37 protein-coding genes and 2 riboswitches (1 of these 39 cut by a window edge) are annotated in these 57,671 nt (G+C 75.3%); of the genes, 9 read left to right on the top strand and 28 right to left on the bottom strand.

The annotated features are described in order from the left end of the window. Positions 1-211 precede the first annotated feature (211 nt). The 3 genes from ACIQPQ_RS09300 to ACIQPQ_RS09310 all read right to left on the bottom strand — a co-directional run bounded on the left by ACIQPQ_RS09300 (position 212) and on the right by ACIQPQ_RS09310 (position 3,894). The gene (locus tag ACIQPQ_RS09300) at positions 212-1,345 is read right to left on the bottom strand and encodes a bifunctional 2-methylcitrate synthase/citrate synthase (protein WP_401301814.1); all 1,134 of its coding nucleotides are present in this window, start codon (positions 1,343-1,345) and stop codon (positions 212-214) included. 69 nt (positions 1,346-1,414) lie between these two features. Beyond that, on the bottom strand, positions 1,415-2,320 hold the full coding sequence (prpB, locus tag ACIQPQ_RS09305) for a methylisocitrate lyase (protein ID WP_401301817.1): 906 nt from the start codon (positions 2,318-2,320) through the stop codon (positions 1,415-1,417). Further along, a complete protein-coding gene (locus ACIQPQ_RS09310; protein WP_401301819.1) occupies positions 2,320-3,894 on the bottom strand; it encodes an MmgE/PrpD family protein in 1,575 nt (524 codons plus the stop codon). Before ACIQPQ_RS09310 ends, prpB begins: the two co-directional genes overlap by 1 nt. A 174-nt stretch (positions 3,895-4,068) precedes the next feature. Here ACIQPQ_RS09310 and ACIQPQ_RS09315 point away from each other — a divergent pair, with 174 nt between their 5' ends. Next, on the top strand, positions 4,069-5,568 hold the full coding sequence (locus tag ACIQPQ_RS09315) for a short-chain fatty acyl-CoA regulator family protein (RefSeq protein WP_401301822.1): 1,500 nt from the start codon (positions 4,069-4,071) through the stop codon (positions 5,566-5,568). Between the two features lie 52 nt (positions 5,569-5,620). Beyond that, positions 5,621-6,217 carry a histidine phosphatase family protein gene (locus tag ACIQPQ_RS09320; RefSeq protein WP_401301825.1) on the top strand — a complete coding sequence of 199 codons (597 nt, stop codon included), beginning with the start codon at positions 5,621-5,623 and terminating at the stop codon, positions 6,215-6,217. A gap of 63 nt (positions 6,218-6,280) precedes the next feature. Here ACIQPQ_RS09320 and ACIQPQ_RS09325 read toward each other — a convergent pair whose 3' ends face one another. From ACIQPQ_RS09325 to ACIQPQ_RS09360, 8 genes are all read right to left on the bottom strand, one after another. Continuing rightward, positions 6,281-6,580 (bottom strand): hypothetical protein, encoded by a 300-nt coding sequence (locus tag ACIQPQ_RS09325; protein ID WP_401301828.1) that lies wholly within the window; start codon positions 6,578-6,580, stop codon positions 6,281-6,283. Positions 6,581-6,803: 223 nt separating this feature from the next. Next, complete coding sequence (locus tag ACIQPQ_RS09330) at positions 6,804-7,562, bottom strand: CbtA family protein (RefSeq protein ID WP_401301830.1); 759 nt, start codon at positions 7,560-7,562, stop codon at positions 6,804-6,806. Between the two features lie 19 nt (positions 7,563-7,581). Beyond that, positions 7,582-7,800: a CbtB-domain containing protein gene (locus ACIQPQ_RS09335; RefSeq protein WP_383780920.1), complete on the bottom strand. Its 219-nt coding sequence runs from the start codon at positions 7,798-7,800 to the stop codon at positions 7,582-7,584. 47 nt (positions 7,801-7,847) lie between these two features. Beyond that, positions 7,848-7,949: riboswitch (adenosylcobalamin (AdoCbl) riboswitch) on the bottom strand. Between the two features lie 127 nt (positions 7,950-8,076). Continuing rightward, complete coding sequence (locus ACIQPQ_RS09340) at positions 8,077-8,895, bottom strand: enoyl-CoA hydratase (protein WP_401301834.1); 819 nt, start codon at positions 8,893-8,895, stop codon at positions 8,077-8,079. Further along, the gene (gene mmsB / locus ACIQPQ_RS09345) at positions 8,892-9,791 is read right to left on the bottom strand and encodes a 3-hydroxyisobutyrate dehydrogenase (protein ID WP_401301836.1); all 900 of its coding nucleotides are present in this window, start codon (positions 9,789-9,791) and stop codon (positions 8,892-8,894) included. Before mmsB ends, ACIQPQ_RS09340 begins: the two co-directional genes overlap by 4 nt. Continuing rightward, positions 9,788-10,924: an enoyl-CoA hydratase/isomerase family protein gene (locus ACIQPQ_RS09350; protein WP_401301839.1), complete on the bottom strand. Its 1,137-nt coding sequence runs from the start codon at positions 10,922-10,924 to the stop codon at positions 9,788-9,790. The genes mmsB and ACIQPQ_RS09350 overlap by 4 nt, the downstream gene beginning before the upstream one ends. Beyond that, the gene (locus ACIQPQ_RS09355) at positions 10,921-12,069 is read right to left on the bottom strand and encodes an acyl-CoA dehydrogenase family protein (protein ID WP_401301842.1); all 1,149 of its coding nucleotides are present in this window, start codon (positions 12,067-12,069) and stop codon (positions 10,921-10,923) included. The genes ACIQPQ_RS09350 and ACIQPQ_RS09355 overlap by 4 nt, the downstream gene beginning before the upstream one ends. 6 nt (positions 12,070-12,075) lie before the next feature. After that, the gene (locus tag ACIQPQ_RS09360; RefSeq protein WP_401301845.1) at positions 12,076-13,617 is read right to left on the bottom strand and encodes a CoA-acylating methylmalonate-semialdehyde dehydrogenase; all 1,542 of its coding nucleotides are present in this window, start codon (positions 13,615-13,617) and stop codon (positions 12,076-12,078) included. Between the two features lie 254 nt (positions 13,618-13,871). Continuing rightward, positions 13,872-14,065, bottom strand: a riboswitch (cobalamin riboswitch). A 291-nt stretch (positions 14,066-14,356) separates the two neighbouring features. On the opposite strand from ACIQPQ_RS09360, the gene ACIQPQ_RS09365 reads away from it, so the two are divergent. Next, positions 14,357-15,694 (top strand): NtaA/DmoA family FMN-dependent monooxygenase, encoded by a 1,338-nt coding sequence (locus ACIQPQ_RS09365; RefSeq protein WP_401301848.1) that lies wholly within the window; start codon positions 14,357-14,359, stop codon positions 15,692-15,694. A 148-nt stretch (positions 15,695-15,842) separates the two neighbouring features. On the opposite strand, the gene ACIQPQ_RS09370 is transcribed toward ACIQPQ_RS09365, so the two are convergent. Continuing rightward, positions 15,843-16,286 (bottom strand): hypothetical protein, encoded by a 444-nt coding sequence (locus ACIQPQ_RS09370; RefSeq protein WP_401301851.1) that lies wholly within the window; start codon positions 16,284-16,286, stop codon positions 15,843-15,845. Positions 16,287-16,506: 220 nt separating this feature from the next. After that, positions 16,507-18,378, bottom strand: coding sequence for an SIP domain-containing protein (locus ACIQPQ_RS09375; RefSeq protein ID WP_401301854.1), 1,872 nt, complete (start codon positions 18,376-18,378; stop codon positions 16,507-16,509). A 241-nt stretch (positions 18,379-18,619) separates the two neighbouring features. Between ACIQPQ_RS09375 and ACIQPQ_RS09380 the strand changes: the two genes are divergently transcribed. Both ACIQPQ_RS09380 and ACIQPQ_RS09385 read left to right on the top strand, forming a co-directional pair. Continuing rightward, on the top strand, positions 18,620-20,413 hold the full coding sequence (locus ACIQPQ_RS09380) for an ATP-binding cassette domain-containing protein (protein WP_401301857.1): 1,794 nt from the start codon (positions 18,620-18,622) through the stop codon (positions 20,411-20,413). Continuing rightward, complete coding sequence (locus ACIQPQ_RS09385) at positions 20,406-22,265, top strand: ABC transporter ATP-binding protein (RefSeq protein WP_401301860.1); 1,860 nt, start codon at positions 20,406-20,408, stop codon at positions 22,263-22,265. Before ACIQPQ_RS09380 ends, ACIQPQ_RS09385 begins: the two co-directional genes overlap by 8 nt. A 139-nt stretch (positions 22,266-22,404) precedes the next feature. Here the strand turns inward: ACIQPQ_RS09385 and ACIQPQ_RS09390 are convergent, their stop codons facing one another. Genes ACIQPQ_RS09390 through ACIQPQ_RS09405 form a run of 4 tightly spaced genes read right to left on the bottom strand, consistent with a single transcriptional unit; the run spans position 22,405 to position 26,547 of the window. Beyond that, positions 22,405-23,454, bottom strand: a complete 1,050-nt coding sequence (locus ACIQPQ_RS09390) for an ABC transporter substrate-binding protein (RefSeq protein WP_401301863.1) — start codon at positions 23,452-23,454, stop codon at positions 22,405-22,407. Further along, positions 23,448-24,290, bottom strand: coding sequence for an ABC transporter ATP-binding protein (locus ACIQPQ_RS09395; RefSeq protein WP_401301865.1), 843 nt, complete (start codon positions 24,288-24,290; stop codon positions 23,448-23,450). Before ACIQPQ_RS09395 ends, ACIQPQ_RS09390 begins: the two co-directional genes overlap by 7 nt. Continuing rightward, positions 24,287-25,477: a FecCD family ABC transporter permease gene (locus ACIQPQ_RS09400; protein WP_401301868.1), complete on the bottom strand. Its 1,191-nt coding sequence runs from the start codon at positions 25,475-25,477 to the stop codon at positions 24,287-24,289. The genes ACIQPQ_RS09395 and ACIQPQ_RS09400 overlap by 4 nt, the downstream gene beginning before the upstream one ends. Before the next feature lie 5 nt (positions 25,478-25,482). Next, on the bottom strand, positions 25,483-26,547 hold the full coding sequence (locus ACIQPQ_RS09405) for a FecCD family ABC transporter permease (RefSeq protein ID WP_401301871.1): 1,065 nt from the start codon (positions 26,545-26,547) through the stop codon (positions 25,483-25,485). Positions 26,548-26,684: 137 nt separating this feature from the next. Here ACIQPQ_RS09405 and ACIQPQ_RS09410 point away from each other — a divergent pair, with 137 nt between their 5' ends. Next, the gene (locus ACIQPQ_RS09410; protein WP_401301874.1) at positions 26,685-27,548 is read left to right on the top strand and encodes a helix-turn-helix domain-containing protein; all 864 of its coding nucleotides are present in this window, start codon (positions 26,685-26,687) and stop codon (positions 27,546-27,548) included. On the opposite strand, the gene ACIQPQ_RS09415 is transcribed toward ACIQPQ_RS09410, so the two are convergent. Next, the gene (locus ACIQPQ_RS09415; RefSeq protein WP_401301877.1) at positions 27,528-28,502 is read right to left on the bottom strand and encodes an ADP-ribosylglycohydrolase family protein; all 975 of its coding nucleotides are present in this window, start codon (positions 28,500-28,502) and stop codon (positions 27,528-27,530) included. The genes ACIQPQ_RS09410 and ACIQPQ_RS09415 overlap by 21 nt on opposite strands. A 241-nt stretch (positions 28,503-28,743) precedes the next feature. On the opposite strand from ACIQPQ_RS09415, the gene ACIQPQ_RS09420 reads away from it, so the two are divergent. After that, positions 28,744-30,897, top strand: a complete 2,154-nt coding sequence (locus tag ACIQPQ_RS09420; protein ID WP_401301880.1) for an FUSC family protein — start codon at positions 28,744-28,746, stop codon at positions 30,895-30,897. 35 nt (positions 30,898-30,932) lie between these two features. On the opposite strand, the gene ACIQPQ_RS09425 is transcribed toward ACIQPQ_RS09420, so the two are convergent. From ACIQPQ_RS09425 to ACIQPQ_RS09435, 3 genes are all read right to left on the bottom strand, one after another. Further along, on the bottom strand, positions 30,933-33,200 hold the full coding sequence (locus tag ACIQPQ_RS09425; RefSeq protein WP_401301883.1) for a hypothetical protein: 2,268 nt from the start codon (positions 33,198-33,200) through the stop codon (positions 30,933-30,935). 152 nt (positions 33,201-33,352) lie between these two features. Beyond that, on the bottom strand, positions 33,353-34,225 hold the full coding sequence (locus tag ACIQPQ_RS09430) for an SGNH/GDSL hydrolase family protein (RefSeq protein WP_401301885.1): 873 nt from the start codon (positions 34,223-34,225) through the stop codon (positions 33,353-33,355). A 310-nt stretch (positions 34,226-34,535) separates the two neighbouring features. Continuing rightward, positions 34,536-47,018: an amino acid adenylation domain-containing protein gene (locus ACIQPQ_RS09435; RefSeq protein WP_401301887.1), complete on the bottom strand. Its 12,483-nt coding sequence runs from the start codon at positions 47,016-47,018 to the stop codon at positions 34,536-34,538. A 188-nt stretch (positions 47,019-47,206) separates the two neighbouring features. On the opposite strand from ACIQPQ_RS09435, the gene ACIQPQ_RS09440 reads away from it, so the two are divergent. Continuing rightward, complete coding sequence (locus ACIQPQ_RS09440) at positions 47,207-48,397, top strand: MFS transporter (protein ID WP_401301890.1); 1,191 nt, start codon at positions 47,207-47,209, stop codon at positions 48,395-48,397. Between the two features lie 100 nt (positions 48,398-48,497). Here ACIQPQ_RS09440 and ACIQPQ_RS09445 read toward each other — a convergent pair whose 3' ends face one another. The 3 genes from ACIQPQ_RS09445 to ACIQPQ_RS09455 form a co-directional block, all read right to left on the bottom strand. After that, a complete protein-coding gene (locus tag ACIQPQ_RS09445; RefSeq protein WP_401301892.1) occupies positions 48,498-49,784 on the bottom strand; it encodes an N-acetylmuramoyl-L-alanine amidase in 1,287 nt (428 codons plus the stop codon). Between the two features lie 310 nt (positions 49,785-50,094). Next, positions 50,095-51,423: an MFS transporter gene (locus tag ACIQPQ_RS09450; RefSeq protein ID WP_401301895.1), complete on the bottom strand. Its 1,329-nt coding sequence runs from the start codon at positions 51,421-51,423 to the stop codon at positions 50,095-50,097. Positions 51,424-51,473: 50 nt separating this feature from the next. Next, positions 51,474-52,163, bottom strand: a complete 690-nt coding sequence (locus ACIQPQ_RS09455) for a TetR/AcrR family transcriptional regulator (RefSeq protein WP_401301898.1) — start codon at positions 52,161-52,163, stop codon at positions 51,474-51,476. Between the two features lie 190 nt (positions 52,164-52,353). On the opposite strand from ACIQPQ_RS09455, the gene ACIQPQ_RS09460 reads away from it, so the two are divergent. After that, entirely contained in the window at positions 52,354-53,127 is a 774-nt protein-coding gene (locus tag ACIQPQ_RS09460) for an SDR family NAD(P)-dependent oxidoreductase (protein ID WP_401301901.1), read from the top strand. Between the two features lie 44 nt (positions 53,128-53,171). On the opposite strand, the gene ACIQPQ_RS09465 is transcribed toward ACIQPQ_RS09460, so the two are convergent. The 4 genes in view from ACIQPQ_RS09465 to crtI are tightly spaced (each overlapping or abutting the next) and all read right to left on the bottom strand, a layout consistent with a single transcriptional unit that may run on beyond the window. Beyond that, positions 53,172-54,431 (bottom strand): MerR family transcriptional regulator, encoded by a 1,260-nt coding sequence (locus ACIQPQ_RS09465; protein WP_401301904.1) that lies wholly within the window; start codon positions 54,429-54,431, stop codon positions 53,172-53,174. Continuing rightward, positions 54,428-55,489 (bottom strand): DUF5914 domain-containing protein, encoded by a 1,062-nt coding sequence (locus ACIQPQ_RS09470; protein ID WP_401301907.1) that lies wholly within the window; start codon positions 55,487-55,489, stop codon positions 54,428-54,430. Before ACIQPQ_RS09470 ends, ACIQPQ_RS09465 begins: the two co-directional genes overlap by 4 nt. Beyond that, positions 55,486-56,523, bottom strand: coding sequence for a phytoene/squalene synthase family protein (locus ACIQPQ_RS09475; protein WP_401301909.1), 1,038 nt, complete (start codon positions 56,521-56,523; stop codon positions 55,486-55,488). Before ACIQPQ_RS09475 ends, ACIQPQ_RS09470 begins: the two co-directional genes overlap by 4 nt. Further along, positions 56,520-57,671 carry the 3' portion of a phytoene desaturase family protein gene (gene crtI / locus ACIQPQ_RS09480; protein ID WP_401301912.1) on the bottom strand. Its footprint extends 480 nt past the window's final position, so 1,152 of the gene's 1,632 nt are visible here — the last part of the coding sequence; the start codon falls outside the window, past its right edge; it ends in the stop codon at positions 56,520-56,522. The genes ACIQPQ_RS09475 and crtI overlap by 4 nt, the downstream gene beginning before the upstream one ends.

The following is a 57,671-nucleotide window of genomic DNA, read 5'->3' on the forward strand; positions in this document are numbered from 1 at the left end:
GCGGTGGGGGGGGGGGGGGCGGCCGGGGCGTGGGGGGGGGGGGGTGGCGGTGGGGGTGGGGGGGGGGGGGGGGGGGGGGGGCTGGGGGGGGGCGGGGGGGGGGGGGGGGGGGGGGGGGGCCCCCCCCCCCCCCCCCCCCGCCCGTCAGCCGGACCCCGCGCGAGCCGAGGGGCCCGGCTCGACCGACCGGGCCCCGCGTGACCGGCCCCGCTCAGGCGGGCGGCACCGCCCGCTGGGCCGGGCCCTCGTAGGAGGCGAGGGGGCGGATCAGGGCGTTGCGGGTGAGTTGTTCGGTGATGTGGGCGGTCCAGCCGGTGATCCGGCTCATCACGAACAGGGGCGTGAAGACCGGGGTGTCGAAGCCCATGAGGTGGTAGGCGAGTCCGGCCGGGTAGTCGAGGTTCGGGTGGATGCCCTTGCGGTCGGCCATCGCGTCCCGCAGCGCCGCGTGCAGGGTCGCCAGCCGGGTCGCCTCGGGGTCGGCGGCGCGGGCCACCAGCCGGTCGAGGGCCTCCTGCATGACGGGGACGCGGGAGTCGCCGTGCCGGTAGACGCGGTGCCCGAAGCCCATGATCTTCCGCTTCGCGGCGAGCGCCTCGTCCAGCCACGTCTCGGCCCGGTTCGGGTCGCCGATCTCGTCGAGCATGTGCATCACGGCCTCGTTGGCGCCGCCGTGCAGCGGGCCCTTGAGCGCGCCGATCGCGGCCGTGACCGCGCTGTGCAGGTCGGAGAGGGTGGAGGTGACGACGCGGGCGGTGAACGTGGAGGCGTTGAAGCTGTGCTCGGCGTAGAGGACGAGGGAGATCTCGAAGCAGCGCACGACCTCCGGGTCCGGTACGGCGCCGAAGCACATGTGGAAGAAGTTCTCGGCGTACCCGAGGGCGGGGTCGGGCGGGATCGGGGCGAGGCCGCGACGGCGGCGCTGGTCGGCGGCGACCACGGTGGGCAGTCTGGCCAGCAGGGCGAGGGACTTGACGCGCTGCGCGGTGGGGCCCGCGTCGTCCTCGGTGGGGTCCTCGGCGCCGAACAGGCTGACGGCGGTGCGCAGGACGTCCATCGGATGGCAGGTCTCGGGCAGCCGGGCGAGGAGTTCGGAGGTCGAGCGGTCCAGGGGGCGCAGGGCGCGTTCGCGGGCCCGGAACTCCCGCAGCTGAACGGGGTCGGGGAGTTCGCCGTACCAGAGGAGGTGGGCGACCTCCTCGAAGGAGCGGTGGGCGGCGAGGTCCTGGACGGGATAGCCGCGGTAGGTGAGGGAGTTGGTCTCCTGGATGACGGTGGAGATGGCGGTGGTGTCGACGACGACACCGGCGAGGCCGCGGTGGATCTCGGGCACGGTGGTGGGCATGGGGTGCCTGCCTTCGTGGGTCGGGGCCGGGCGGAGGGATGGCCGGGCGGGGCGGTGGCCGGGCGCGCGTCAGTGGCCGGGCGGGAGGGTGAAGTCGTGGACGGCTGTGTCGAAGGCCGAGTAGCCCTCGTAGCCGAGGAGTTCGTACAGGCGGGAGCGGGTCTGCATGCGGGGCAGCAGCGTGTCCTGGGTGCCGTCGGCGGCGAGGGTGCGCAGGCCGTCCTCCATCGCGCCCATGGCGAGGCGGAGCAGGGTGACGGGGTAGAGGGCGATGTCGTAGCCGAGGTTCTGCAGGGTGCGGGCGTCGAGGAGGGGGGTCTTGCCGAACTCGGTCATGTTGGCGAGGAGGGGCACGTCGACGGCCTTGCGGAACGCCTCGAACTCGGCCTCGCCGTCGAGGGCTTCGGGGAAGATCGCGTCGGCCCCGGCGTCGACGTAGGCCTTCGCGCGGTCGACGGCGGCGGCCAGGCCCTCGACGGCGCGGGCGTCGGTGCGGGCCATGAGGAGGAAGCCGGGGTCGCGTCGGGCGTCGACGGCGGCGCGGACACGGCGGGTCATGTCGGCGCGCGGGACGACGGCCTTGCCGTCGAGGTGGCCGCAGCGCTTGGGGTTGACCTGGTCCTCCAGATGGAGTCCGGCGAGTCCCGCGTCCTCCATGAGCTGGACGGTGCGGGCCGCGTTGAGGGGTTCCCCGAAGCCGGTGTCGGCGTCGACGAGGACCGGCAGGTCGGTGACGCGGGTGGTCTGCTGGGCGCGGGCGGCGACCTCGGTGGCCGTGGTCAGGCCGATGTCGGGCAGGCCGAGATCGGCGGCGAGGACCGCGCCGGAGAGGTAGGCGGCCTCGAAACCGGCGTCCTGGATGAGGCGCGCGGAGAGCGGGTTGACGGCACCCGGCATCGTCAGCAGCCGTCCGGTGGCGAGCCGTTCGCGCAGGGCGCGGCGCCGCTCGGCGGGGGTGGTGCGGGTGTGCAGCATCAGAACAGGCCCTTCGGCAGGCGGGCGTCCAGGGCGGCGAGAGCCGTCAGGGCCTCCGTGTCGACGGCGGGGAAGAGCCCGTCGAGACCGGCGGCGGGGCCGGGACGGTCCGGGCCGGCGGCCCCGGTCCCGTCGAGGCCGTCGGCCTCGGCATCGGCGTCGGCGAGGCGTTCCGCCGCGGCCAGGAAACGGTCCTGGGCGTCCGGTGTGACGATGCCCTCGGCGAGCGTGCGGAACTTGGCCGTGTAGGCGGGGCGGTCGAAGGGGCGGGCTCCGGCCGGGTGGGCGTCGGCGACGGCGAGTTCGTCCTCGATCACCGAACCGTCGTCCAGGGTGATCACCGCGCGTCCGCCGAAGGCGCGCCGGGCCGGGTCGGGGTCGTGGTAGCGGCGGGTCCAGGCGGGGTCCTCCAGCGTGGTGATCTTCCGCCACAGCGCCACGGTCTCCGGGCGCCGGGCCCGGTCGGGGGCGTAGGAGCGCTCGTGGTGCCAGACGCCGTCCTCCAGGGCGACCGCGAGGATGTACGGCACGGAGTGGTCGAGGGTCTCGCGGCTCGCGTCGGGGTCGTACTTCTGCGGGTCGTTGGCGCCCGAGCCGATGACGTGGTGGGTGTGGTGGCTGGTGTGCAGGACCACCGAGCGGACCCGGTCCAGGGGGCCGGTCTTCTCCCGCAGCCGCCGCGCCAGGTCGATGATCGCCTGCGCCTGGTACTCGGCGGAGTGCTCCTTGGTGTACGTGTCGAGGATGGCCCGGCGCGCCTCGCCCGCTTCGGGCAGCGGCACCGTGTAGGCGGAGTCGGGTCCGTCGAGCATCCGGGCGAGGAAGCCGTCCTCGCCCTCGTAGATCGGCGACGGTGAGGTCTCGCCGCGCATCGCCCGGTCGACGGCCTCGATCGCGGCCTTCCCGGCGAAGGCGGGGGCGTACGCCTTCCAGCTGGAGATCTCGCCCTTGCGGGACTGCCGGGTCGCGGTCGTGGTGTGCACGGCCTGCTGGACCGCCTGATAGACGGTCTCCGTCGGCAGCCGCAGCAGCGCGCCCAGCCCGCCCGCCGTGGCGGCGCTCAGGTGGGCGACGTGGTCGATGCGGTGCTCGTGCAGGCAGATGCCCTTGACCAGCGCGACGTGGATCTCGTAGGCGGCGACGATGCCGCGCAGCAGGTCGGCGCCGGTGCGGCGGGTGTGCTGGGCGACGGCGAGCAGCGGCGGGATGTTGTCGCCGGGGTGGGAGTAGTCGGCGGCGAGGTAGGTGTCGTGGAAGTCGAGTTCGCGGACGGCGGTGCCGTTCGCCCACGCGGCCCACTCCGGGGAGACCCGGGCGGCCGAGCCGAAGACGCTCGCGCCGGGGGCGGCGGACGGGTGGGCGGTGGCCTGGGCGCGGGCCACGGCGACCGGGCGGCGGGCCAGCGCGGCGACGGCTACGGCCGCGTTGTCGACGATCCGGTTGACGGCCATGGCGGCGCTCTCGGCGTCCGGGGCGCCGGTGCCGGTGGCGACGGCGGCGAGCCGCCAGGCGAGCTGCTCCTCGCGCGGCAGCCGGTCGGCGCTGGGGTGGACGCGGACGGGATGGTCGATCACAGAACTCCTCGGAGGGCCGGGCTACGGGGCTGACAAGGGGAGCCTCCCCGGCGGCGGCCCCGCGGACCACCTCTCCCCCGTGCGGATTCCGTACCTTCCCGAGCTGCGAATCTGCGAATTCTGCGAAGGATGCGGATGCTATGTTCGCAAGGACGCGTGCTGAGGAGGTGGCCCATGGCGGGACGAACGGCGGACCGCAAGGTGTACGCCCATGCCCGGCTGCGCCGGCTGCGCCGCGAGCACGGCATGAACCAGGTCGACCTGGCCCGCACGCTGGGCATCTCCACCAGCTACGCCAACCAGATCGAGCAGAGCAGGCGCCCGCTCACCGCGTCGGTGCTGCTGCGGATCGCGGAGGTCTTCGGAGTCGACGCGGAGTTCTTCTCCGACGCCGACGAGGACCGGCTCGCCACCGATCTGCGGGCCGCGCTCGCCGACGAGGCGTGCGGGACGGCACCGCCCGCCCCGGAGGAGATCGCCGAGGCGGCCCGCGACCACCCGGAGATCGCCCGCGCCCTGGTGGCCCTGCACCGCCGCTACCGGGACGCCGCCGACCAGACGGCGGCCCTCGCCTCACCCGACCCCACGGCCTCCGCGCACGGTGCGGCCACCGGTGCCGGTGCGGGCGGGGCTCCGGCGCCGTACGGGATGCCGCTGCCGCCGGGTGATCCGCACGACGAGGTCCGTGACTTCTTCTACGCCCACCACAACCACTTCGAGCCGCTGGACGCCGAGGCGGAACGGCTCGCGGAGGCCCTGGACCTGCGGCCGGGCCGGACCGCCGACCCGCTCACCGCCCGGCTGGCCGAGCGGCACGGCGTCCGTGTGGTGCGGGCCGCCGCGGGCCGTTCCGCCGACGCCCGCCGCTACGACCCGGACTCCGGGCTGCTGTTCCTGTCCCCCTGGCTCAGCGACGGGCAGCGCGCCTTCCAGCTCGCCACCCAACTGGCCCTGCTGGAGCACGGCCCCCTCCTGCGCGCCCTCGCCGACGGCGCGCAGGAACTCACCTCGCCGCAGTCGCCCGCCCTGGTCCGCATCGGTCTCGCGAACTACTTCGCGGGCGCCCTCCTGATGCCGTACGGCACGTTCCTCGCGGCGGCCGAGGAGGTGCGCTACGACGTCGAGCTGCTGTCGGCCCGGTTCGGCGTCGGCTTCGAGACCGTCTGCCACCGGCTCAGCACCCTCCAGCGCACCGGCCGCCGGGGCGTACCCTTCTCGTTCCTACGCGTCGACCGGGCCGGGAACATCTCCAAACGCCAGTCCGCGAGCGACTTCCACTTCTCCCGCCTCGGCGGCACCTGCCCGCTGTGGACCGTGTACGAGGCGTTCTCCGCGCCCGGCCGGATACTCACCCAGGTCGCCGAGATGCCCGACGGGAAACGGTACTTCTGGATCGCCCGCACCATCACCCGCGGCGGATTCGGGCACCACGCGCCGCGCGCCGAGTTCGCGATCGCCCTGGGCTGCGAACTACGGCACGCACACCGCCTCGTCTACGCCGAGGGCATCGCCCTCGACGACCCCCGCGCGGCCACACCCATCGGCCTGGGCTGCCGCATCTGCGAACGCCGCGACTGCGCGCAGCGCGCCCGGCCCCCGGCCGGAGGACGCCTCGCCGTCGACCCCGACCGGCGGACGTACGTGCCGTACCCGGTGGAGGCGCGCACCCCGTGAGCACCGTGGCCCGCTCGCCGTTCTCTGTCTCCCTCCCGTCAGGAGTACGCGTGTGACCAGCCGTGTCACCTTCGTCCCGCCCGCGATGAACGCCTCGCTGCGGGAGGTCCGTTTCGACGACGGCGCGTCGATCGAGCCCGCCGGGGCGGCGCGGGCCCGCGCGGCGGCCGGGTCGCTGCCCGGCGGTACGCGCGTGGTGACGTCGCCGTCGGCGCGGTGCCGTCAGACGGCGGCGGCGCTCGGTCTCGACGTCCAGGAGGCCTCCGTGGCGGCCGGGTTGGCGGGGCTGGACGTGGGCCGGTGGCGCGGCCTGACGCTGGCCGAGGTCGGCGCGGCGGAGCCGGAGGCGGTGGCCCGCTGGCTCGCGGACCCCGCGTCGGCGCCGCACGGCGGGGAGTCCGTACGGGACCTGTGCGACCGGGTCGCCGTGTGGCTGGACGCGGCGGCGGGCGAGGGCCGTACGGTCGCGGTGGTCGAGCCGGACGTCGTACGGGCCGTGGTGGTGCGGGTGGTGGGGGCGCCCGTGGAGGCGTTCTGGCGGCTGGACGTGGCGCCGTTGACGGCGACCGAGGTCAGCGGGCGGTCCGGGCGCTGGAACCTGCGGCTCGGCCGTCCGCTCGACGCGACCACGAACACGGCCACGGACTGACCCGGCCGCCCGGACAGGCCGATCCCGGCCGCTCGTACGGACCGGTCCCGCGCGTACGGGAGTTCAGCGGCCGGTGTCCCGGTGGCGGCGGAGCAGGTCGGCCACGGCGCAGCGCAGGCAGCCGGGGGCGGGGTCGGGGTCCGGCGGGTGCGTGCAGCCCTCGCCGGGTGCGGCGACCAGGGTCTCCAGTTCCCGCAGGAGGCGGTCGGTGCGCCGCACCTGTTCACCGAGCACCCGGACGCGGGCGCTCTGGCCGCCGATCTGCCGTCGGCTGGCGACGAGTTGGGCGTACTCCTCCGGGGTGAGGGCGACCGCCTCGCGACCGCCGAGGGTGATGCGGCGCGGCTGGGGTTGTCGGCTCACTCGGCTCCTCCTGCGCTCCTCGCCGCCGGTCCCGTCCCCGCGGTCGAAGTCTCCGCGGTCGGGGTCCGTGGCTAATCGGCCCGGTCGTTCGCGCATGGTGTCCTGCCCGTCCTGAAGTGCCGTGCCGGTGACGGAGTCGGTCCGGCGGGGTCACCGGGAGAACGCGGGAGGGCCCGCGGACGGTTCCGCGGGCCCTCCCGTCGTGCCGGACGGCTCGGTCGGCTCACTGCGGGGAGGCAGCCGCCGCGCCCGCGGGAACCGCGGCCGGCCGGGGGTGGATCAGGCGTTCGGCGAGTTCGCCGAAGACGAGGCCGAATCCGGCCCACAGCGTGGCCTGGAGGGCGAGGGCGGAGAGCCGGAACCGCCACAGCAGGGCGGCCGGGAAGTCGCCGGGCACCTCGTTCACCGTGGGCAGGAAGGCGTACGCCAGCCCGATCACGACGAGGAAACCGGCCACCGCGGCGACGGTGGCGTACCAGGTGCCCAGCCGGGGGGCGAGCCGCTTGCCGACGATCACCGCGGCGACCGCGAGCAGCACGCTGAGCACCATCATCAGGAAGTACAGGGTGGTGCGGCGGGCGATGGTGTCGGGGTCGCCGACCGCGGGCGGGTTCGCCGGGTACTTGAAGAACGGCACCGCGTACACGGCGACGAACGCGGCGCCCGACAGCAGCAGGGCGGTGGCGCGGGGGCCGAAGCGGCCGACGCGGCCGAGCGCGAAGCAGAAGGCGAGCGCGGCGATGCCGCCGAAGGCGACCCCGTAGACGAGGATGCCGGTGGCCAGGCCCGCGGTGGACTGGAGGCCGCGCGAGACGAGTTCGACCTCGTGCTCGTGAGCGGGGGCGTGGGACTCCTCGAAGCCGATGGCGCTGTCGACGTTCGGCTCGCCGAGGAAGTAGGCGACGACCAGGGCGAGGACACCGGCACCGAGGCCGGCGAGCATGCCGCGGACGAGGAGGTTACGGACGATCGCGGAGTTCATGGAAGTGCGGCGCCCCTCGTCAGTGGCAGGGGAAGCCGAGCAGGTGGCGGGCGTCGTGCACCCACTCGTGGACGTCCTCGCCGGAGACGACGGCGGTGGCACCCTGCTCGGCGCCGACGAAGTACAGCAGCACCAGCATCAGGACGCCGAAGAAGACCGCCCAGGGCGCGATGTCCCTCAGCGGCAGTCGGGCCGGTACGGCGGGGGTGCTGGCGGGCGGGGCGACATGCTGCGCCATGGCGGGGCCTCCTCTGGGAGTTCGCGTCCCATCTCGGTGGTGCACAGGACGACGGCCAAGGGTCTGACTCACGGGCGGCCCGCGGTGGGGCGGCTCGTTCACAGTGGCGCGACCGTGCCGGATTTCCACCGGCTTCCGTGTCCGTCGTCGATACCGGACGGGACGGTACTCCCCGGCGGAGGTCCTGGCCAAGGGCCGGACCCCCGCCGGGGAGCCCCTCACACCGAACCCTTACCGGCGCGCCGCCCGGCCTGCGCCGGGGGCGCGCCGCGGGGCCTACCGGTGGCGGAAGACGGGCGGCCGTTTCTCCGTGAAGGCGGCCATGCCCTCCTTCTGGTCGGCGGTGGCGAACACCGCGTGGAACAGGCGGCGTTCGAAGCGGACGCCCTCGGCGAGGGTCGTCTCGAAGGCGCGGCCGACGGCCTCCTTCGCCATCATCGCCACCGGCAGGGACATCCCGGCGACGGTCGCGGCGACGGCGCGTGCCTCGCCGAGCAGCGCGTCGGCGGGGACGATCCGGGAGACGAGTCCGGCGCGTTCGGCCTCGGCTGCGTCCATGGTGCGGCCGGTGAGGCACAGCTCCATCGCCTTGGCCTTGCCGACGGCGCGGGTCAGGCGCTGGGAGCCGCCGATGCCGGGGATGACGCCGAGCTTGATCTCCGGCTGGCCGAAGACGGCCGTGTCGGCGGCGAGCACGATGTCGCAGAGCAGGGCCAGTTCGCAGCCGCCGCCGAGCGCGTACCCGGCGACCGCCGCGACCGTCGGCGTGCGGAGCTGCCCGAGGCGGTCCCAGGCGGTGAACCAGTCGGTGAGGTACATGTCGAGGTAGTCGCGGTCGGCCATCTCCTTGATGTCGGCCCCGGCCGCGAAGGCCCGTTCCGAGCCGGTGATGACGACACAGCCGCATTCCGGGTCCCGGTCCAGGGCCTCGGCGGCGGCCACGACCTCCTCCATGACCTTCAGGTTCAGCGCGTTGAGGGCCTTCGGCCGGTCCAGCGTGATCAGGGCGGTACGGCCCTCGCGCTCGACCCGGATCGTCTCGTACTCCCCCGCCGGACCACCGGTCGCCCCGTCGCTCTCCCGTACGCCCGTCATGCGGTGCGCTCCTCTCCCCGGTCGCGGATGGTGCGGACGATGCCGGAGAAGTCCTCGGCGGCACCGACCTGTTCGGCGTAGGCCGCGTACAACTCAGCCGCCCGGCGCCCGAGTTCCGTGTCGGTGCCGGTGGCGCGGGCGGCGTCGGCGGCGAGGCCGAGGTCCTTCGCCATGAGGGCGGCGGCGAAGCCCGGCCGGTAGTCGCGGTTGGCGGGGCTGGCCGGAACGGGGCCGGGGACGGGGCAGTTGACGGTGAGCGCCCAGCACTGCCCGGACGCGGCGGAGGCCACGTCGTAGAGCGCCTGGTGGGAGAGGCCGAGGCGTTCGCCGAGGACGAAGGCCTCGCTGACGGCGATCATGGAGACGCCGAGGATCATGTTGTTGCAGATCTTCGCGGCCTGTCCGGCGCCGGGGCCGCCGCAGTGCACGACCCGGCGGCCCATGGCCTCCAGCAGGGGCCGGGCCTCGGCGAACTCCGCGTCGCCGCCGCCCGCCATGAAGGTGAGAGTGGCGGCCTCGGCACCCACCACGCCGCCGGAGACGGGGGCGTCCAGGGCCCGCATCCCCGCCGTCACGGCCCGTTCGTGGGCGGTGCGGGCGTCGGCGACGTCGATGGTGGAGCAGTCGACGAAGAGGGTGCCGGGGCGGGCGGCGGCGAGGATCTCGTCGTACAGCCCGAGGACGTGCCGTCCGGCGGGCAGCATGGTGACGACGACGTCGGCGTCCGCGACCGCCCCGGCGGCGGAGGCGGCGGCCTCGACGCCCGCGGTGACGGCGGCGGCGAGGGCGTCCGGGACGAGGTCGTGGCCGCGGACGCGGTGTCCGGCCTTCACCAGGTTGGCGGCCATCGGGCCGCCCATGTGGCCGAGTCCGACGAAGGCGACGACGGCGCTCACCAGGCCTCCTCCTCGGTGGGTCCGGCCGGGGCGAGGCCGAGTTCGCGGTCGCCGAGCGGGGCGAAGAAGCGGGCCACGTCGGCGTCGGTGACCTCGGCGAGGGTCGCCGGGGACCAGTGCGGGTCGCGGTCCTTGTCCACGACCTGGGCGCGGATGCCCTCTACGAGGTCGTGGGTGGCCAGGGCGGCGCAGGAGACGCGGTACTCCTGGTCGAGGACCCGCTCCAGCGGGCCGAGGCGGCGGGCCCGGCGCAGGGCGGCCAGGGTGACCTTGAGGGAGGTCGGGGACTTCGTGAGGAGGGTCTCGGCGGTCTCCTTGGCGGCCGGGCCGCCGTGGGCGAGGAGGCGCCGCATGATCTCCTCCACCGTGTCGGCGGCGAAACAGGCGTCGATCCACTCCCGGTCCCGGACCAACTCCCCGTCCGGAGCGGGCCGTACGTGCCGGGCGAGGGCATCGCGCACGGGGAGCGCCGCGAGGTCGTCGGTGAGGGCGCCGAGCGCGTCGGAGGGGACGTAGTGGTCGGCGAGACCGGTGAGGAGGGCGTCCCCGGCGTCGAGGTAGGCGCCGGTCAGGGCGAGGTAGGTGCCGAGTTCGCCGGGGGCTAGGGCGAGCAGGTGCGTGCCGCCGACGTCGGGCACGAAGCCGATGCCGGTCTCCGGCATCGCGACGACGGACCGCTCGGTGACGACGCGGACGCTGCCGTGCGCGGAGACGCCGACGCCGCCGCCCATGACGAAGCCGTCCATGAGGGCGACGTAGGGCTTGGGGTAGCGGGCGATACGGGCGTTGAGGTGGTACTCGTCGCGCCAGAACGCGGCCGCGGCGGAGCCGTCGCCGTCGCGGGCGTCGTCGTGGATGGCCCGGATGTCGCCGCCCGCGCACAGCCCGCGCTCCCCCGCACCGCTGATCACGACGGCCTCCACGGCCGGGTCCTGCTCCCAGGCGGAGAGGGCGGCGTCGATACGGCGGACCATGGCGTGGTCGAGGGCGTTGAGGGCGCGGGGCCGGTTGAGGACGATGCGCGCGGTCCGGCCGGTGGTGCTGAGCAGGACGGTGGAGGCGTCCTCGGCGGGACCGGGCGCGGGGCCGCTCGGTGTGGACGCGCCGGATTCACCGGCGGGGGTGCCGCTCATCCGAACGCCTCCGTCAGGCCCCGTGCCACGATGACTCGCATGATCTCGTTGGTCCCTTCCAGGATCTGGTGCACGCGCAGGTCGCGCACGATCTTCTCGATGCCGTACTCGCTGAGGTAGCCGTACCCCCCGTGCAGCTGGAGCGCGCGGTCCGCGACCGTGTACCCGGTGTCGGTGGCGAAGCGCTTCGCCATCGCGCAGAGGTACGGCGCCTGCGGGTCGCCCGCGTCGAGGGCGCGGGCCGCCTGGTGGACGAGGGCGCGGGCGGCGGTCAGCTCGGTCGCCATGTCGGCGAGGCGGAACCGCAGGGCCTGCGCGTCGAGGAGCCGCATGCCGAACGCCTCACGGTCGGCGAGGTGGACGAGGCTGCGGTCCAGGGCGCTGCGGGCGCCGCCCAGGGAGCAGGCGGCGATGCCGAGGCGGCCCCCGTTGAGGCCGTTCATGGCGATGCGGAAGCCCTGGCCCTCGCCGCCGAGGAGCCGGTCGGCGGGCACCCGGACGGCGTCGAGAAGGACCTGCCGGGTGGGCTGGGCGTTCCAGCCCATCTTGCGTTCGTCCGGGCCGAAGGAGAGGCCGGGGTCGTCGCGGTCGACGAGGAACGCGGAGACGCCGGAGGGCCCGTCGCCGCCGGTGCGGGCCATGACCAGGTAGAGCTGGGCGGCGCCCGCGCCGGAGATGAACTGTTTGACGCCGGTGAGCGTCCAGTGGTCGCCGTCGCGGACGGCGCGGGTGGTGAGGGCGGCGGCGTCGGACCCGGCGCCCGGTTCGGTCAGGCAGTAGCTGGAGAGGTCGTCCATGGCGCACAGCCGGGGCAGCCAGCGTTCGCGCTGGGCGGGGTCGCCGTAGCGGTCGACCATCCAGGCGACCATGTTGTGGATGGAGAGGTAGGCGGCGACGGCCGGGCAGCCGGAGGCGAGGGTCTCGAAGACGAGGACGCCGTCGGCGCGGGTGAGGCCCGAACCGCCGGACTCCTCGCGGACGTAGACCCCGCCGAGGCCGAGTCCGGCGGCCTTGCGCAGGACGTCGACGGGGAAGTGCTTGTCGCGGTCCCAGTCGAGGGCGTGCGGGGCGAGGTGGTCCTGGGTGAAGTCGAGGGTGGTCTCGACGAGGGCCTGCTGGTCCTCGGTGAGGAGGGTGACGGTCATCGGCGCTCAGCTCATCGTGGGGATCGTGAAGCCGGCGCCCTCGCGCAGCCCGGCGGCGGGCCAGCGGGAGGTGACGGTCTTGGTGCGGGTGTAGAAGCGGATCGCGTCGGGGCCGTGCTGGTTGAGGTCGCCGAAGCCGGACCGCTTCCAGCCGCCGAAGGTGTGGTAGGCGACGGGCACCGGGATGGGCACGTTGACGCCGACCATGCCGGTGTCGACGCGGCGGGTGAAGTCGCGGGCGGTGTCGCCGTCGCGGGTGAAGAGGGAGACGCCGTTGCCGTAGACGTGCTCGCTGGGCAGGCGGAGGGCGGCCTCGTAGTCGGGGGCGCGGACGACGCTGAGTACGGGGCCGAAGATCTCTTCCTGGTGGATGCGCATGTCGGGGGTGACCCGGTCGAAGAGGGAGGCTCCGGCGAAGAAGCCGTTCTCGTGGCCGGGGAGGGTGAAGTCCCGTCCGTCGACGACGAGTTCGGCGCCCTCCTTGACGCCGAGGTCGACGTAGGAGCGGACCCGGTCGACGGCGTCGCGGCCGACCATGGGGCCGAAGTCGGCCTCGGGGTCGTCGCTGCGGCCGATGCGCAGGGCGCGGACGCGGTCGGCGAGGCGGGCGACGAGGGCGTCGGCGGTGGCCTCGCCGACGGGGACGGCGACCGAGATGGCCATGCAGCGTTCGCCCGCCGAGCCGTAGCCCGCGCCGATCAGGGCGTCGACGGCCTGGTCGAGGTCGGCGTCGGGCATGACGATCAGGTGGTTCTTGGCGCCGCCGAAGCACTGGGCGCGTTTGCCGTGGGCGGCGGCGGTGGCGTAGACGTGCGCGGCGACCGGGGTGGAGCCGACGAAGCCGAGGGCGGCGACGCGGGGGTCGGTGAGCAGCGTGTCGACGGCTTCCCGGCCGCCGTTGACGACGTTGAGGACGCCGGGCGGCAGGCCCGCCTCCAGGAAGAGTTCCGCGAGCCGCAGCGGGACGGACGGGTCGCGTTCGGAGGGCTTGAGGATGAAGGCGTTGCCGCAGGCCAGGGCGGGGGCGGCCTTCCACAGGGGGATCATCGCGGGGAAGTTGAACGGGGTGATCCCGGCGACGACGCCGAGCGGGGAGCGCAGCGAGTGGACGTCGATGCCGGTCCCGGCGTTGTCGGTGAACTCGCCCTTCAGCAGGTGCGGGATGCCCGCCGCGAACTCGACGACTTCCAGGCCGCGTTGGAGGTCGCCGTGGGCGTCGGCGATCGTCTTGCCGTGCTCGGCGGAGAGCAGCCGCGCCAGCGCGTCCTTCTCCTGCTCGACGAGCTGGAGGAAGCGCAGCAGGACGCGGGCGCGGCGCTGCGGGTTCCACTCGCCCCAGGCGGCCTGGGCGCGCCGCGCGTCGGCGATCGCGGCCTCGGTCTCGGCGCGGTCGGCGAGCGGCACGCGGGCCTGGACCTCACCCGTGTTGGGGTCGTGGACGTCGCCGAAGGCCCCGGAGGTGCCCGGGACGTGCTTTCCGCCGACGAAGTGGGTCAACTCACGCACGGGGGCGCGGTCGTGTGCGGGGTGTTCTGGTACGCGGACCATCGGTGCCTGCTCTCGTCAGGTGATCCGGGACGGCGCGCGGCCGGGCCGTGACGGCACGCCGGGGCGTGCGGGCACGGGGGTCGCGCGAGAGTACGTATGGCGTGCGGACCGTCGGACGACGGCGGTCACGCTCCGGGCCGCGAGGGCGGCGCGGAACGGGGCCGGGAGGGGTGCCCGGGAGCGGGCAGGGGCCGGCCTCCGCCGGGGTCGTGGGTGCGCACCGGTGCCATGCGTGTCAGCTCCATCCTCGTGGACAACACGGAACATCCCGCGGCCGGTATCCTGACTCCCGGATCAGCGCGCGCCGTCCGCCTTCCCGACGTCCTTCGCGTCAGTGGCGTGCTGCTCGACGGCGTACTCCCCGGTCACAGTGGCGGGACCGTGCCGGAATCACACCGGCTTCCCTGCACCGCGGGCCTTCGTCGCGACTATATAGTTGGACGTCCTAGTAAATCCACCAGACCTGCCGGGTGGTTTTTCGGACTTTCGCGGTACATGACGTCCGGCGTGCGTGCCGTCCGGCGTCCGAGACGTTCGTCGGGCGGGGCGGCCCCGGGTGCGCGACCGTCCCCCGCCGGGCCGGTGGGGCTGCGCGGACCCGGCCGCCCGCGACCGTGTACACACGACTGACAAGCGGTTGTCACATCCGGCAGGAATGCCCGCTCGCGCGGGGCTCGCTGACATGAGGGGCGGAGACCACCTCCGCCGCAGTCGGCCCCGCACGCGAGAAGGATGACGCATGAGCGCCCAGCAGCCCAGAACGCTCAGGACCGTGACCGGCGCCGGGGGGACGTCGGAGACCTACGACCTGGCGGTGGACCCGGCGCGGTCCACCCTGGACACCGCCGTACGGGTCGCGCGGCTCGCGGAGGCGGCCCGTATCGACGCCCTGTTCACCGCCGACCTGCTGCGGTTCGACGCGCAGGGCGCCATCGGGTCGCAGGAACCGCTGGTGTTCGTGTCCGCGCTGAGCCAGGTGACGTCCCGGATCGGGCTCATCGCCACCGTGTCCACGACGTTCCACCATCCTTTCAACCTGGCGAGGCTGTTCGGCACTCTCGACCACGTCAGCAACGGCCGCGCGGCCTGGAACCTGGTGACCTCGGCGCTCGGCGAGGAGAACTACGGCCCCGGCGAGCTGCCCGGCCCCGACGAGCGCTACGCCCGCGCCGCCGAGGTCCTCGCCGTCGTGAACTCCCTCTGGGACAGCTGGGAACCGGGCGCGCTCACCGCCGGTCCCGACGGGCGGGCGGTGCTCGACCGGTCGCGGGTCCGGCCGATCCACCACTCCGGGCGGTTCTTCGACGTCGCCGGTCCGCTGAACATCCCGCCGCTGCCGCAGGGGCGGCCGGTGCAGTTCCAGGCCGGGCAGTCGGCGGCGGGCGTCGAACTCGGCGCCCGCCACGCCGAGGTGGTGTTCACCTCGCTCCCCACCCTGGACATCGCCCGCGACTTCACCCACCGCATCCGCGAGCGGGCCCGGTCGCTGGGGCGGGCGCCCGGACTGCCCCTGATCTTCAGCTCGTTGCACGCCACCTTCGGCGCGACCGAGGCCCAGGCACGGCAACGGGTGCGCGAGCGGCGGGAGTCGATCGACTTCGAACGGGGCCGGGGCCAGGTCGCCGACATGCTCGGCGGCGGGCTCGACCTGTCCGGACTGCGGCTGGACGCGCCGCTCCCGGAGTCGCTGCTGCCCGACCTCGCCTCGGTGCGCGGGCGGCGCGGCCGGGTGGAGATCTTCTCCGGGTACGCCCGCGAGGGCCGCACCCTACGGGAGCTGATCGTGGCCGCCCAGGACACCGGGCACTGGGCGGTCGCGGGCACCCCCGAGCAGATCGCGGACGCCGTGGAGGAACGCTTCCGGGCGGGCGTCGTCGACGTCATCAACCTCCCCGGCCTCGCCGACCCCGCCCAGCACGACTTCGTCGTCGACGGCCTGCTGCACGAGCTGCGCAGACGGCGCATCGTGGCCGAGGACTACGCCGGGACGACACTGCGGGAGAACCTGGGGCTGCCCGCGCCGGGGGCGGGGGCCGCGCCCACAGAGGACCGGACAAGCAAGGGGAGGAGGGGCTGAGGCGCACTCGCCCCCGGACCCACGGCGGCATTCACGCCAGTGAGTGGTGGCAGACCAGGTGGCGCGACGTGGCAAGAGGCGACCACGAGACCAGAATCCCCGCGCCTTTTCGGACACGGAAATTCTCGCGGGGGGGGCTGGCGGTGCGTCAGAGCAGGGTGGCAACTTGGGTTTCATCCCCGATGTTGTTCATCACCAGGTGCCCATCTGCTTTGAGAGCGAGTCCTACGACGCTGACAGTAGGGCCGTAGCAGCCTGTGAGACGGCCTGGATTGAGCGTGCTGACATTGCAGGGTGCCGAGCCACCAAAGTTATTGTTGGTGGTGCCGTGAATGCTGATGGCAACACTCGCATCGTTCCGCACGACAAGGACCGACTGCCCCTTCTTACGGTCCGGCGTGAGCACTATGCAGCTTTGGAAAAACACCTTGGTGGAGGCAACGTGATGCGTTGTCGGCCCACAATGCCAGTTCGCGTTGGTGTTGACGGCCTGCCAGAAGGGATACGCCTGCGCGGGAACCGAAGAAAGGAGCGTTGCGGTTACGGCAACAGCCAGGACACCCACACGCTTGAGGATTCGAATCAACTGCATTTCTCCCGTACATGAATCACGCCATTATCAACGCATAGCAGCGCCGAACGAACAATCGGACCTTAGTTCTTCGATTGACATTCGGCAAGCGACCCCGCAAGACCGGAAGAACTTCAGACCAATACCGTATTTCCATCTCAAGCAGCCCATCCGATTCTTTTCGACAACGGACTCCCGTGCAGAGACGGCACGGTCGCCCCGCGACCGGCGGGCGGCGACGCTAGTTCGCCGGGAGAAGCTCCCACAGGCGGTGGTCCCAGCCGATGTCGCGGACGGCGCGGACGCGCAGGCCCGCGCGGGCGGCGAGGTCGGTGATGTCCTGCTCGGAGCGCAGGCCGGAGCCGAACGCGGCCTTGAGGCGCAGGTGGTGGAGGGCGGCCTCGGCGTCCTCGGTGACCCCGGCCGGGCCCTCGACCAGCTCGGCCAGGAGCAGGACGCCGCCCTCCGCGAGTCCGGCCGCGTTCTCGGTGAGCGCGAGGACGGCGTCCTCGTCGGTGAGGACGTCGAGGGCCTTGACCAGCAGCACCCGCGTGTCGCCGGGCGGTACGGCGCCGCTGCGGGCGACGAGTTCGACGCGCGGCAGGACGTCGGACTCCAGCACGGTGTCCGCGACGGTCCGCAGCACGGACGGCAGCGCCGAGATCCGCACCCGCAGGCCGGGGCAGGCACGGACCAGGGTGTTGGCGACAGCCGCCGCGCCGCTGCCCGCGAGGGTGACCGACTCGGCGGCGGACCAGTCGTGGCCGGTGCGGATGCCGGGCGCGATCCAGGCGGCCTCGTCCTCGACGGCGGCGCGCGCCGACCCGCCCAGGTGCTCGTCGGCGGCGAGGGCGCCCGCGAGGGGCAGTCCGGTGGCGGTGCGGTAGCCGGGGCGCCCGGTGCGCAGCGCCTCGTGGAGTCCGGACAGCGACAGGTCGAACGCGGCCTGGGCGCCCGTCAGGTCGTACTCCTCCAGGGAGTGGTCGTCCTCGACGAGTTCCTCGCCGACCGGGGTGAGGCGGTAGCCGTCGGCGTCGAGGGCGAACACCTCCAGGTCGACGAGGTAGGTGAGCAGCGCGGACAGGGTGCGCTCCTCGGTGCCGGTGCGGGCGGCGAGGTCGGCGGCGGTGCGGACGCCCTGGTAGACGCTGTCGACCAGGCCGACGGTGACGGCGGAGCGGATCGCGAGGCCGGGGGCGAGGTCGGTCAGCTCGTGCAGCCGCTCGTGCGGGTCGGTCCCGTCGTCCTCCGGGACGTCCGCCGTCTCCTCGGGGCCCGCGGACGGCGCGGGGGCGGCCGGGTGCTGTTCGGCGCGGCGCCAGTAGCCGGTGATGTGGGTCTGTTCGCGCGGCACCTCGCGGTCGACGCGCAGGTGGCGGCGGATGCCCTTGAGGGTGACGCTCTCGCCCGCCGCCCACACGAACGGCCGGCCCTCGGGCCAGTCCATGGCGCGGACGGCGTCCTCCAGGAGGGTCGTCGTGCCGGCGGGCGCGCCGTGGCGGACCAGCCAGGTGATGTGGGCGTCTGCGGCGGTCGGCAGCTCCTGGCGGTGGCTGTCCTCGCCGACCTCGACGAAGACGTGCGCCACGGTGCCCGCGGGCATCTCGGCCAGCCAGCGGCCGATGGCGGGCAGGGCCGTCTCGTCGCCGATGACGAGGAGCCAGTCGGCGCCCTCGGGGTGCCGGTGCGACATCTTGGGTCCGGCGATCCAGGTGACGTCGCCGGGGCGGGCGGTCTGCGCCCACGTGGAGGCGACGCCGCCCGCGTGCTTCACGAAGTCGAAGTCGATCTCGCCGCGTTCGGTGTCGTGGCGGACCGGCGTGTAGTCCTTGGTCAGCGGCCGGGCGTCCTCGGGCCAGTCGAGGCTGGAGACGTTCTGGCCGGGCAGCACGGGCGTGTCGGCGCCGTCCTCGGCGAAGAAGAACTTGACGTGGTCGTCGAAGCCCTCGGTGCTCAGCTCCGGCAGGTCGAGGCCGTCCTTGTGGAACGCCCCGAGCTGCGGCCCGCCGAGCGTGACCCGGCGCATGCCCGGCGTGACGTCCCGGACGTTCAGCACGGTCAGCTCCCTCAGCACGATGGGGAACGTGACGACCGAGCGGGGGTTGCGGGACATACGGGCGGCTCCTTGGACATCCGGGCGGGCCCGCCCAGGCTAGGCGGGCCCGCGGGCCGCGCATCCAACCCTCCGTCCGGGTTCCTGGCACTCGGCGGGCGACCTGCGCGCGAGCGGCTGCCCCTCGGCGGCCTGGCTGCGGTGGGGCGGCGACCCCGGTGGTGGGGGGGTGGGCGGCGGCTTCGATGATCCGGCCCGGCGGCTTCGACCGGGCCCGCCGGTACGGCCGTACGGTGCGGCGGTGTCTCCTCTCCCCCACCCCCGCGCCCGGTCCCGCCCCGTCGACGCGGAGCTGCTGCGGCAGTGCCTGCGCGTGGCCCGCCCGCAGATCCTGAGAGCCGTCGCGTGGGCCGTCCTGCGCCAGTGCTCGTTCCTCGCCCTGCCCTGGCTGCTGGGGCTCGCCGTGGACTCGGCGGTGCGGCACGGCGATCCGGCGCGCGCGGCCTGGTACGCGGCGGCACTGGTCGGCGTCGCGGTCGCGGAGTACGCGGGCATGCGGGGCTGGCAGTTGTGGAGCAACCTCGCCGAGGCGGGGGCCGCCGCCTGGCTGCGGACGCGGCTGCTGCGCTCGGTGCTGGAGAACGCGGGCCGCCCGGCGGACCCCGCGGCCGAGGGGGCGGTCGCGTCCGGGGATCTGACGACGCGGGCCTCGCGGGACGTGGAGACCGTCGTGTACTGGGTGCACGGCCTCACCACCTGGGTGGTGATCGGGACGACGGTGCTGGTGCTGGTGCCGTCGCTGGCCCGGCTCGATCCGGCGCTGCTGCTGGTGGCCGCCGCCACGGTGCCGGTGCTGCTGCTGGTCAACCGGTTCTTCCCGCCGCTGTACGGGGCCCGCTCCGAGCGGCTGGCCCGCGCGCACGCCCGCCGGTCCGGCACGGTCGAGGAACTCCTGTCGGCGGTCCTGTCGTTGCGCGGGGTCGGCGCCGACCGGCTGATGGTGGCCCGCCACCACCGGCACAGCGCGGAGGTCACCCGGCACACGCTGCGGCTCGGCGCGGTGTCCTCCCTGTGGGAGGCGACCGCCTTCGCCGTCCCCCAACTCGCCGTCGTGGCAGGCCTGCTGATCGGTGGTCCGGCGGCCGTGGACAGCCGGATCACCGTCGGTCAGCTCACCACGTTCGTGCTGTGGATGGGCACGGTGTCGGTGGCCGTGTCGGCGGTCGTCAACCGGCTGGGCGACCGCACGGACGCGCGGGTCGCGGCGCGGCGCATCGCGGCGGTGCTCGACGCCGGGGAGGCCACCGCCCGAGGGGTCGCCTCCGGAGAAGTCGCCTCTGGAGCGGTCGATGCCGGGGAGGTCGCCTCCGGTGGGGGCGGATCGGGCCGTACGGCGGCTTCACCGGGCCCGGTGGCGGGGTCGAGGTCCGTCCAGGAGGGCGGCGGGGAGGGCGAGTTGGTGGTGCGGGGTCTCACGGTGCGGCGGCCGGGCCGGGCTCCGCTGGGGCCCCTCGACCTCACCGCGCGCCGGGGTGAGTGGATCACGCTGACCGGGCCCACGGGGAGCGGCAAGAGCGCCCTGCTGCGGGCTGTGGCCGGACTGCTGCTCGCCGCCGACGGCACCGTCACCCTCGGCGGTCGCCCCCTCGCCGAACTCCCGCCGCTCACCGTGGGGTTCGTGCCGGAGGCGCCCGTGCTGATGCGGGGCACCGTCACCGAGAACCTGCTCCTGACCGGCGACCACGCCCCCGAGGCCCTGACCGCGGCCTGCCGGGCGGCGGGCCTCGACCTGGCGCTCGCCGGACGGCCGGACGGCACCGGCACCCAGGTCGGCGAGCGGGGCCGCGCACTGTCCGGCGGCCAGCGGCAACTCGTCGCCCTCGCCCGCGCGTTGCTGCACCACAGCCCGGCCCTCCTGCTCGACGACACCACCTCCGCGCTGGACGCGGCCACCGAGACGGAGGTGCTGGCGCGGCTGCGCGCGGCGACCACCGGACAGGTCGTGGTGTTCGCCACCCACTCCCCCGCCGTACGCGCCCTCGCCGACCGCGAGATCACCCTGACCGCCCCGAGGACGGAACCCGTCCGTGTCTGAGAGCCCCGCCATGCCGAGCAGCCCCACCACGCCGAGCCCCTCCGGGCCGGCCCCTTCCGCGCCCCGCCCCTCCGTGCCGGGTCCCCGCGAGCCCGCCGACGCGGGGGCCCCGGCCGCCCCGGTCGTCCTGGGCGCGCTGCCCGACCAGCGGGCCGTGTTCCGGCGGGTGCTGCGCCTGGTGCCCGTGCGGCTGCGGCTCGCCGTCGCCGGGACCGCCGTCCTGAACCTGGCCGGGGCCGCCCTCGCGGTGGCGTCGACGGCCGTCACCGGACGGGTGGTCGACGCCGCCGCCGACCGCGACATGGACCTCCTCCTGCGGCGGCTCGCCCTGCTGGCGCTGCTCACGGTGCTGGCCGCCGCGCTGGTCTGGCTGTCGCGCACCACGCTCGTCCGGGTGGGCGAGCGCATCCTCGCCACGCTCCGGGACCGGGCGACGGCGGCGGTCGGCGCGGCGCCGCTGCGGTTCCTGGAACGGCACCGGGCGGGCGAGCTGCACCGCAGGCTCACCGGCGAGATCGCCGGGCTGGCCGCGTTCGCGGGCGGCACCCTGCCCGACCTGGTGTCCGCCGCGGCGGTCCTGGCGTTCACCGTCGTACTGCTCCTGCTCTCGTCCTGGCACCTGGCGCTGGCGCTGCTCGTCCTGTTCGTACCGCTCGCCCTTATGGTCGTACGGGCGTTCCACCGCCGGTCGGGACCGGCCTACGCCGGGCTGGCCGAGGCCGAGGCGGACGTCGCCGCCACGTTCGGGGAGTCGCTGCCCGCGCGGGAGCAGCTGTGGATCAGCGGGAGCGTGCCGCGCTGGCTGGAGCGGTTCGGCCGGGACACCGACCGGCTGCTCGACGCCCGCGTCGTCCAGGTCCGGGCCGACCTCGTGCTCAACCGGCTGGCGCTGGTGCAGGCCGGGGCGCTGGCGGTGCTGCTCGTCCTGAGCGCGGCGCTGATGGGGCGGGGGCTGCTCACCACCGGCACCGCCGTGGTGTTCGTCCTGGCGACGCGGGACATGCTGGCGCGCTCCGAGGACCTGGCGGGTTCGGTCGGGGACGCCCGTGAGGCGCACGTCCGCCTCGCCCGGCTGCTCGACCTGCTCACGGCCACGACACCGGCGGCACCACCGACGCCGTCGGCGCGGTCGGAATGGTCGGACGGGTCGGCGCGGTCGGCACCGAAGGCTCCCCCGGCTTCCGGCGTGCTGCCCGCGCGCGGTGAACTGCGTGCCGAGGGCGTCGTGTTCGCGCACGATCCCGGCGGTCGGGCGGTGCTGGACGGCCTCACCCTGACCGTGCGGCCGGGCGACCGGCTGGCCGTGGTCGGGGAGACCGGCTCGGGCAAGTCGACCCTCGGCAAGCTGCTGGCGGGCCTGTACCCGCCCGACCGGGGGCGGGTCACGTTCGCGGGCCACGACCTGGCCGACCTGAACCCGGACCAGCTGCGGCGGCGGATCGTCCTCGTGCCCCAGGAAGTCGCCCTGGTCGAGGGCACGTTGGCGGAGAACCTGGCGATGACGGCCGCCTCCCCCGACCGGGAGCGGATCACGGCCGGTCTCGGCCGACTGGGTCTGACGGCGTGGGCCGACGGCCTGCCGGACGGCCTGGACACGCCGCTCACCGACCGCGGGCTCTCGGCGGGCGAGCGGCAACTCGTGGCGATCGTACGGGCGTTCCTCACCGATCCGGCCGTACTCGTCCTCGACGAGGCGACCGCGGGCGTGGACCACGACACCGCCGCCCGTATCGAGGACGCCCTCGCGGCGGCCGGCGCGGACCGCACCCTGATCGTCATCGCCCACCGCGGCGACACCATCGCCCGCGCCACCCGGCGGCTGACGCTGCCGCGGGGCACCGAAGACGGGTGACCCGCGCGCACCCCGCGGCGGCCCAGGGTGCTCCGGTGATCCGGGGCGCCCGCCGTCGCGGGCGCGGCCCGGACGTGCCACGGCCCCGCCGCACTCGGGTGCGGGCGGGGCCGGTGGGGGGTGGCGTGCGGTGCGGGGGTTACTTGCCCGCGACGGCCTTCGCCAGGATCGGGGTCAGCTGCTCGACGACCCAGGGGGCGCTCAGCGCGTCCGGGTAGGCGAGGGCGGCGGCGAGCATGTTGTCCGAGGGGATGACCGCGTAGTGGTTGCCCTTGACGGCGCCCAGGGTCTTGAACAGCTTGTTGTTCTCCAGCTCCTTGGGGCTGATGACACCCCGGTCACCGAACGGGTAGGAGACGAGGAGGACGTCCGCGTCGAGCTGGTCGAGGTTCTCCAGGCTGATGCCGTTCTTGTCCGGCCCGTAGCTCTTCGCCTTGTCGGTCTTGGTGAAGCCGAGCTGTTCGAAGACGCCCGGGTCCTGGTCGGCGTAGGACATGAAGCTGATCTGCTCGGGGTGCGACACGGCGTACGTGTACGTCTTGCCCTTGAACTCCGGGTGCGCGGCGGCCGCGTCGGCGGTGGTCTTCTCGGTGGCCGCGATGACCTCCTCGGCCTTCTTCTCCAGACCCAGCGCCTTCGCGGCCGTCTTGAGACGGTCCTGCCAGGTCATGGTGTCGGCCTGCGCCTTGTCGGTGTAGGTGACGACCGGCGCGATCGGGGACAGCTTCGCGTAGTCCTTGTCCATCTCCCAGGTGTTGACGCCGAGGATGATGTCGGGCGCCTCCGCGGCGATGTCCTCGTAGGCGGTGCCGTCGGTGTCGTCGTACGTCTTCAGCTTGTCGACGCCGAGCTTGTCGAGGGCGCGCTGCTTGTACTCGGCGGGCTTGTCGCCGTCCTCGATGTCCGGGGTGATGACCGGGACGACGCCGAGGGCGAGGGCGATCGCGGTGTCGCCGTCGGAGACCGTGGCGACCTTGACGGGCTTCTTCTTCACCTCGCTGCTGCCCCAGGCACTCTTCAGCGAGACCGGGAAGGCGCCGCCGGCCGCGGCCTTGGGCTCCGCCGACGCGCTGTCGTCGTCGGAGGAGTCGCCGCCGCACGCGGCGACCAGGCTCAGGGACAGGGCTGCGGTCAGCGCGAGGACGCCGCGGCGGAGGTGACGGCCTCTGCCGTCGGTGAGGGTCAGCACGGGTGGTTCTCCTGGGTGGTGTCGAGGTGCCGCCGGCCCAGGGGGAAGATCTGGGGCCGGTCGGACCGGGGATGGGGTACGACCAGACAGTCGAGTCCGAAGACCTCGGCGACCGTCCGCTCGGTGAGGACCTCGTGGGGGGTGCCCTGCCGCACGATGCGGCCGTCGCGCATGGCGACGATCGTCGAGGCGTACAGGGCGGCCTGGTTGAGATCGTGGGAGACCAGGACGATGGTCTTTCCGGTCTGCTCGTTGAGGTCGGCGAGCAGGTCCATGACCTCGATCTGGTGGGCGATGTCGAGATAGGTGGTCGGCTCGTCCAGCAGCAGCGTCGGCGTCTCCTGGGCGAGGGCGAGCGCGATCCACACGCGCTGCCGCTGGCCGCCGGAGAGCTGGTCGACCGGCCGGTCGAGGAGGGCGGCGGTGCCGGTGGCCTCCAGCGCCTGCGCGATGACGAGGTCGTCGGCGGCGCTGCGGCGGCTGCCGAACCGCTGATGCGGGTGGCGGCCCCGCCAGACCAGGTCGCCGACGGTGATGGACTCCGGGGCGATGGGCGACTGCGGGAGGATGCCGAGGCGGCGGGCCACCTCGCGGGTCGGGAGGGCGTGGATGTCGCGGCCGTCCAGCAGGACCGTCCCGGCGGCGACCGGCAGCAGCCGGGCCAGGGACTTGAGCAGGGTCGACTTGCCGCAGGCGTTGGGGCCGACGAGCGCCGTGATGCGGCCCGGCGCGATCTCCAGGGAGAGGTCGGCGAGGACGGTGCGGCCGTCGTACCCGGCGGTGACCGAGCGGGCGGCGAGCGCCGGGGACGGCGCCGTGGAGACGGGGTTGCTCATGAGGAGGCTCCTGGTCTGCGCCGGAGGATCAGCCAGACGAAGTACGGGGCGCCGAACAGCGCCGTGAGGACACCGGTGGGCACGGGCGAGACCAGCGGGGCGTGCTGCGCGGCGACGTCCGCGCCGAGCACGATCGCCGCGCCGACCGGGACGGCGAGCGGGACGGCCCGGTCGGCGCCGACGAGCCGTACCGCGATGGGACCGGCGACGAGGGACACGAAACCGATGGGGCCGGTGACGCTGGTGGCCAGGGCCGCGGCGGCGGCGCCCAGCAGCAGCGCGCCGACGCGGGCCGCCGGGACCCGGGTGCCGAGTCCCGAGGCGAGCTGGTCGCCGAGGGACATCGCGCCGAGCGCCCGGGTCAGCGGCAGCGCGACGATCACGCACACGCCGAGCCCGACGGCGAGCTTGGTGACGCCGTCCCAGGTGGCGCCGCTGACGCTGCCGATGAGCCAGCGCATCACCTGGGCGAGGCTCTGCTCCCCGGCGGCGGTGAGGAGGTAGTTGACGTAGGCGGTGCACACCGCGGCCATGCCGATGCCGATGAGGACCAGCCGGTAGGTGTCGACCCGGCCGCCGCGCCTGCTCAGCGCGAGGACCAGCCCGACCATGGCGAACGCCCCGCCGATGGCGGCGGCTTCGACACCGAAGGCGAACGCGGGCGCGTACAGCAGCACGGTGACGGCGCCCGCGCCTGCGCCCGCCGAGATGCCGACGATGTCCGGGGTGGCCAGCGGGTTGCGGATCAGCCGCTGGTAGAGGGCGCCGGAGAGGCCGAACAGGGCGCCCGAGAGGAGCGCCGTGAGGGCGCGCGGGAAGCGGATGCCGTGCATGACGTAGTCCGCGAGCCCGGTGCGCAGACCGAACGCGGCGGGCAGCACGTCGGCGACGGTCATCCCGCGCAGACCGCCCAGCAGCAGCGACGCCGCCAGCAGGCCGAGCAGCACCACCGCGAGGGCCGCGGCCACGACGACCGTACGGCGTACGGCGGCACGGTGTGCGGCGCGCAGGCGGCGCACGGTGTCGGTGGTGGACGCGGGGAGGCCGGGGTCGTCGATGCTCGTGGGGAGGCCGGTGTCGGTGGTGGACTCGGCAGGAGAGCGGGGTGCGGGGGGCGGCGCCGGGGGCTCGGTGGGCCGGTCCCACGCCTGCGGGGTGCCGTCGTGGGACGGGGTCGCCTTGGGCACGCGGCTCACATCCGTACCAGGTCGCGGCGGCGGGCGAGCCACACGAAGAAGGGCACGCCGACGGCGGCCGTCATCACGGACACCTGGATCTCGCCGTGGTCCAGGACCAGTCGGCCCGCCGTGTCCGCGCCGACCAGGAGGCCCGCGCCGGTCGTCATGGCCAGCGGCAGCGCCCAGCGGTGGTCGGCGCCGACCAGCAGGCGCGCGCAGTGCGCGGCCACCAGGCCGACGAAGGCGACCGGGCCGACCGCCGCGGTGGCGGCGGCGCACAGCAGCACCGCGACGGTCGCAGCGGCGAGTTGGGCGCGCTCGACCCGGACGCCGAGACCGCGGGCGGTGTCGTCGCCGAGGGCGAGGATGTTGAGGGTGCGGCCGAGCGGCAGCGCGAGCAGCAGCCCGGTGACGGCGAACGGGGCGATCTCGTCGAGCACTTGGGAGCGCCCGGACAGCTGGCCGGTGGACCAGAAGCGCAGCGAGGAGTAGACGGCCTCGTCGCGGACGACCAGCAGGGTCACCAGGGAGGCGAGGACGGCGGCGACCGCGACACCGGCGAGGACCAGCCCGACGGTGCTGCTGCCCGCGTTGGTCCGGGTGCCGATCAGGTACACCAGGGCGGCGGAGCCCGCCGAACCGACCAGGGCCAGCCAGAAGTAGGAGCTGGCGTCCTGGGCGTCCAGGTAGAGGATGCCGAGGACGACGGCCATGGCCGCGCCCTGCTCCACGCCGAGGATGCCCGGGTCCGCGAGCGGATTGAGCGTCACCGCCTGCATGATGAGCCCGGACGCGCCGAGCGCCGCCCCGACCGCGAGACCCAGGAGGGTGCGGGGGATGCGTTCGGTCCACAGGACGTCGTGGTTGTAGCCGGACCCCCAGGGGTCCAGGACGATGTGCACGATCTCCGTCGGCGAGATGTCGCGGGCGCCGAGCCCGACACTGGCGAGCGCGATCACCACCAGGATCGGGACGGCCACGACCAGCGCGGTCGAGCCGCGTGCCGCACGGGTGCGCGCCGGGACGGCCTCGGGGGCGGCCTCGGGCGCCGGCACCGTCGGCGGGGCCAGTTGTTTCATGACGGTTCTGGGGCTCCTCACCTGCTCAATAGAGGTTAGGTTAGCCTTACCAACGCGAAGGCCGGTCCAATGGCGGAACCGGAGCAATCGCAGCGAGAGGTCAGATTGGGCCTCGCACACGAACAATGGGGGCGTACATGACCACGAGAACTCTGCGCAGCGTCCGTGACGTGACGGGCACCGCGGGGCGTTCCGGGGCGGCGTCGAGGGCCGTGCCGGGGCCCGTTCCGGGTACGGCGGCGGGGTCCGCCGGGACCGCGCCGGGGGGTGGTCCCGCGCAGGCCGTGCTCGTGGACGACTGTTTCGTCACCGCGGGCGGGCACCCGCCGCACGTCCACACCTTCCACCAGTTCCTGTACCCGGCGCTGGGCCGGATCACGGTGTCCGCGCTGGGCCGCGAGCACGAGCTGTCGGCGTCGGTGGCGCTGTGGATCCCCGCGGGGATCGAACACGGGGCACGGTTCAGCCCGGACGCGCTGATCGTGGTGGAGAACTTCGACGCGGAACGGTTCGCCCTGCACACCGGGCGGCCCACACCCGTCAACGTCACCGAGCAGCAGCGGCTGTTGCTGCTCGGCCGGACCCGGACCTCGGGCGCGGAGCACGACGACCCCGAGGTGTTCGCCGCGCTGTCGGCCGCCCACCCCGACAGCCTGCCGCTGCCGCAGCCCATCACCCCGGCCGCGCTGGCGGTGGCCCGCGCGCTCACCAAGTCCCCCGACGACGCCCGTACGGCCACGGAGTGGGCCGCCGAGCTGTACACCAGCTCGACGAGTCTGCGGCGCGCGTTCCGCGCGGAGACCGGCATGGCCTTCTCCGAGTGGCGCACCCGCCTCCGGCTGAACCAGTCCCTGCCCCTCCTGGACCAGGGCCAGTTGGTCAGCGTCGTCGCCTCCCGCGTCGGCTTCGTCAGCGCCAACGGCTACATCCTGGCCTTCCGCCGCCACTTCGGCCGCACCCCGGGGGCGTACGTACGGGAGTCACAGGAGCGGTACGCGTAGGGCGGCCTCCGGGGGGCGGTCGACCAGACGACCCGTCAGCCGTACGAGGTCGGGCAGGCGCAGGACTCGACCGCCGGAGCCGGGCAGGGGGACGTGGAGGGGCGCGGTCCAGCGCGTGGGAATCGCGTCGAGGCCGTAGCGGGCTCCCGCGAGGCCCCCGGTGACGGCGGCCACGGTGTCGGTGTCGCCGCCGAGGTCGACGGCGGCGCGCAGCGCGTCCTCGAAGGTCGTGGTGGTGCGCAGGGCCCAGACGGCGGAGCCGAGGCAGGGCCAGACCGCGCCGTTGAACTCCGTCGCCCGGTCGGGATGCCAGTCCGGGGCGAGGACGGCGGCGTACCGCGCGCGCTGGTCGGCGGGGACGTGGGCCAGCGCGTCGGGGACGGCCGCGACGGGGTCGCTGCCCGCGAGGGCGACCCGGACCAGGTCGTGGAAGAGGGCGGTGCCCTCCCGGGGGGCGGGGTCTCCGTGGGTGAGGGCGGCGATCCGGCGGGCCGCGTCGCGGGTGGCGGCGCGTCCGGCGGGGGCGAAGTGCACGGCGGAGGGGGTGGCCCGCATCAGGGAGCCGTTGCCCGCCGCCCGCAGGTTGGTGCGGTAGTGGGCGTCGGCGGCCCGGTCCCAGGGCAGGCCGCCGGTGAGGACGTCCTCGGTCTGGAGGCCGATGTCCTTCGGGTCGGCCGCCGCCCAGCGCCGGAACCGGTCGAAGACGTCGGCCGGGTCGAGCGCGCCGCGCTCGACCAGCGACTCGGCGACCAGGACGGCCATCTGCGTGTCGTCGGTGGCCTCGCCTGGATCCCAACCGCCCCCGCCGCACATCTCGCCGCCGCTTCCCGGCCGTGGAAAGCGGGCCGAGAAGGCGCCCTCTGGCCCGAACTCGAAGGGTGCGCCCAGCGCGTCCCCGACCGCCGAACCCACGACCGCTCCCACCGCCCGGTCCATGCCGTCCACGCCGTCCATGCGCGCAGGCTACCGGCCGGTCGTCGGCGAGCCGACGGGACGGGCGCCTGCCTGCCCGGATCGCTTCCGGGCCTCTCCCCCGGCCAGAACCCGCCCCGCCTCCTCCCGCCCCGCGCGACGAGCCGAGCCGCGCGACACTGGAGGGGCCGTGTGGGGGTCGCCTCCGGGCGGTCGGTGCGGTGTGTGCCGGCTGGTCGGGGTGTGCGGGTCGGGGGTGGGGCGGTCGCGGAGAGGAGTGTTCATGGCGGGCCGGGTGTCGCTCGCCGCGGTGTCGCGTTCCGGGCGGCACGCGGCGCATGTCACCGTCGCGGCGGCGGCCGGGTTCTATCCGGCGCTGTATCTCCTGGACCGGCCGGTGGCGGGGGTGTACGCGCTGTTCGCGCCGATCGCGCTCGGGGTGCTGTCGCCGGTGCCGGGTGCGGGGCGGGGGCGGGCGGTGACGGTGCTGCGGGCGCTGCCGTTCGCCGCCGCGCTGGTCGCCCTCGGCACCGTACTGGCGGTGACGACGTGGGCGGCGGTGGCGGGGATGCTCGTCGTGGGGTTCGCGCTGACGTTCGGGATCGCGTGCGGGCCCCGGCTGGCGGGGACGGTGCCGGGGCTCCAGCTGTTCTACATCCTGGCCTGCTTCCCGCCGTACGAGCCGGGGACGCTGCCGGAGCGGCTGGTCGGGCTGGCCGTGGGCGGGGCGCTGCTCGCCCTGTTGGAGGTGCTGTTCCCGGACGCGCCGCAGCCGTCGTACCGGGGGCGGATCGCGGACGCGCTGGACGTGGCGGCGGGGGCGTCCGCCGGGATCGCACGGGACGGGCGGTCGGACCCGGCGGGGGCGGTGCGGCTGCGGGAGGTGGGGCGGGGGCTGCGGTTCTCGCAGGCGCCCGCCGGGGCCCGGCCGACCGGGGCGGGCCGCGCGGACCGGGCGCTCGCGCAGGCCGGGTCGGCGACGCGGCGGCTGCTGGACCAGTTGGCGGTGCTGGCCGGGCACGCGGCCGTGCGTCCCGACCCGGCGGCGGCGGACCTGCTGCGCGGCGTGGCGGCCGACTGCGCGCGGAGCGCGGCGGCGCTGCGGCGGGGGCGGCCGTGCGGGGGGCCGGAGCTGCTGGAGGAGATGGTCGCGGAGTTCCTGGCGGCGCGGGGCAGGGCCGCCGGGGGGCGGGTGCCGGTGCCGCACGGGACGCTGACGCGCCAGTCGACGGTGCTGACGGCCGCGGTGTCGGCGGTGACCGTGCGGACGGCGGCCGTGCTGGCGCTGGGCGGGCGGCGGACGCTGTACGGGCTGCCGCGCGAGCAGTTCTGGTACGCGGCGTCGGGCACGGTGCGGCTGTGGCTCGTGCGGGTGTCGGGGAATCTGACGCGGCACTCGGTCGTCTTCCAGAACGCGCTGCGCACGGCGGTCGGGCTGGCGCTGGCGCGGCTGGTGGCCGGTTCGCTCGACCTGTCGCACGGCTTCTGGGTGCTGCTGGCGGTGCTGACCCTGGGGCGCACCACGGCGGGCGCGACCTGGTCGGCGGTGCGGCTCGCCGCGGCGGGGACGCTGGCGGGGGCGTTCGCGGCGGGGCTGCTGATCGTGGGCGCGGGCGGCGCCACCGACGTGTACGCGGTCCTGCTGGTGCCGATGATGCTGATCGCGTTCACGCTGGGGCCGCTGGGTGGACCGGCCTGGGCGCAGGGGCTGTTCACGCTGGTCGTGTCCACGGCGTTCGCGCAGATCGCGCCGGTGACGTGGCGGCTGGCGGAGGCCCGGCTGATCGACGTGCTGACCGGCAGCGCGGTCGGTCTGCTGTGCGGGCTGATCGCGTGGCCCGCGGGGGCGCGCGCGGAGATCCGGTACAGCATGGCGGCGCTGCTGCGGTCCGCGGCGCCGGTGGTACGGGCGACCACGGCGGCGGTGACCGGCGGCGACGGGCCCGCCGTACGGCCGGAGGCGGCTTCTTCGGCGGACACGGTGCGGGCGCCCGGGGGGCGGTCGGCGGAGACGCTGCACCGGCTGCGGATCGCGGAGGCCGCCTACGCGCAGTACCGCACGGAGCCCGCCGCGTCCGCCCCGGACCGTGACCACGACTGGCTCGCCGTGCTCAACTACGGTGCGCGCGCCATGGTCGGCGCCTACTGGCTGCCCCGCACGGACCGGATGTCCGAGGTGCCGCCCGCCGCGCTGCGCTGGGCGCGCGAGGCGACGGAGGACCTGGCGGACGCGACGGTCCGGGCGGCGGCGTTCCCGGCGGGCGGGGTCCGGGTCCGCCCGGCTCCGCTGCCCCCGACGGTGGCCGCGCGGGTCCCCGCCCACCTGCTGCCGCTGCTCACCGACGTGGAGGTGTGGCTGCGCGCGCTGGCGGCGGACCTGGAGGCGGGCGCCGCCGATCACGCGGTACGGCGCGACGGTGCCCCGGCGCCCGCCTGAGAACGGGCGCCGGGGCCCCAGGCTGACGAGGCGGGTCATCCGGCCGCGCGGACCTCGCTGCCGTCGGGGAGGCGGCCCCTGACCTCGGCGCGGGTGCCCTCGTCGGCGCGTACGGCGAGGAAGCGTCCGTCCGCGGCCTCGCGGCGGGGCGCGTCGGTCTCGACGCGGGCGACGGACCGGCTGCCCGCGGCGAGCAGGTACCAGGAACCGGAGGGGGCCCGCCAGCGGGTGTCGGCGAGCACGTCCTGACCGAAGCGGCTGCACTCGGCGGTGTCGCGCCGTACCCCGGCGGGGCGGGCGGGGCCGCCGTCGGGGCCGAGGAACAGGTACTCGACCTGTCCGGGGCCGCGCCAGGTGTCGGCCCGTGCGCAGACCCAGGTGCCCTGTCCGGCGCGTTCGGGCAGCGGCTGGGTGGCGAACACCCAGTGGTTGACGGCGCGTACGCCCTGGTCGTGCAGCCCGTCGAGGCGGCAGGCGCCGCGCGCCCAGCCCTGGAGTCCGGCCGGGCCGGTGGCCTCCTGGGGCGGGCGCGGGCGGACGCCGCGGGTCGGGGCGGGCATGTAGGTGAGGTGCGCGGGCGACAGGCCGCCGAGGTCGGCGAGGAGGAAGGCGTGGTCCTCCACGATCCGTGCGGAGGACCGCAGTTGGACGACCGGGCGGCTGCGGCACTCCCCTGCCGCGGGCGGCAGCGGCAGGGGGGCGGTGACGCCGTCGTCGGAGCGCTCGACGGCACGGACGGGTGTGTCGGGTGCCAGCAGGTCGCGGACGCCGGCCTCCGCGATCCACGGCGCGAGCAGCAGCCGTACGGAGTCGGGGGTGCGGGAGACGACGAGGGCGGCGGCCGTCGTGACGTCGGCGCCGTCGGTGAGGGCGGCGACCAGTTCGGGCGGTGTGTCGCCGCGCAGGGGCTCGCTGTAGCGGACAGTGGTGAGGCCGTCCTGGAGGACGACGACCGCGCGGCCGTCGACGTCGGCGGCGTACAGCAGGTGCGGCGGCCGTCCGGTGCCGGTGGCGGCGGCTCCGGGCTCCGCCGTACGGCGTCCCCGCCACGCCGGGTCCGCCCATGCCTTCAGCGCGCGGGCCAGGAGCGGCCGGTCCCCGGCGCGGGCGCCGCGGGCGGGCCAGGCGGTGAAGTCGACGCGGGCGGTGTCGGCCCACACGTCGGCCGGGGTGCGCACGAGCTGGTCGACGCGGGTGACGCGGGAGACGGGGGCGGGCCGCCCGTCGTCCACGGCACGGTCACCGCCACCCCCGCCGCCGTCGGTGACGCCGGGCAGGGTGAGCGCGGCGGCCGTGACGGCGGCGGTCAGCAGCAGGGCGGCCGTCCCGGCGGCACGCATCCGGTGCCTGCGCCGCAGGAGGTCGGTGGGGCGCGCGTGCAGGAGACAGGGGTCGAACTCGGCGGCGAGGAGGACGGGAGCCGGGGGGTCGGCGGGCCGGTCCGCGTCGCTGTCGGTGTCGGGGTCCGGCGGTGCGGGCGGGAGCCCGGCAGGGTCGGCCCGGTCGGCGGAGGGGTCGCTCGCGGGAGCGGCGGAGGGCACGTGCGGCGGCGCGGGGGGTGCGTCGGCCGCGGACTCGGGGGTGGACCGGGGGGCGGTGGTGGGGGCGTCGGGGGGTGTCGACGGCTGTGCGTCGGCTGCGGGAGCGGCCGGTGATCCGGCTGCCGGTACGGCCGGTGGCCGGGGCGGCTCGGGTGCCGGGAGGTCGGCGGGCGTGGTCGTGGCGGCGAGCGTGTGCGCGGCTTCGAGGGCCCGCTCGGGGTCGTCGACTCCGGTGTCGCGCAGGACCCGGACGGCCTCGTCGGGTCGGAGCCGCTCCAGTTGCAGGAGGGCGAAGGCGGCCCGGACCGGCCAGTCGGCCTCCGCGAGGGCGCGGTCCAGGAGCAGTTCGTCGGCGCCGCCGGACTGGGGGAAGACCCGCAGCCCCCACACGGCGGGGAGGTTGCGGCGCGCCCAGGGGCGGGCCAGCGGCCGTCCGGAGCGGGTGTCGTGGGCGCGGGCCGCCCGCAGCGCGCGGGTGCGCAGCGCGTCGTAGGCGTCGGCGCCTTCGACGGCGCCGGGGGTGCCGGTCCCGTCGGCGGGCTCCGGGGTGCGACCCGGTATGGCCAGCCCGCGGTGGGGCAGCGTGCCCTGCACGACGCGGTGGGCGGTGAGGACCCGCCCGTGGCGGCCGGAGCGGCGGGGCAGGGTGACGTAGACGAGACGGACCAACTGGGCGTAGTGCTCCACGAGAGCGGCCTCCGCGTGCTCGACATCGAGCAGGCGGAGGCCGCTGTGCTGGGGCGCCGTACGACGCTTCGACATGATCGTTCGCTCTTCCGGTGGACGGGGGTGATTCCGTTCGTACGGTCAAACGAGTGATCTTCGACGTCGTCACTTGGTCTGTGCCGTCGGCATGTTGCCACCGGCCCGCCCAGGGGTGCGGGCCGGTGGGTCAGGAGGCCGTCGGGCGTCGGTCAGGAGAGGCCGAGGACGTCCATGGTGCGGTCCGCCATGCGGCGTTGGCCGAGGGCGTTGGGGTGGACGGGGACGAGGCTGCCGCCGAAGAGGAGGGGTTCGACCCAGCGGGTGCCGGGGGGCGCGCAGGCGTCCCGTCCTTCGGAGGCGGTGGCGAAGTCGACGTAGGTGGCGCCCGCTTCCTGCGCGGCGCGGCGGACGGTGTCGTTGAGGTGGGCCTGGATGCCGCGCAGGTAGGGCACGTCGCCGGAGGCGACGGGGACCTTGGCGAAGCAGGACGGGTCGGCGGTGGCGGGCACGATCCACGGGTAACCGAGCACGGCGACGCGGGCGTTGGGCGCCTTGGCGCGGACGGCGGCGAGCGCGGACCGGAGGGCGGGGTAGGTGCTGGCGTCGATCTCGTCGGTGAACGAGGTGCCGTTGCGGTCCTTGCAGGGGCTGCCCCGGCCGCCGCTGAGGACGCCTGCGGTGGCGCAGGCCGTGACGGCGCCGACGAAGGTGTTGTTGTCGTTGCCGCCGATGGTGAGGGTGACGAGGTCGGTGCCGGTGCCGAGGGCGTTCACCTGCGGGCCGACGCCGGGGTACTGGGAGTTGGTGAAGTCCTTGGTCTGGGCGGCGCCGCAGGTGACGTCCTTGAGGCGGGCGCCCGTGCGGGAGGCGATCACGTGGGGGTAGTTGGCCTTGGAGCGCAGGCAGATCAGGGGCGTGGGGTCCACGGGCAGGACACCGGAACCTGCGCTGTAACTGTCGCCGAGGGCCGCGTAGTCGAGGGGTGCGGCGGCCTGGGCGGGGGTGCCGGTGAGGCCGAGGACGAGCGCGCCGACGGCGGCGAGTGCCGCGGCCGTGAAGCGGCGCAGGGGGGAGTACGGCATGTGCTCTCGATTCTCGGGAGGGGGGACACGGCGGAGGCGGGCGGCGCGGTGCCCGCGGGCGCACGGTCACGAGGAAGGAGCGGCTCGAGCAGGGGTGGGGGGGAAACATGGGGAATGGGGTCACTCGGGCGGTGATGCGCCGAGTGACCTGAAGATACGGCTACTTGAGGGTTCTACCGATTAGTAATGTGCAGGCGTCACGGAGTGGCGTCAACCTGGCTGACCGAAGTTCTCGCCTCCACGCCGAAACTCCGCCCGATCAGGCGAACGGGCGGTGCCTCGGCGGGCGTTGCGGAGGTGTGACGGCGGGTCAGCGGTGTGCGCGGACCTCCGCGGGCAGGTCGGCGTCGAGGACGTGGCCGAGGAGGTGCAGGGGCGCGGCCGAGGCGCCCGCCCGGCCGACGGCCTTCCAGTGGGCGAGGGCGGTGGGGGCGTCGACGAGGCCGTGGACGAGGGGGACGTCCGCGCCGGAGGCGTGGAGGAGGGACTCCGCGCGGCAGGACGCGAGGGTGTCGTCCAGGAGGTGCTGGGCGAGGACGCGGGTGTCGGTGACGACGGACGGCAGACCGGCGGCCGGGTGGCGCCGGGTGGCGCCGACGGTCAGCAGTCCCCCGCCGACGACCAGGACGTCGCGCCGCCGCCGCATCCGGTCCAGGGCCCGGCCGGTGTCGAAGCAGTGCGGGAAGCTGTCGTCGACGACGATCGTGCCGGGTCGCAGCCGGTCGACGTCGAGGACGGCGGTGGCGCCGCTGACGGCGGCGACGATCAGGTCCGCGGCGTGGACGGCGTCCGGCACCCCGCCCCGTCCGGGACCCCCGGGGTGCGAGGTGTGCACGGTGACGTCCCCGGCCAGGCCGCGCGCCCGCAGCCGGTCGGCGAGGTCCCGCAGGCGCGGGGCGCTGCCGGGCAGGTCGCACAGCAGCAGCCGGGCGGGCGGCCGTTCGGCCAGTGTGAGCAGGAGTTCGAGCGACGAGGCGCCGATGGAGCCGAGCCCGACGACGGCGAGGACGCTCCGCGCCAGGTCGCGGCCGGTGGCGTCCAGCGCGGCGTGCACGGTGCGCACCACGGAGGCGACGGTCGTCGCGTGTCCGGTGGTGACGGCGACGGGCGCCCGTACCGCGCGCAGGACGTCGAAGCCGTAGCCGGTGAGCGACGGGATCATCCCGGCCAGGGACACGCAGCGGGCGCCGTGTCCGGCGGCCGTGTCGACCGCGCGGGCGGTGTGCGCCACGAGGGCCCGGTCGGCGGTGAGTCCGGCGAGTTCGTCGGCGAAGAACGGGAGCGCCACGAATCCCGAACGGCCGAGCGGGGTGGCGGTGGTCTCCAGGAGGCGCGGCGCGCCGTCCGGGAAGAGCAGCCGCCGGATGTCCTCCCGCGCCCGCCCGGACGCCGGGACGCCGACGAGACGGGCCAGGTGGGCGGGGGCGGGGAGGTAGCCGACCAGGGCGGCGTCGAGGGGGGTGTCGGCGGGGTCGCGAACGAAGGCGGTGTGGGAGGCGGGGACGGGTGCGGGCGTGCGTACGGCATCGAGGAGGGTGTCGCGGAGGGAGTCCGCGAAGGCGGTCAGCTCGGTCGGGCCGAAGACGGCCGCCGAGCCCCGTACCGTGACCCGCAGCCGCTCGCCCTCGGGCCGTACGGCGAGGAACACGTCCGTGCCGGACGGCGGCGGCGTGAAGTCGTCCGCCGCGTCGACGTCCTGACGCACCATCAGAGAAACGTCACCTTCGGGTGTTCCGAGTGCGGTGAAGTCCAGGAACGTGAAGAAGAACTGCGAGGTGAGCGGCAGTCCGGTCACGTCCCGGGGGACGGCGTCCTCGTGGGTACGGGCATCGACCGTCGCCTCGACGACTCGGCGCAGGTGCGCGGTGAACCCTCCGGTGGAGGGTGTCGCGTGGCCGGGTCCGGCGGGGCGGACCGCCACGGCGGTGGCGAAGGGCCCGAAGACACGGTGGATGTCGGGCACGGGGTGGTCGCGCCCGGACACCGCGAGGCCGACGATCAGGTCCTCCTGGCCGGTGAGCGCGGTCAGCGCGCGGTGGTAGCCGGTGAGCAGCGGCGCGTAGAGGGTGGCGCCCGCCTCGGCGGCGAGTTTGCGCAGCGCGCCCGTGGTGGGGGCGTCGAGCGTGAAGGCGTGGGTGCGGAAGCCTACGGTGCCGTTTTCGGTATCGGTGCCGGTGGCACTGCCGGTGGCGGTGAGGGCGGCGGAGTCGTCGTCGGGGACGGGGTCGTCGTCGGGGAGGGGCCGTCGGAGCACGGGCTTGGTGTAGGCGGCGGCAAGGTCGGCCGGGCCGTGGGGAGCGCTGTTGTCGGCGGCGAGGCGGAGGGCGTGGTCGCGGAACGTGCCCCGCGGGGCGGGAAGGTCAAGGTCGGCGCCCCGGACCAACGCCTCGTACGCGGCGCCCAGTTCGATGAGGAAGAGGGTGGCGCTGTAGCCGTCTCCGATGAGGTGGTGGGCGTGGGCCACGAGGACGTGGTCGCGCGAGGTGAGGGTGAGCACGCGCAGCCGCAGGAGCGGCCAGGCCCAGGGCTCGAAGCGGCGCCCGCGCTCCTCGGCGACCCGCTGTTCCACCTCCCCAGGCCCGGCCACGTTCTCGAATTCGACGGGCAGGCGCAGCGACGCGGGCAGTTCCTGCTGGACCGGGGGCCGCGCACCGGCCGGGAAGACGGTGCGGAGCATCGGATGCCGTTCCACGAGGGTGTCCACGGCCGACTGGAAGTGCGTCCGGTCCAGGGGTCCGGTGAGCCGCACGCGGGTCAGCCAGGCGCCTCCGGTGCCGGGCGCGAGGGCTTCCGCGAGGAGGAAGCCGCGCTGACTCGGGGTGACGGGGTAGGGAGCGGTGTGGTCCCTGAGACCATCCAACTCCCCTGTGAAGGTCGCGGTTTCACCGCTGCCGTCGGCGCGGGCGGCGTCGACGGCCGCCGCGAGCGCGGCCAGGGTGCGGTGCCGGTAGACGGCCGTCGGCCGGGGCAGTGGTCCGCCGTACCGGGCGAGGCGGTCGAACACCTGGAGCGCCAGCAGGGAGTCCCCGCCGAGGTCGAAGAAGTCGTCCTCGGGCCGCACCCGGTCGACACCCAGGACGTCGCTCCAGATGCGGGCGAGGCGGTCTCGGGTGGCGCTCCCGGCACCGGGAGCGGGCTCCCGTGGGGTCTCCGGGGCCGCCGCATCGGCCGCTGCGCGGTGCGATGCGGCCTCCGGAAGACTCAACAGAGCCCGCCGGTCCGTCTTCCCGGTGCCGGTGAGCGGCATGGTGTCCAGCACGGCGACGCGCGCGGGGATCATGTACGGCGGCAGGGTGGCCGCCAGATGCCGCCGCAGCGCGACCGCGTCCGGACGGACGGCGACCGGGGCCCCACCGCGGCCCGCACCGGAATCCGCACCGGGTTCGGCGGCCCATGCCGGGTCGCGCCCAGGCACGGAGGTGGGCGTGACGAAAGCGAGGAGCCGTCCCCCGTCGGCGAGGACGACCGCCTGGGCGACCTCGGGACGGGCGCGCAACGCGGCCTCCACCTCGCCGGGTTCGACGCGGTGCCCACGGATCTTGACCTGGTCGTCGAGGCGTCCCACAAAGCGCAGCGCGCCGTCCTCCAGCACCTCCACGCGGTCCCCGCTGCGGTACCAGCGGCGGCCGTGCCGCTCAGTGAACGCGGCGCGGGTCAGGCCGGGTTCACCGAGGTACCCGGCGGAGAGGCCCACTCCCCCGATGAGCAGTTCCCCCGTCCCGCCGGGCCGCACCGGCTCGCCGTCGGGCGCGACGACGAGGAGTTCGGCACCGGCGACGGCGCGGCCGATCGGCAGCGTCGTGACGTCGGCGGCCGGTCGGGTGTCGACGACGTGGAAGGTGGCGTTGATGGTCGTCTCGGTCGGTCCGTAGAGGTTGACGATGCGCTGTCCGGGGCCGAACAGGTCGAACCAACGGCGCACGCAGTCGGCCCGAAGCGCCTCGCCGCCGACGTGGACCCAGCGCAGCGCCGACAGGTCCGGCAGCGGTTCGCCGCGCCGCGCGCGGTGCTCGGCGGCGGTCAGCAGCCGCTCCCACAGCGACGGCACCGAACTCCACACGGTGACCCGCGCGCGTTCGATGTGTCCGAGCAGCAGCTCGGGGTCGCGTACGAGGTCCCGGTCGGCGGTCACCACCGTGCCGCCGCTGAGCAGCGGTGCGAGCAACTGCCTTACGGAGGCGTCGAAGCAGGGGGACGAGGTGTTCGCGAGCCGGTCACCTGGGCCGTAACCGAAGGTGGTGACCGCCCAGTCGAGGTAGTTCTCCATCGCGCGGAAGGAGATGGGGACCGCCTTGGGACGGCCCGTGGAGCCGGAGGTGAAGATGACGTACGCGGTCGCCGCCGCATCGGCCGCCTCGGCCGGCTCGGCCGCACCGGCCGGGTCGGCGTCCGCCAGACGGTCGGCCGGATTCTCCTGCTGTGGGCGGCTGTTGAGGGGTGCGCGGCTCGGTACCGGTGTGAGGCCGGTGAGGGTGAGCGCGGTGTCGTGGGTGCGGTCGTCGTGGACGACGGCGCGTACCGCGCAGCGGGTGGTCTGTTCGGTGAGCCGGGCGGGCGGGTGCTCGGCGTCCAGCGGGACCCAGCCGGCTCCCGCCCGTAGGATGCCGACGACCGCGACGACCGTGTCCGGTCCCGGCGAGGTGAGCAGTCCGACCAGGTCACCACGGCGTACGCCCTGGTCGCGCAGCCGTCGGGCAAGTGCGCCGGAGGCGGCGTCGAGGTCGCGGTAAGTGAGGGACGTGCGGCCGTCGTCCACGGCAAGCGCGGTGGGCGTGGCGCGGAAGCGCTCCAGCAGGCGGCCCACGATCGTCGCCCGCTCACCGCGCGCGGCGGCAACCTCGCTACGTTCGGCTGCTCTTGGCCGCTGGTCCGCGTTCGACACGTCCGGTGCCACGGCCGTGCGCAGCTCTCGGGCGTACTCGGCGGCGAAGCGGGCGACCGTGGCCGGGGCGAACAGCCGCTCGGGGGTGTTCCAGGACAGGCGGAGCAGGGGCCCGTCCTCCCAGCAGAGCAGGCTGAGCCGGGTGGCGGCGGAGCCGGTGCCCGCCGCCGTCGGCCGGACGGTCACCGGGCTGTCGGCGTCGGGGGCCGTCGGGAAGCGGGCGAGGCTGAAGCTCGCGGGGCTCACGGTGCGCGGGCCGGTGCCGTCGGCGGAGAGCAGGCGGGCCAGGTCGAGGCTGCTGACGCCCGCGTGGCGCTCGCTGTCCAGCCAGGCGAGGCGCACCCGCTCAGCCGTGTCCGACAACGGCTCGTCGGGGGCTGCGGTGCAGGTCAGCGGCAGGGTGTCGGCGAGGGGGCCGACCAGGTGACCGAGTCCGGGGGTCCGGGCGTGGCGGCCCGCGCGGGCGACGTTGACGGTGACGTCGTCCGCGCGTCCGCTCCAGCGGGTGAGGCAGCGGGCGTAGGCGGCGAGGAGGAGGTGGAAGAGGGAGACGTGGGCGTCGGCGGCGTACCGGCCGAGTGCGGTGACGAGGTCGGCGTCGAGGGTGTCGGCGAGGACGGCCAGCGGACCGGGCCCGTCCTCGTCGGCCGAGGCGTCGTGGGGGCCGTCGTAGGGCAGGGGCAGCGGGGTGTGACCCGCGAGGCGGTCCGTCCAGTACGCAAGGTCGGCGTCCGGCGCGGTGTGGTGCGCCAGGTCCGACGCGTACGTGGGGAAGTCGGCCGTCGGGGGCAGCGGTGCGCGGGTGCGGCCGAGGGCGAAGTCAGTGTAGAGCGACCAGAGTTCGGTGCAGAGGACGTGGAGGCTGTAGCCGTCGGCGGCGACGTGGTGGGCCGCGAGGACGAGGTGGGCGACCTCGGCGCTCTCCCTGACCAGCAGGGTCCGGAAGGGGGGCTGGGAGGTCAGGTTGTACGGCCGGTTCGCGAACTCCCTTTCCAGCGCGGTGAGAACGGACGGGTCCGACGCGACCTCGGGGCGCTCCCGTGCCGCGAACCAGCTGTCCGGGTCGGTCGGGGGCGCCGTGCGCTGGCGCGGGAGGGGGCCGCCGGTGTCGACGCGCATCCGGAGCATGGCGTGCCGCTCGGTGAGCGCGACCAGGGCGCGGCGCAGGGCGTCGGTGTCCAGCGGTCCGGTGACGGTCTGCCGGACCCAGCCGCGGGCCGGGGTGGCGGGGTACAGCACGCTGCCGGTGTGGAGGGCGAGTTGGACGGGGGTGAGGGGGGCGGTCGCGTTCTCGGGATCGGGGTCCGCGCCTGTTCGGGAGGGCCGCGGACGGGGGTCGTCGTGGCGGGGGTGGTCGTCCTGGGGACGGTCCTGGGGACGGGCTTTCGCCTCGGGGGCGGCGGGGAGGCCGTCGAGGTGGGCGGCGAGTTCCCGTACGGTGCGGTGTTCGAAGGACAGCGTGGTCGGCAGGGAGCGGCCGAGTGTCTGCTCCAGCCGCTTCACGAGGTCGACCGCGGCGAGGGAGTCGAGGCCCAGCGCGAGGAACGCCTCGTCCTGGTCGACCTGTTCGGGATCGAGCCGAAGCGCCTCGGCGAGGAGGCCGCGCAGGAGAGAGGCCGTGGCCTCGGCCCCGGGACGGAGGGCGGGCGCGGACGCGGACGCGGTGGGCACGGCCGGGCGGGCGCCGACCGACGCCTTTCTCCACGTCCCGGCCGCTTCCGACATGACGGAGGGCGGCGGAACGGCCGGGAGGTCGGCCACCACCAGTTGGGCGGTGTCGACGGACACGGCGATCCGGAGCGCGGCGAGCGCCTCGGCCGGGGTCAGCGGCGCGCGTCCCGCGGTGACCGGCGGGCGGTCGCCGAAGGGGGCGGCGAGTCCGGTACGGGCGACGGCGTCGAGGTTGAGGGACAACCACGGCCGTCCGGAGGCCCGTTCGGCCGCCGCGAACGCGTCGAGGTGGGCGTTGGCCGCAGCGTAGTCACCGAGAGCACCGGCCGTGCCCGGGACGACGGACGCGACGGAGGAGAGGGCGACGCACACGCCGGGACGGTGGCCGTGGCGGTGCAGCGCGCGGGCGAGCAGGCGCGCTCCGTCCGCCTTAGCGGCCAGGGCCCGTTCGGTGTCCCGGGAGCCGGTGCCGCGCAAGGAGCCCGGTACGACGACACCGGCGGCGTGCACGACCACGTCGACGCGCGGCACGATGCCGTGCCGGGGATCAAGCAGGGCGTCCAGCCGCGCGCCGTCCGTGACGTCAGCCGGGTGGTAGCGGGTGTCGGCGCCGAGGTCGCGGAGTTCGGCGAGCAGTGCGGCGGGCGGTTCGGCGGTGCGGCCGATGAGGACGAGGGTGGGCCTGCCGTGTCCGGCGAGGTCGCGCGCGAGCGCGGCACCGACGCCGCCCGCGCCTCCGGTGATCAGGTAGACACCGTCGGCCGGGAGGGTGCGGTGTTCACGCGAGGTGCCGATGGCCACGGTCAGCGGCCGTACCGAACGCGTGAGGCGGGCGCCACCCCGCCACGCCAAGACCGAGCAGGCGGGGTGCTCGACTTCAGGGGCGGTCAACTCGACGAGAATCTGAGCGACTTGTCTGTCCAGCGGGTCCGTGGTGGACAGGTCGACGCAAGTGACGCGCGCGCCGCCGGTCTCCTCGGGCACGGCCAGGGCCAGCCCGACCAACGCGGCCTGCCCGGGACGGGTCACGCACGCGGAGGTGGCCCCACCGACCTCTCCCCGCACTCCCCCGTCCTCGCTGGTCCGGTGCGCGTTCTCGGTGACAAGCAGGAGCCGGGAGGCGCCGAGACGGTCGAATTCCCTGAGCGCGTCGCGCAGTTCACCGAGCGCAGGAGAGGTCGTCGCAGCGCTGTCGTCGGAGTTCCGGCGGGCGAGGTGGATGACGGTGTCCACGGGCCCCGAACCGTCGAGGGCATCCGACACGCCGGAGCCGCCGGACGACACCGGCACCCCGTGCCCGGCGAGGCGCTCCGTCAGGTCGCGCACCGCTTCGGCGTCGGGTCCGGTGACGCGGGTGACCGGCGCGCAACCTCGCCCGTCTCCCGCAGGGGCCGGTTCCCAGAGGACTTCGTGCAGCAGCCGTGCCGCGTCGGGCGTGGGCCAGTGCCGCCGCCGCTGGAAGGGGTAGGTCGGCAGCGCGACACGGCGGCCCGACGGGGCCAGGGCGGCATGGTCCACGGGAACGCCGAGCGTCCACAACCGGCCTACGGTCCGGAGGAGTTCCTTGTACGCGGTCCGAGGGCTGGAAGCGTCCAGCGGCGGCAGGGCGGAGAGCGCGGTGACCCCGGACTGCGGGGCCGACGAGGCGGATGAGGCGGATGAGGCCGATGAGGCGGATGAGGCCGACGACACCGTCACGTCACCCGGCCCCGGCGCGGCCAGCCGGACGGCGCCCGGCAGATCCGTACCGGGCCCGATCTCCACGAACGTGTCGTAACCGTCCGCGACCAGCCGTCCGACCGAGGCGCCGAACTCGACCGGGCGCAAGACGTGTTCGCGCCAGTGGGGCGCGTCGAGCCGGGTCCGCCAGTCGGCCGTGAGGGTGCTGAGCAGGGGGGTACGCGCCTCTTGGGAAGCCATCGCCTCGGCGGCCCGCTCCACCGCCCGCGCGGCCGGGGCCATCAGGGGCGAGTGGAAGCCGCGGGTGACGTCGAGCCGGCGTACGGGGACACCGCGGGAGGTCAGTTCGGTGACCGCGTGGTCGATCGCGTCGACGGTTCCGGAGAGCGTCAGTCGGCCGGGGGCGTTGCGGGCGGCGACGGCGAGGGTGCCCGGCGAGGCGGCGACCAGCCCGGCCACGGTGTCCTCGCCGCCCCGTACGGCGGCCATCGCGCCGGGTGCGGTCGACTCGGCCATCACCCGCCCGCGTTCGGCCGCGAACCGGACGGCGTCGGGCAGCGACAGCAGACCGGCGACGCACGCGGCCGTGATCTCACTGACGCTGTGCCCGGCGACGGCGTCCGGCGCGACACCCCACGAGCCCAACTGGCGCGCCAGCGCGACGCCGTACGCCACCAGGACGGGCTGGGCGATCTCGGTGCGGGCCAGATCGGCGGGATCGACGTCGGCATCGGTGCACCAGTGCGTCAGCGTACGGCCGTACAGCGGTCCCCCGAGGGCGCCGGAGGCCTCGTCCAGCACCGCCCGGAAGACCGGCGCGGTGGCGTACAACTCCGCTGCCATGCCGGGACGTTGGACACCCTGGCCGGGGAAGAGGAAGGCCACGCGGGGACGACGGCGGCGCGCGGCGGCGAAGGCGCCCGTGCCCTTCGGCGGGTGCCGTTCCGTCCATTCGCCGTCTCCGCAAGCGGACTTGGCGAGGGCACTGAGCTGTTCGCCCGCGTCGCCGTCGAGGACCACGGCGAGCCGGTGCCGGTCCTCGTCCCGGACCGTCCCGGCGGTCAGGCACAGGTCGGCCTCCGCGAGGCCAGGGTGTGCCGCGACGTGGCCGGACAGGCCGCGGACCAGGTCGCGCAGCGCGGGGGCCGAGTGGGCGGACAGCGCGAGCAGGTGCGCCCCCGACTGCTGGCCCTCCAACCGGGCCTGGCGAGCGGGCTGTTCGGTGACCTCTTCCAGGACGGCGTGGGCGTTGGTGCCGCCGAAGCCGAACGCGTTGATGCCCGCGAGGCGCGGACCGGGCGTGGGTGCCGCGGGCCAGGGGACGAGTGCGCCGGGCACCTCGAAGCCGCAGTGAGCGGCGAGAGGTGTCGGCCGGGCGGCGTGCAGCGAGGGCGGGACCTGGCCGTGTCGCAGCGCGAGGACCGTCTTGACCAGGCCGGGCAGCGCGGCGGCGTTCAGCAGGTGGCCGATGTTCGACTTGGCGGAACCGACCAGCCGGGGGCGCCCGTCGGGACGCTGCGGGAAGGCGTGTGCGAGGGACTTCAGCTCGACGGGGTCGCCGAGCGCCGTACCGGTGCCGTGGGCCTCGACGTACGTCGCGTCGGCGGGGTCGGCCCCGGCCGCGGTCCAGGCGGCGGTGACGACCTCGCGCTGACGGGCCGGGTTGGGGGCCATTAGGCTCAGCGACGTGCCGTCGTTGTTGACGGCGGTGCCGCGAACGAGGGCGTACAGGTCGTCACCGGCACGACGGGCGTCGTCGGCGCGCCGCAACACCAGCACGGCACCGCCCTCCCCCGGCACGAACCCGTCGGCGTCGGCAGCGAAGGCACGGCTGCGGCCCGTCGGCGACAGGGCCTGCGCGGCGTGCAGCATGCGGTGCGCGGTGGGGGTGAGGTGCAGGTTGACGCCGCCGACGAGCGCGATGTCGCACTCGCCGTCGGCCAGGCTGCGGCGGGCGAGGTGCAGCGCCACCAGGGCGGAGGAGCAGGCGGTGTCCACGGCGAGGGCGGGACCGTCGAGGTCGAAGGTCTGCGCGATCCGGGCCGCGAGGAGGTTGGGCAGGTTCCCGGTCAGGGCGGAGGCGGGCAGCGGCTCGCCGTCGCGGGCGGCCCGGTCGAGGATCTCGCGGTAGCCGGTGTCCCCGCTCGTCACGAAGACGCCCACGCGGTGGGCGCGGCGCCGGGGTCCGGCGTATCCGGCGCGTTCCAGGGCCTCGTGGGCGAGTTCGAGCAGGAGGCGGGCCTGCGGGTCGAGGGTGCGGGCCTCGTCGTCGGTCACGCCGAAGCGCGCCGCGTCGAATCCGGCGGGGTCGTCCAGGAACGCGCCCCAGCGCGGCGCCTCCCCCGGCCCGCCGCCGGGGTCCGCGTCCCAGCGGTGCGGGGGTACGCGGGTGACGGCGTCCCGGCCCTCGGCGAGCAGCCGCCAGTACGCCTCGGGGGTGTCCGCGCCGGGGAACCGGCAGGCGAGCCCGATCACGGCGACCGGCCCACCGGAGGCGCCCCGCCCCACGCCACCACCACCGCCACCCGCACGAGTAACCGCATCCGCGCCGCCCCCGCCCCCGACCTCAGCCCCAGCCCCAGCCCCAGCCCCAGCCCCAGCCCCAGCCAGGATGTGCTCGACGACCGCCTCGACCGTGTCCTCCCCGGCCGCCGCCCGGAGGGCGCTCGTCTCCAGCGGTACGCCGAGGGCGTCCTCGATCGCCGCAAGGGCCTCCATCGCCTTGAGCGAGGTGCCGCCGAGGGCCCGGAAGCCGTCCCGCGCCCCGATCTCCGTCTCGGGCAGGTCCAGGACCCGCGCCCACACGCCCCGCACGACCCGTTCGACGTCGGCCCGCGCACGCGGCACCGCGCCGGGGGTGGGCGCGAGAGTCAGAGAGTCCTCCGTCCCCCCGGACGCCGCGCAGCCCCGCCCTCGTACGACGACGTCTGCGTCGTATCGTCCCGCCTCGAACCGTTCCCGCAGGGTGTGGCGGCGGAGCTTGCCGCTCGTGGTGCGGGGGAAGCCGCCGGGCGGGAGGGGGATCACGCGGACGTCGTCGTGGGCGAGGGCCTCGCCGACGCGGGCGGCGACCTGGGCAAGGACCTCGGGGGCGGTGCGGGGCGGGCGGGCCCAGGTGACGAAGACGACGACGCGTTCGCCGCCGGTGGCGGGGTCGGTGGAGCCGACGACGGCCGCCGCGCCGGGCGGCAGGCCGGGCGTCGTGGCGGCCAGGTCCTCCAGGTCGGGCGCGTGGTGCTTGAGTCCGTTGAGGAAGAGGACGTCCTTGTGGCGGCCGCTGACGCACAGCCGGCCATCCCTGAGGAAGCCGAGGTCGCCCGTGCGCAGCCAGCCTCCGGCGAAGGTGTCGGCGGTCGCGTCGGGCAACGCGTGGTAGCCGCGGGCGAGTTGCGGCCCGCGGACCTCGATGTGTCCGGCGCGCCGGTCGCCGAGCACCCGGCCGGAGTCGTCGACGATCCGCACCTCGGTGTCCGGCAACGGCAGCCCCACGTCCATGAGTTCGACGGTGTCCGCGGCATCGGCCGTGGCGTCGGCGTCCACGACGCGGCCGCCGCTGAGGGCGGTGCGGTCGACGGCGACGGGTACGGCGGTCTCGCCCGGCGGGGGGAAGGTGACCGCGAGGGTGGCCTCGGCGAGGCCGTAGACGGGCTGGAGGGCGCTCGGGTCGAGTAGGGCGGGGCGGGTGCGGTGGACGAAGTCCCGCCAGACGGACGGGGAGATGGGCTCGGCGCCGACCAGGAGGCGGCGGACGGAGGAGAGGTCGTGGCGGGCCATGTCGGCGTCGGTGAGACGGCGGGAGGTGAGGGCGAGCGCGAAGTTGGCGGCCGAGAGGTGGGTGGCCCGGTGCCGGGTGGCGGTCTCGAACCAGAGGCCGGGGCGGCGGGCGAACGTGAGGGGTTCGATCCTGACCTGCCGGGCGCGGGCGGCGAGCGGGGCGAGGTGGGTGCCGATGAGGCCCATGTCGTGGAAGTACGGCATCCAGCTCAGCACCACGTCGTCGCGGCCCAGGCCGGACGCGGCGGCGATCTGCGCGAGGTTGGCGGTCACGGCGGCGTGGGTGAGTTCCACGCCCTTGGGTATGCCGGTGCTGCCCGAGGAGAACTGCACGAACGCCAGGTCGGCGGGTGTGCCGCGGGGCGGTTCGGTGAGTTCCGGGGCGTCCGTGAGGTCGTCGGCGTGGAGCACGGTGGCGTCGGCGGGGAGGTCCCTCAGGAGCGGGGCGCAGGTGCGGTCGGTGAGGACGGGCGGCCCGCCGAGGTGCTCCCGGACGGTGCGGACGCGGTGGGCGTCCGGGGCGAGCGGCACCGGGACGAGTCCGGCGGCGACGAGGCCCCAGAACAGCGGCTGGAAGTCCTCGCCTCGGTCGGCGACGAGCGGCACGAGGGTGCCGGGGCGGAGTCCGGCCGCGCGCAGCCCGCCACCGATCCGGCGTGCCTGGCCCAGCAGTTGACGGAGCGTCACCTCGTGTTCGGTGTCGTCGCCGCGGACGTGCACGACGGTCTGGCCGGGTGCCTCCGCGGCCGCGCTCAGCAGGACGTTCCACAGGGTGTTCTCGTTCATCGTCCGTTCTCAGCGGTCGTGGGCGTGCCGGGCCGCCGTCGGTCGTGCACCGGGGCGGAAAGGGAAGGGTAGTGGCTCGATTCACCAGCTGAGACGGGTGCGGGACGCCGGAGGTTGACCGTCCGGGGACGGAGACGCCCGGCACGTCGCGGCGGGGGCGCGCGGTGGGGCGGGTTACGGTCGGCGCCATGGACGCTGATCACCGGGGGTGGACGCGGTGTCTCCTGGGCGGGGCCGTGTTCGCCGTCTGCATGGCGGGCACGACGCTGCCGACCCCTCTGTACGGGCTGTATTCGGACAAGTTCGGCTTCTCGGAGCTGATGGTCACGGTGGTGTACGCCGTGTACGCGTTCGCCGTGATCGGCGCGCTGCTGCTGGTCGGTGACGCCTCCGACCGGGTGGGGCGGCGGGTGGTGCTCCAGTGGGGGCTGGCGTGCGCGGCGGCCAGCGCGGTCTGCTTCCTGTGCGCGACGTCGCTGGGCTGGCTGTTCGCGGGTCGGCTGCTGTCGGGTCTGTCGGCCGGGCTGTTCACGGGAGCGGCCACGGCGTACGTGATGGACCTGGCGCCGTCCGGCGGCGGGCCGCGGGCGACGTTGGTGGCGACCGCCGCGAACATGGGCGGCCTGGGCTGCGGTCCCCTCCTCGCGGGCCTGCTCGCCCAGTACGCGCCCTGGCCGCTCCACCTGCCGTTCGCGGTGCATCTCGCCCTGGTGGCCTGCTCGTCCGCGGTGCTCGCCCGGCTCCCGGAGACCGTCCGGGAGCGGCACCCGCTGTCGACGGTACGGCCGCAGCGGCCCGCGCTGCCCGCGCAGGTGCGGAGCGTGTTCGGTCCGGCCGCGCTCGCCTCGTTCGTGGGGTTCGCGCTGTTCGGGGTGTTCACGTCGGTGAGCCCCGCGTTCCTCGCGGAGTCCCTGGACGTGACCGGTCACGCGGTGAGCGGCCTGATCGTGGCGTCGGCGTTCTTCGCCTCGACGCTCGGCCAGCTCCTCGTCGGCCGGGTGGGCGCCCGGCGTTCACTGCCGCTCGGGTGCGCCGCGCTGCTGGCCGGGCTCGCGCTGCTCGCGGGCGCCCTGTGGTGGGAACTGCTCGTCCTGGTGGTGCTGAGCGCGGTGGTCGGTGGCATCGGGCAGGGCCTGGCGTTCCGGGGCGCGCTGTCGGCGGTGGCCGGGGCGTCGCCCGCCGACCGGCGGGCCGCGGTGATCTCGACGCTGTTCGTGGTGGCGTACACGGGCATCTCGCTGCCCGTGATCGGCGTCGGCGTGCTGTCGGAGCCGATGGGGCTGGAGGGGGCGGGCCTGGTCTTCATCGCCTGCATGGCGACCCTCGTCGCCGCGGCGGCCGCCTACCTCGTACGGCGGCCGCTGCCGTCACAGGGGTGAGCGGGGGCGGGGACACGCAAGAGCGGGGCGTACGTCGGCCTGGTGGCCGCGTGCGCCCCGCACCCGTCGGTCCCTGCTGCCCCGCCTCTCCGTCTGTCTGTCAGCCGGTGGACGTGCCGCCGTGGGCGGCGGCGTCGTGCGACACGGTGTCGGTCGCGGCGGTGTCGGTCGCGGCGGTGTCGTCCGCCGCGACGAGGGTCGGGGACGACGCCTGGCCGTCCGCCTCCTCGGCCGCCGTGGTGCGGACGGCCGCGGCCTGGCTGCGGATGGCCGGGAGGGCGGCGTAGAGCTTGTCGCCGGGGCACTCGGTGTTGAAGCCGTCGCGGTGGCCGAAGATCGTCGGGAAGCTCAGCGAGGCGTTCAGCTTCCAGGTCTTGTGGAAGTAATTGCCGCCGTCGGCGCCCGCGGCGAGGGTGGTGGTCGTGTTCGGCTTGACGCTGTACTGGCCGAGCTTCCAGGCGGCCAGCTTCGACAGCGCGGAGGTCACCGCGGCGGGCGGGGCCTTGGTCGAGTAGTCGCCGAGGACGGCGACGCCGGACGTCTGGGAGTTGAAGCCGTAGGTGTGCGCGCCGAGCACCGCCCGGTCCACGCCGCCCTTGCGGCCCTCGTAGATCGTGCCGCAGGTGTCGACCAGGAAGTTGTAGCCGATGTCGCGCCAGCCGAGCTGCTGCACGTGGTAGGCGAAGACGCCGCGGATCACGGACGGCGCCTGCGCGCAGGTGAAGTTGTTCGACCCGGCGGTGTGGTGCACCACGAAGGCCTTGATCTTGCCGCTCGGCGTGTAGACGGCCGAGGCGGGGCTGATCGACTCGTCGGCGCCCCAGCCCGCGCGGGACACGATCGCCGGACGGGGCGCTGCGGCCGACGTGCCGGGCGCGCCCTGCGTGACGGTCTCCGGGCCCGGCTGCGGGGCGGACGCAGCGCGCGGGTCGATCAGGTCGAGCCGGAGCCCGGCCGGGAGTCCGGCGGCCTGGTCGGCGTCGGCGGCGATGCGGACCTCGGCGCCGTTCGAGGGGCCGACCCAGAGCGGGTCGGTGCCGCCCCGGCGGGCGGACTCCTCGCTGCGGCCGTCGTCGCCGTCGAGCCGCCGCCACTCGGTCCAGGCGCCGGTCAGGGCGTCACGGGTGCGGACCTCGACCCGGCCGACGAGCGCCGACTCCGGGTCGTCCCAGGTGACGCCGAGCATGCTGAACGGGCCGGTCTCGGCGGCCGGCAGCACGGCGGCCCGCCGGTCGGGCAGGACCCGTACGGCACGCTGCTCGGTGTGCGCGGGCACCGCCTCCGGCGCGCGGTTCGTGGGCTCCTGCTGAGTGGCGGGCGCGGGCGACGCCTGGAGTGCCATGACTCCGACGGCGGCCGCCGCGACCAGATACACCTTGCTCCACACGTGTGAACTCCCCTGCTGCCCTTGACCTGATGGAGAACCGCCCGCAGGCGCGCGGACCGCAAGAGATGCATCGGTTTGTCGACATGCGCGGGAAGCACGCGGCGCGCCTTCACGGCCCCTGTGGGTGACAGGGTTCGTCCGGACGGCTCACGTCGCCGGGGTCGTCCCGGCGTGGCGCGCGCCGCGCGTGCGGTGGTACGAGCCGGGCGACGGCCCGAGGCGGGCGCCCCGCGCAGGGACAGGGCCGCCCGGCGCAGGGACAGGGCGCACCGGGGGTCCGGCGGCACCCGCGGCGACGGGCCGACATCCGCTACGGCGTCGGCAGGGTTCTGCCCAGCCGGGCCAGCGGGGACAGGGCCATGAGGGCGGGTGAGAGCAGCATGGCGGCCGCCGCGACGGCCAGGCCGGTGCGCGCGCCCCACTCCTGCGCGAGGAGGCCTCCCAGCAGGGAGCCGAGCGGGGCGGCTCCCATACCGACGAAGGTGATCGTGGCGGCGACGCGGCCTTGAAGGGCGTCCGGGGTGAGCGCCTGGCGGACGGCCATGACCGTGACGTTGACCAGTTGGCCGCCCGCCCCGAACACGAGGTGGACCACGACGAGCCCGGTGACCGTGGCGGCGGATGACCCGTGCAGGGCGGGGACGCAGAGGTACGCGCCGTCGCCGAGGACCGCCGCGCCCACGAGCACCCTGCCGTACCCGAAGCGGCGGGGCAGCCGGGCGGCCAGGGCCGAGCCCAGCAGCGCGCCCGGCCCACCGGCGGCGAGGACCACTCCGACGGTGGCGCCGGAGAGCCGTAGTTCCTGTGGCAGGAAGACCAGACAAGCGGTCATCGCCGCCGCGAACGACAGTTGGAAGGCGGCGGAGGCGAGGCACACGGTCCGCAGCGCGGTGTCGCCGACGACGAAGCGGAGGCCCTGACGGACGCGCCGCACCGTGTGCGGCGGACGCCGCGAGCGGTCCGGGGGACCGACCGGTTCGGGGACCGTCTCGCTCCGCCGGATGCGCCGGAGCGACAGGAACGACAGCGCGAAGAACACCGCGCCGGAGGCGACGGCGACCGGCGCCGACAGGAGCGACAGCAGCGCGCCGCCGAGAGCCGGTCCGCCGATCTGCGCGGCGGAACGGCTGCCCTCCAGCGCGCTGTTGCCCGCGACGAGCTGATCGCGCCGCACCAGCCGTACGAGGGAGGTCTGGTAGGCGATGTCGAAGAACACGGACAGCGCGCCGACGCCGAGGGCCACCCCCCACAGCACGGGCAGTCCCGCGCCGCCCGGGAACACGGCGCACGCGGCGGCCGCCAGGACCAGCGCCCGGCCCGCGTCCGCCAGCACCATCACCGTGCGGGCCCGCCACCGGTCCACCCACGCGCCGACGAGGAGCGCGAGCAGCAGGACCGGTGCCTGACCCACGGCGCGCAGGACGCCCACCTGTCCGGCGTCGGCGTGGAGCGTCAGGACGGCGACCAGCGGCAGGACCACCAGCGCGGTGTGCTCACCGAGTTGGGAGAACGTCTGCCCGATCCACAGTCGGCGGAAATCGGGGTCCCGCCACAGACCGGGAGGGCCGGAGGGGCTGGAGGGGCCCGGCGGTCCGCCCTCCTCGACGCCACGCGGCGCGGGGAGATCCGGACATGCCATTCGGCATCCCCTCTCCCGACGACGTCACCGTCCCCGGACCGTACGTCGCGTCACGGTGGTGATCCACCGGATTTGGCGGCGGGCTCCAGCCGGGCCTGGCCACCACCGTCCATGCCCGCCACCACGGCCTCTCCCCCGCCCGCCGACGCCCTCAGGTTCGCGATGCCCGTGTCGAGGGCTGCCGTGAGGTGGGTCGTGTCGCCGGTGGACATCATGATGGCGACGCCGCCCTGGATGCCCGCGAGGAGGGCGGCGGCGGTGCGGTCCGCGTCGATGCCGGACGCGACGAGTCCGCCGGAGCGCAGGGCGCGGATGCCGTCGGCGAGGCGGTCCTGCCACTGCCGCATGAGGGTGGTCACGATGGCGCGGGACCCGGGCCGGTCGCGGCCCACTTGCAGGAAGAGGGCACCCAACGGGCAGTGGTCGCCCTGCCGTTCGTAGCGGTCGAGGACGGCGTCGCGCCACCGGTACCAGGCGTCCCAGGAGTCGAGCCGGTCGAGGTGCGGCTGCTGGTCCTCCAGGACCCGGTCGGCTTCGAACTGGGCCACTGCCAGCAGTAGTTCGTCCTTGCCGTCGGGGAAGTAGTGGAAGAGCTGGCTCTTGCTGGTGCCGGTGCGGTCGCGGATGTCGTCCAGGGTGGCGAGGGCGACACCGCGCTCGCGCAGCACCTCGGCCGCGCCCGCGACGATACGGGCGCGTGTGGCCCTGCCCTTGGCGGTACTGGGGACTGTCGACGCCATCCCGGCCTCCGTGTACGTGACTCGTTCCGATCCCACCTTCACTGGACCGGCGAGTCCACTCTACGCCGCCGCCCGCATGCCACCATGGCTCTCCTTTCTGGACTTGCCGGTCCAATTCCTGCGGCGCACAGTGGGGCGCACCCGCCGCGCAGGCGGGGCCTACGGACGTACGGAAGGGAACGGCGACGCCATGGGCGAGCGGCTGAAGGACAGGACGGCACTGATCACGGGGTCGACGAGCAACATCGGGCGGGCGATCGCGGAGGCGTTCGCCGCGGAGGGGGCCCGGGTCGTCGTGTCGGGGCGGAGTGCGGAGCGGGGCGCGGAGGTGGTGGCGGGCATCCGGGCCGCCGGCGGGTGGGCCGAGTTCGTGGCGGCGGATCTCGACGGCAGCGCCGACGCCTCCCGTGACCTCGCGGAACGGGCCCGCGCCGCGCTCGGCGGGCGGATCGACATCCTGGTGAACAACGCGGGCATCTACCCCGGAGCGACCACGGTCACCACCGACGAGGCGATGTTCGACCGGGTGTACGCCGTGAACGTGAAGGCGCCGTTCTTCCTGACGGCCGCCGTGGCGCCGGTCATGGCGGAGTCCGGCGGCGGGGTGATCGTCAACCTGGGGTCGTGGATCGCACGGCTCGGCGTCCCGGTCGGCGCGCTCTACAGCTCCACCAAGGGCGCGATGGAGACCCTCACCCGCGCCTGGGCCGCCGAGTTCGGGCCGCGCGGGGTGCGGGTGAACGCGATCTCGCCGGGCGTGGTCCAGGAGCCCGCGCCGGAGGGCGAGCCGCCCCACCCCGGCGAGGTGATGATGAAGGGCACGCCCTACGGCGCCATGGGCACCCCGGAGGCCATCGCGCGGGCGGCGGTCTGGCTCGCCGGGGACGAGGCGTCCTTCGTGCACGGCACGGTGGTGGACGTCGACGGGGGCCGCACGGGGGCGGCGGTGATCGCCGCCGCCTAGGCACGCGTGCGATCCGGGCCTCGCACGCGGAACGCCGTGGTGCCTCACATCTCGTCGGCCCCCGCCCCACCCCCCGTCGGCGACGCGGGCGCGGTGATCAGGCGGAGGGCGTCGAGCAGGCTGTGGGGGCGGTTGAGGCCCGCGCGGGGCCTGGTGCCCCAGCCCGGCCCGGCCAGGAGGACCAGGGGGCGGGACCGGGCGCCGCGTACGCCCCAGCGGGTGGCGGCGATGTGGTCGGCGAGGGGTTCGCTGGCGGTGGCCCGGGACTGGGACCAGAGCACGACGGCGGACGGACCGAGCCGTCGTACGGCGGCCACCAGTGCCTCGCCGGGAACTGAGCCGCCCAGCATCCGCACCGGGCGGCCCGCCGCGGCGAGCGCGGCGGCGAGGGCCTCCAGCGGGAGGGTGTGCTGCTCGCCGGGGAGGCAGCTCAGCAGGACGGGTGCCGCGTCGGTGTCGGCGCCCTCGGTGGTGTGGCTGACGTAGGCGTGGCGCAGGGTCGCGGAGATGTGCCAGGACAGCAGGTGCTCGACCTCGACGTAGCGGTCGTCGGAGGACTCCCAGCGGCGGCCGACCGCCTGGAGGGCGGGCATCATCACCTCGTGCCAGGCGGTGACCAGGCCGTACCGTGCGACCGCCCGCGAGAGCAGGTCCTGGACCGCCACCGCGTCCAGGCGGACGCCCGCCTGGGCCAGGCCCCGGCTCGCATGCCGGGGGTCTACGGGTGCGGGTGCGGGCGCGGGGTCGGGGGTGGGAGCAGGAGCATGGGCCGGAGTGGCTGTGGGAGTCGGCTCGGGCGCCGTCCCGCCGGGCTGCCGCGGGCGGTCCGGTCCCTCCCCGTCGGTGGCCGGGACCGTAGTGGGGGCGGTGGCGGTGGCGGTGGCGTAGAGCTGGGACTTCGCGGCGCGGGCGGCCTCCGCCGGGGGGACGCCCGCTGCCGTCAGGCGGCACATCTCCATCAGCATGGAGACGTCGCGGGGCGACCAGCGGCGGTGCCTGCCGTCGGCGCGGACGGCGGGGCCGATGCCGTACCGGCGGTCCCAGGACCGCAGGGTGGTGGGCGAGACGCCGAGCCTGCGGGCGAGGGAGCCGGTGGTGACGGCGGCACCGGCGCCGTCGGCCGTGGACACCTCGGGGCCCGGGTCCGCGTCGGGCACCCCGTCGGGTCGGTGGAGGGTCGCGGCCTTGGCCGGCCTCCGGGGGGTGTGCCGCGTGGTCGCGCCGTTCACGTCGGCGGTCGCGCCGTTCATGCCGATCACCTCGCTCACCCCGCCCACCTGACTCACCTCGCTCACGGTGCTCATCCCGGGAAGCGTCCTGTGGAGCGCAGGCGCCAGCGGCGTTCGGCGTAGGCGAGGTCGTCGCGCCAGAGGCGGCCGGCCGCCGCGCGCATCGCGGGGCGCAGCAGGGGCGCCATGCGGCGGGCGACGGCGAAGCCGCGCCGTTCGGAGGCGGCGACGACGGCCTCGACGACCGCCGTCCGGGGCCGCCCGAGGGCGTCGGGGCCCAGCGGCGTCGCGTGGGTCTCGACGACGGAGCCCTCCCCCTCGCCCTCGGTGATGTGCATGACGACGGTGCGGGGTTCGGGGGCGGTGAACACGGCCCGCACCGGCACCACGAGCCGCCCGGCGACCTTGAACGACACGTCGACGGCGAACCCGTCGTCGGCCGGGGCCCCGGTCCCCGCATCGGTCCCGGTCCCGGTCTCCGTGCCGGTCCCGGTCCGCCGGGCGGGTACGTCGACGACCGTGAGGTCGACGAAGGAGTACGGGTGGAACCACGCCCCGTGCCAGGGGTCGAGGCGGTTGGCGACGACGTCCTCGGGCTCGCACACGCCGACGCCCGTGTAGACGGCCTCCAGGGCTCCGGGCAGGTCGGGACGGGCCGGGACGACCGGTGCGGGCAGGGGTTCCTCGCCGCCGACCTCGTCCAGCCGTACCCAGACGAGGACGCCGTCGTCGTGCGTCGGCAGGGGCTCCCACCCGGCGAACGGGGCGCCGTCCAGGGCGAGTCCGTGCCAGTGGCAGACGAGGGTGCCGCAGCGGACCGGGCTGGAGCGGAGCGGGGCGCCGAGGTGGGGGCAGACGCCGGGTCCGGCGACGATTCGGCCGGAGGCGTCGCGCCACAGGACGAGTTCGCGGCCCTCGACGGTGCGGCCGAGGGGCCGGTCGTCGCGGACGTCGCGGGAGGCGCCGACGACGTACCAGTTCCCGGACGGGCGGGCCTGGGCCCGCTTGAGGGCCCCGGCGATCACGGCGGGCTTGGCGTCGCGCCAGGTGGGGCGTTGCCGGTCCCAGGCGACGGGCGAGCGGCGCAGGCTGAGCGGGAACCGGCCCCGGCGCTCCGGGGGTCGGGGGGTCACGCGACCTCCTCGGAGACGGGGGACGCGGCCGCGTCGCGGCCGGTCACGGGGACGGGAGCGGCGGGCGCGGACGGGTACGTGGTGGGGCGGCGCAGGCCGGTGCGGGCGGCGAGGCGGGCGGCGCCGACGGCGAGGAGCCCGCCGGAGGCGACGGCCAGGCGGCGGCGCCGGGGGACGACGGCCCGGCGGTGCACGACCTTGTAGCCGTCCTCGGCGATGGCGTCGAGGATGCCGGAGTAGAGCACGAACGCCGTGCGGATGCAGGGGCGGGCGACCGGGTCGAGGAGGTCGATGCCCGGCGCGGCGGTGCGGTAGACGGCGCGGGTGAGGTCCTCGGCGGCGCGCAGCGCGGCGGTGACGCGCGGGTCGGGGCGGCCGGTGCGGCGGCTCCACAGGAGCAGGTCGCGGTCGGCGCCGTGCGCGGCGAGCAGGTCGGCGGGGAGGTACACCCGGCCGCGGTCGAGGTCCTCGCCGACGTCGCGCAGGAAGTTGGTGAGCTGGAAGGCGACGCCCAGGGCGGCGGCGGGTGCCTCGGCCTCGGCGCGGGGGACGACGGTGCCGAGGACGGGCAGCATCTGGAGGCCGATGACGGCGGCCGAGCCGTGCATGTAGCCGTCGAGGTCGGCGTAGGTCGGGTAGTCGGTGACCTCCAGGTCGCTGCGCATGGAGGCCATGAAGTCGGTGAAGAGGCGCGGGTCGATGCCGTGGCGGCGGGCGGTGTCGGCGAGGGCGAGGACGACCGGTTCGGTGCTGCGGCCGTCGCGCAGTCCGCGCTCCAGGCGGAGGTCGAGCGTGGCGAGGGCGGTCGCGCGCTGTGCGGTGGTGAGGCCGGGGTCGAGGGAGTCGACGATGTCGTCGGCCCAGCGGGCGAACCCGTAGAGGGCGTGCACGGCGGGGCGGCGGTCGACGGGCAGCAGGCGGGTGGCGAGGAAGTACGTCCTGCCGTGGCGGGCGTTGAGGGCGCGGCAGCGGGTGTACGCGTCGCGCAGGGCGGGGTCGGTGATCCCTGCCGCGTCCAGCTCGCGGGCGGTCATGAAGGGATCTCCTCGGTCGTGGGACGGTCGGTGCGGGAAGCCTCGGCCCCGGCGGACGCCGAACGGGACGCGGCCGTACGGGCGGACGCCGTACGAGAGGCCTCGGCACGGGCGGACGCGGTACGGGCGTGGGCGCCGCGGGCCGACGGGGCGCCGCCGGTGATGCGGGCGGCGGCGAGCTTGCCGGAGATCAGCACGGTCGGCACGCCGACGCCGGGCGTGGTGCCGCAGCCCGCGAGGACGGCGTTGTCGGCGCCGCGCACCAGGTTACGGGGCCGGAACGGGCCGGTCTGCGGGAAGGTGTGGGCGGCGGAGAACGGGGTGCCCGCGGCGTGGCCCTGGGCGGTCCAGTCGGCGGGGGTGACCAGGCACTCCTCCTCGATCGCGGAGGCGAAGCCGTGCAGGCCGCGGCGGTCGAGTTCGGCGAGGACGCTGTCGCGGTAGCGGGGGCCCAGTTCGCCCCAGGCGGTGGCGTCGGGGCCGACGGTGGTGTTGGGGCAGGGCGCGAGGACGTAGTGGAGGTGGCGGCCGGGCGGCGCGAGGTCCGGATCGGTGGCGGTGGGCCGGGTGATCAGGAGGGACGGGTCGGTCATCAGGTCGCCGGTGCGGGTGAGTTCGTCGAAGGTGCGGTGCCAGGCGGCGCCGAACGACAGCGTGTGGTGGGCGAGTTCGGGCCAGGTGCGGTCGGTACCGGCGTGCAGGACGACCGCGGAGGGGGCGTGGGTGAGGCGGGTGGGGCGGCGCGGGGCGCGGCCCAGGAGCCGGTAGGCGACGGGGAGTTCGGGGGTGAGGACGACGGCGTCGCAGGGGATGCGGTCGTCGGCCGTGACGACCGCGGTGATCCGGGAGCCGGAGCGTTCCAGCTCGGTGACGGTCTGCCCGAACCGCAGGTCGGCCCCGGCCGCGGCGGCGGCGTCCGCCATGGCGCGCGGCACGGCGTGCATGCCGCCGCGCGGGAACCAGACGCCCGCGACGGTGTCCATGTAGGCGATCACCGCGTAGGCGGCGAGGGCGCGTTCGGGGGCGACGCCCGCGTAGAGCGCCTGGAAGGAGAAGACGCGGCGCAGGCGTTCGTCGGAGAGGTGGCGGCCGATCCGGGGGTCGAGGCGGCCGAAGCCGCCGAGGGCGGCGAGGCGGGCCAGGTCGGG

Source organism: Streptomyces sp. NPDC091281, assembly GCF_044757425.1.
Lineage (GTDB): Bacteria > Actinomycetota > Actinomycetes > Streptomycetales > Streptomycetaceae > Streptomyces.

Coding starts and splice junctions, on each gene's coding strand:
- ACIQPQ_RS09425 (WP_401301883.1), bottom strand. CDS start 33,200: ATGTCGAAGCGTCGTACGGCGCCCCAGCACAGCGGCCTCCGCCTGCTC.
- ACIQPQ_RS09330 (WP_401301830.1), bottom strand. CDS start 7,562: ATGAACTCCGCGATCGTCCGTAACCTCCTCGTCCGCGGCATGCTCGCC.
- ACIQPQ_RS09415 (WP_401301877.1), bottom strand. CDS start 28,502: ATGGACGGCGTGGACGGCATGGACCGGGCGGTGGGAGCGGTCGTGGGT.
- ACIQPQ_RS09355 (WP_401301842.1), bottom strand. CDS start 12,069: ATGACCGTCACCCTCCTCACCGAGGACCAGCAGGCCCTCGTCGAGACC.
- ACIQPQ_RS09430 (WP_401301885.1), bottom strand. CDS start 34,225: ATGCCGTACTCCCCCCTGCGCCGCTTCACGGCCGCGGCACTCGCCGCC.
- ACIQPQ_RS09375 (WP_401301854.1), bottom strand. CDS start 18,378: ATGTCCCGCAACCCCCGCTCGGTCGTCACGTTCCCCATCGTGCTGAGG.
- ACIQPQ_RS09300 (WP_401301814.1), bottom strand. CDS start 1,345: ATGCCCACCACCGTGCCCGAGATCCACCGCGGCCTCGCCGGTGTCGTC.
- ACIQPQ_RS09460 (WP_401301901.1), top strand. CDS start 52,354: ATGGGCGAGCGGCTGAAGGACAGGACGGCACTGATCACGGGGTCGACG.
- ACIQPQ_RS09435 (WP_401301887.1), bottom strand. CDS start 47,018: ATGAACGAGAACACCCTGTGGAACGTCCTGCTGAGCGCGGCCGCGGAG.
- ACIQPQ_RS09370 (WP_401301851.1), bottom strand. CDS start 16,286: ATGCAGTTGATTCGAATCCTCAAGCGTGTGGGTGTCCTGGCTGTTGCC.
- ACIQPQ_RS09440 (WP_401301890.1), top strand. CDS start 47,207: ATGGACGCTGATCACCGGGGGTGGACGCGGTGTCTCCTGGGCGGGGCC.
- ACIQPQ_RS09420 (WP_401301880.1), top strand. CDS start 28,744: ATGGCGGGCCGGGTGTCGCTCGCCGCGGTGTCGCGTTCCGGGCGGCAC.
- prpB (WP_401301817.1), bottom strand. CDS start 2,320: ATGCTGCACACCCGCACCACCCCCGCCGAGCGGCGCCGCGCCCTGCGC.
- ACIQPQ_RS09365 (WP_401301848.1), top strand. CDS start 14,357: ATGAGCGCCCAGCAGCCCAGAACGCTCAGGACCGTGACCGGCGCCGGG.
- ACIQPQ_RS09350 (WP_401301839.1), bottom strand. CDS start 10,924: ATGAGCGGCACCCCCGCCGGTGAATCCGGCGCGTCCACACCGAGCGGC.
- ACIQPQ_RS09405 (WP_401301871.1), bottom strand. CDS start 26,547: ATGAAACAACTGGCCCCGCCGACGGTGCCGGCGCCCGAGGCCGCCCCC.
- ACIQPQ_RS09475 (WP_401301909.1), bottom strand. CDS start 56,523: ATGACCGCCCGCGAGCTGGACGCGGCAGGGATCACCGACCCCGCCCTG.
- ACIQPQ_RS09455 (WP_401301898.1), bottom strand. CDS start 52,163: ATGGCGTCGACAGTCCCCAGTACCGCCAAGGGCAGGGCCACACGCGCC.
- ACIQPQ_RS09450 (WP_401301895.1), bottom strand. CDS start 51,423: ATGGCATGTCCGGATCTCCCCGCGCCGCGTGGCGTCGAGGAGGGCGGA.
- ACIQPQ_RS09395 (WP_401301865.1), bottom strand. CDS start 24,290: ATGAGCAACCCCGTCTCCACGGCGCCGTCCCCGGCGCTCGCCGCCCGC.
- ACIQPQ_RS09335 (WP_383780920.1), bottom strand. CDS start 7,800: ATGGCGCAGCATGTCGCCCCGCCCGCCAGCACCCCCGCCGTACCGGCC.
- ACIQPQ_RS09315 (WP_401301822.1), top strand. CDS start 4,069: ATGGCGGGACGAACGGCGGACCGCAAGGTGTACGCCCATGCCCGGCTG.
- ACIQPQ_RS09360 (WP_401301845.1), bottom strand. CDS start 13,617: ATGGTCCGCGTACCAGAACACCCCGCACACGACCGCGCCCCCGTGCGT.
- ACIQPQ_RS09465 (WP_401301904.1), bottom strand. CDS start 54,431: ATGAGCACCGTGAGCGAGGTGAGTCAGGTGGGCGGGGTGAGCGAGGTG.
- ACIQPQ_RS09410 (WP_401301874.1), top strand. CDS start 26,685: ATGACCACGAGAACTCTGCGCAGCGTCCGTGACGTGACGGGCACCGCG.
- ACIQPQ_RS09340 (WP_401301834.1), bottom strand. CDS start 8,895: ATGACGGGCGTACGGGAGAGCGACGGGGCGACCGGTGGTCCGGCGGGG.